The organism is Methylobacter sp. Wu8 (assembly GCF_036440755.1).
In the GTDB taxonomy this organism is placed as follows: Bacteria; Pseudomonadota; Gammaproteobacteria; order Methylococcales; family Methylomonadaceae; genus Methylobacter_A; species Methylobacter_A tundripaludum_A.
Genome location: NZ_JAZGVT010000051.1, coordinates 1 through 57,671, shown reverse-complemented (window position 1 = coordinate 57,671; position 57,671 = coordinate 1). Strand labels below are relative to the sequence as shown.

Sequence of the window (57,671 nt, the reverse complement as noted above, 5' to 3'; positions counted from 1 at the left end):
TAAAGCGGATAACGGCTCAAAACCGAGAGCGATTGATTTTTTTGCCCGGCAGCAACGAACTTAATAAAGCTTTTCTTCCTACGCGCTATGGTTACAGCTATTAAATTCGTACTATTCAGCAGCCAAAAACAAAACGCTGGTGAAGCCGAGTGTATGATGGATAAGATTTTTCTTGTTTGAAAAAACTTTGCGCTTAAACTCTGGCTGCAATAATTTTCTTAGTCATCGCCTATACTGAAGCCGGCCTGGAGATCACCGATTGAACCTGGACTACGCCACCCTTGACCTGTTGCGCCAAAACCATCCGGCTTGGCGCCTGCTGAATTCGCCGCATGCGCCGCTGGTAGCGAGCTTTCTGCAACGCGTATTTATCGTGCCCAACGTGCGGGTAATGGCGCAAGCGGATTTAGCTGAAACACTGGAAGACGAACTGTTCGCCCTGCGCGAACGATTGGGAGCGGAGGCATTCCCGAAACCGGCGCTGGACTACCTCAACGATTGGGCGGGCGCCGACAAGGGCTGGCTGCGTAAATTCTATGTTCAGGGATCGGACGAGCCGCATTTCGACCTGACCCCGTCCACCGAGAAGGCCATTGCCTGGCTCGGGACGCTGGCCGAGCGCAGTTTCGTGGGTACCGAGTCGCGCCTGCTCACGCTGTTCGAGCTGCTCAAGCAGATGAGCGAAGGCAGCGAGACCGACCCGGAGGCGCGTATTGCCGACTTGCACAAGCGCCGCGATGAAATCGATGCCGAGATTAGGCGTATTCTGGCTGGAGATATTCCGTTGCTGGACGACACGGCGCTGAAAGACCGCTTTCAACAGTTCATTCAGCTGGCGCGCGAGTTGCTGACCGATTTCCGGGAGGTGGAACACAACTTTCGCGGCTTGGATCGGCGCGTGCGGGAACGCATCGCGTTGTGGGAGGGCTCCAAAGGCGCACTGCTGGAAAAAATCATGGGCGAGCGCGACGCCATTGCCGACTCCGACCAGGGCCGCAGTTTCCGCGCTTTTTGGGATTTCCTGATGTCCAGCAGCCGCCAGGAAGAACTCTCAAGTTTGCTTGAACGCGTATTGGCCCTGCCCCCGATTGCCGAACTAGGGCCCGACGCCCGCACCCGGCGCGTACATTACGACTGGCTGGAAGCCGGCGAACACACGCAGCGCACGGTGGCCCAGCTTTCGCAACAGTTGCGCCGCTTTCTGGACGATCAGGCCTGGCTGGAGAACCGCCGTATCATGGACATCCTGCACGGCATTGAGGCCAAGGCGCTGGCGCTACGGGAATCACAGCCGCCGGGAATAATAACGGATATTGCCGATACCGCCGCCGACATCGAGTTGCCGATGGAACGGCCGCTGCACACTCCGACCGTCAAGCCGTTAATCGCCGATATAGAACTGGAATCGGGCGATGCCGACATGGATGCGACGGCGCTGTATTCGCAAATCGTAATCGACACGGCGCAATTGAGCAGGCACATCCGCCACGCATTGCAGGACCGCTCGCAAGTGACCCTGCATGAGCTGTGCAAGATGCAGCCGCTACAACATGGCTTGGCGGAGCTGGTGGCGTACCTGCAACTCGCCGGTGATAATTTCAAGACGGTGGTGGATGAAGAGACAATCGACATCATCGCCTGGATACGCACAGGGAACGATGGCCTGGAATATACGAAACAGGCGCATTTGCCGCGCGTGATCTTTATGAGGTAAAAATGACGGAACAAGAACCTGAAAACTCCGCAGCAACGCATGACTTGTCGTCACAGGTCATACTTCTGCTCAAAGGCGTAATTTATCAGGAAGCGGACGCAGGCCTCTGGAATGCGTTGCTCAACCTGCAAGCCCGGGTGCGCGACTATGTGGCGGTACTGGGCCTGGAACTGGTGCTTGACGAAGCTGAGGGCTATGCCTTCCTGCGCTCGCGCCAGGAAACCGGCGATGACGCAACGCCAAAGCTTCCGCGCCTGATTGCCCGGCGTCCGCTATCGTTTCCGGTAAGCCTGCTGCTGGCATTGTTGCGCAAGAAGCTGGCCGAGTTCGACGCAAGCGGCGGCGACACACGGCTGGTGCTATCCAGGGATGAGATCGTCGAATTGGTTCGGGTATTCCTGCCCGACAGCAGCAACGAGGCCAAACTGATCGACCAGATCGAGACCCACCTGAACAAGATCGTCGAACTGGGCTTCCTGCGCAAACTTAAACCGGCCGCCGGACAAACTACCGCATTCGAGTTGAGGCGCATCCTCAAGGCCTTTGTCGACGCGCAGTGGCTGGCGGATTTCGATACGCGGCTGGCGGGGTATCAGGCACAACTCAGTACGGCTGCCGCCGAAGAAGGCCCGAACAGCAATGTACAAGGAGGTGTGTCATGACAAATCAGCAGGACAGCCGATTTGCACCACGAAGTGGCCCGAAGGGTGCCGCACAAGGAGGTGCGGCATGAATGATCAGCAACTGAGCCTGGATTTCACGAACGACGATACGCTGTCGGGCTTCCGCCTGCATCGCCTGGAAGTCTTCAACTGGGGCACCTTCGATGGCCGGGTGTGGGCGCTTAATCCCGACGGGAAGAACGCCCTGCTGACCGGCGACATCGGCTCGGGCAAATCGACGCTAGTCGACGCCGTCACAACGCTGCTGGTGCCGGCGCACCGGATCGCCTACAACAAGGCCGCCGGGGCCGACAGCAAGGAGCGGTCGCTACGCTCCTATGTGCTGGGTCATTACAAGTCCGAGCGCAACGAGGTAAGCGGAACCGCCAAACCCGTGGCGCTACGCGACCACAATAACTATTCGGTGATACTGGGCGTTTTTCATAACGCGGGCTACGACCAAACGGTGACGCTGGCTCAGGTTTTCTGGATGAAAGATGCGCAAGGCCAACCGGCGCGCTTTTTTGTCGGTGCGGAACGCGCATTGTCGATTAAAACGGATTTTACCCAGTTCGGCGCCGACATCGGCGGGCTGCGCAAGAAGCTGCGAGGCTTAAACGCCGAGCTGTTCGACAGCTTCCCGCCTTATGGCGCCTGGTTCCGCCGCCGTTTCGGCATCGATAACGAACAGGCGCTGGAACTGTTCCATCAAACGGTATCGATGAAATCGGTCGGCAACCTGACTGACTTCGTGCGCAGCCATATGCTCGAACCTTTTGATGTTGCGCCGCGCATCGCAGCCTTGATCGGCCACTTCGACGACCTGAACCGGGCCCACGAGGCGGTGTTAAAAGCCAAGCGACAGGTCGAATTGCTTACGCCGCTGGTCGCCGACTGCGGACACCATGCGTCCCTCGCGGCGCAAGTCGAAGAACTCCGCGCCTGCCGCGAGGCGCTGAGATCCTACTTCGCGAAGCTGAAATTGGGCTTTCTGGACAAACGTATCGCCGGTCTTGCCGATGAATGGAGAAAACAGGACGCCCAAGTCAAACGGCTCGAACAGTTCCGTGACGCGCAACGAATCGAGGCGGACGAACTTAAACGCAGCATTGCCGATAACGGCGGCGACCGTCTGGAGCGCTTGACTGTCGAGATTCGCAACAAGGATCAGGAACGCCAGGCCCGCGAACGTAAAGCGCAACGTTACGCCGAATTGGTGCGCACTGTCGGCGAAAGCGAGCCTGGAGATGAGTCCGGTTTTCTTGCCCAGCAACAGCGTTTTCTGGCATTGACCGAAGTGGGCAGGGAACAAGATAACCGTCTGCAAAACAATCTGACCGAGCACAGCGTGAGTTTGCGCCAAGGCATGCAGGAACACGAAGGCCTGACCGCCGAAATCAACAGCCTGAAAACCCGGCGCAGCAACATTCCGGATGAACAGGTAAAAATGCGTGGCGCGTTATGCTCGGCCCTTAATTTATCCGAAGAAGAGATGCCGTTTGCCGGCGAACTGCTGCAAGTGCATGACGACGAGCGCGATTGGGAAGGAGCGGCCGAACGGCTGTTGCGAAACTTCGGCCTATCGCTGCTGGTGCCTGACCAGCATTACGCGGAAGTCGCCGAATGGGTCGATAGGACACACCTTAAGGGACGCCTGGTTTATTTTCGGATACGCCAAGGCGCTCGCGGCGAATTGCCCAACCTGCACCGGGATTCCCTGGCGCGCAAACTGGCCATCAAACCCGACTCGCCTTTTTACGATTGGCTGGAACGCGAGCTGGCGCACCGTTTCGACGTGGCCTGCTGCGCGACGCACGAGCAATTCCGCCGTGAGACGCGCGCCATCACGCGAGCGGGCCAAATCAAAGCGCCCGGCGAACGCCACGAAAAAGACGACCGCCACCGGCTGGATGACCGCAGCCGTTACGTGCTGGGCTGGACCAACGCGGAAAAGATTGCCACGCTCGAAGCCAAAGCAAGGCAGTTGGAGGCAAGTCTGGCTGAACTGGGCAGCCGCATCGGCAAAATTCAGGCGGACAGGGACGCGCTCAAGGAACGCCTTGAAGCGCTGTCGAAACTCGACGAATACGCCGATTTTCGCGAACTCGACTGGCAGCCCCTTGCCGTGGAAGTGGCTAAATTAACGGACGAAAAACAGAAGCTGGAATCCGCTTCCGACGTGCTCAAGCAACTGACCGAACGGCTGAATGAGATTATTGCCGCATTGAACAGCACGGACGCCCAGCTGGAGGATCGCAAGGACAACCGTTCCAAGGCCGAGCAGAAGAAATCCGATGCGGAAACCCTGTATGCCCAAACGCAGGCGGTTATCGATGAACCGGCCTATGCAAGCCACTCCACCTATTTCGAAAGGCTTGAAAACATAAGGGCTGACGCGTTAGGAGAGCATCAACTCACCGTCGAAGCCTGCGATAACCGCGAACGCGACATGCGCGACTGGCTGCAAAAGCAAATCGATAGCGAAACCAGGAAACTCAGTCATTTGGGAGAGCGGATCGTTAAGGCGATGACCTCATACAAAGAGGCGTTCAAGCTGGAGACGGCGGAGGTCGATGCCGCCATTGACGCGGGTTTCGAATACCGCAGCATGCTCGACAAACTACAAGCCGACGACTTGCCGCGCTTCGAAGCGCGCTTCAAGGAGCTGCTGAACGAGAATACCATCCGCGAGGTGGCGAACTTTCATTCTCAGCTGAACCGGGAAAGAGAAACCATCAAGGAGCGCATTACCCGCATCAACGAGTCGCTGAACCAGATCGACTACAACCCCGGCCGCTATATCGTATTGGAAGCCCAGCCGACGCCGGATGCCGACATCCGCGATTTCCAGACCGAACTGCGCGCCTGTACCGAAGGCGCGTTGACCGGTTCCGACGACAGCCAATATTCCGAGGCCAAGTTCCTTCAGGTCAAACGAATCATCGAACGCTTTCGCGGACGCGAAGGACAGTCCGAACCGGACCGCCGCTGGACCGCCAAGGTCACCGATGTGCGTAGTTGGTTTATATTTGCCGCCAGCGAGCGCTGGCGCGAGGACGACAGCGAGCACGAGCATTATTCCGACTCGGGCGGCAAATCGGGCGGTCAAAAAGAGAAGCTGGCCTACACCATCCTGGCCGCGAGCTTGGCCTATCAGTTCGGCCTTGAATGGGGAGCGATACGTTCCCGCTCTTTCCGTTTCGTGGTGATCGACGAGGCGTTCGGGCGCGGTTCGGACGAATCCGCGCAATACGGCCTGCAACTGTTTAAACAACTCAACCTGCAACTTTTGATCGTCACTCCCTTGCAGAAAATCCACATCATCGAACCTTTCGTCTCCAGCGTGGGATTTGTCCACAACGAGGAAGGCCGCGCATCCAAGTTGCGCAATCTGTCGATTGAGGAGTACCGCGCCGAGAAAGCGAGGATGTCCTGATGACGCACGGCAACTGGACCACGCCGGCCGATTTGCGCGCCCAGGCGCTCAAGCTGTGGGATCGAGGCGAATTGCCGGCCAGTCTTGTGACCGGCGCACCGCTATTCCCGAAGCGTTTGACGCTTAAATGCCCTACGTCGGCCGAGATGGCCTCCCGCTTTGACGAGGTACGCAGCTGGATCGGCGAGCTTCGGATGATGTCTCACTGCCGTGTGGAGATGCGCGAGTTTAAGCATCGGGTATTCGGCGCAAACGCAGTACCTCACGAGGCATGGATAGATACCTTGGAAGACGCCTTGGCGCTGATCGGTAAACGGCGAGACGCCGCCCGCTTCACTGCATTGATTGATTTAACATGCGAGAAACAGCCGCTCGCCCTGGCGTGGCTGGCTAAACGGCCAATGCGCGCACTGGAGCTTGGCGACGACTGGAGTCTGCTATTGGAAATCGTGGCTTGGCGGCTGGCTCATCCATGTCCTGGCGTGTACTTAAGACAGATAGACATCCCGTGCGTACACAGCAAGTTTATCGAAGCCCATCGCGGCGTGCTTTCGGAATTACTGGACATCGTCTTGCCGCTTGAGGCAATTGACCAGACGGCATCCGGCGCAAGCCAATTCGCCAAGCGTTACGGGTTTCGCGACAAACCGATGCGTATCCGCTTTCGCGTTCTCGATCCAGAGCATAGCCTGTTAGCGGAGCCCCTTTTACAGGATATTACCCTTGATGCGGAGAGCTTTGCCCGACTCGATACCGATGTCACGCATGTGTTCATCACCGAGAATGAGATCAACTTCTTGGCCTTTCCGCAGGTTAAGAATAGCCTGGTCATCTTCGGAGCCGGATACGGGTTTGAAATGTTAAGCAAAGCAAAATGGCTTTCGCGCTGCCGCATTCATTATTGGGGCGATATTGACACCCACGGCTTCGCTATTCTTGATCAGCTTCGCAGCCGGTTCGATCATGTCCGGTCATTCCTGATGGATCGCGCCACTTTGCTGGCGTTCGAATCGCAATGGGGCGAGGAAGAGAAACAGACGCTACGCGACTTGCCCAGGCTGAACCCTGATGAGATGGCGCTTTATGATGATTTACGCGACAACCGGATAGGCAAAAATCTGCGTCTTGAGCAGGAAAGGATAGGCTTCGGTTGGGTCGAGTCCGCGTTATCGGCGCTGGTATAGGTTTATTTTCTTGGTGTTACGCGTAGAAAACGGCGAGAGTGCTGGTTCAGTACACTGTCTATAACTTGCTTTTATTGCCGTGAAGGAAAGAGAATTTTCATAAAAACGTTGTTCCTTCGCGCTACCTCCTGAAATCCTATAATTTCAGTAGAACCCATACTGCGGTTTTGCAGGATGTGCAATCCGTGACCGAATAGTTAGATTTATCTTCAAGTCCTTCATGGTAAAAACAAATAACATTCTTGGAATCGGCCCCATCAGTTACAAACCCGCTTAAGCGGAAAATGACAACTGAAACAACTGCCCTTGCCCAATTCGCTGACTATGCTTAACTTGGCGTCATGCCGCATCAATACATGTTTGACGATAGCCAAGCCCAGACCGGTACCGCCGACTTTCTTGGCGCGCTTGACTTCAGACCGGTAAAACCGTTCGGTAACGCGCGGAATATCGACCGCAGCAATGCCTTCGCCCTGATCCTCCACGTCCAGCACGATGCTGTCTTTAGATCGATGCCAGCGCACTTTAACCACGGAATCTTCCGCTGAATATTTAAGCGCATTACCCAACAGATTGGTAAAGGCGCTGCGCAACTCCTGCTCTTCGCCAACGATGTGCGCATCGGTTTCCAGGCTTAATTGAATCCGGGCGGAAGGGCAGCCGCCTACAGGCTGAAGACGAGGGGCGGAAGCGTTGCCCTTCATGGTCTCCGCTTCCTTGCAAATCTGGTTTAATAAAGCCGGAACATTAACGCACTCGGTTTTCTTCTGCTGGGTTTCCAGGCGTGTCAGCAACAGCAAATCGTCAACCAGATGCTGCATCCGCTCAGTCTGTCCCTGCATTTGCTGAAACGAGGTGGTCAATAACGGCGACTCGCCGTCATCCATATCCTGCAAGGTTTCCAGGTAACCTTTCAGCACGGTCAACGGCGTCCTGAGTTCATGCGATACGTTAGCGACAAAATCCTTGCGCATCCTTTCCATTTTTTTCAGCTCCGTAACGTCCTGGGCCAATAGCAGGCGCAAACCTGCGCCATAAGTGATGATCCGCACGGCCAACGTGATACGGTTGTTTATCGGCGAAGGCAGTATGACGGCCTCGTTATAATTGCCGGATTTAAGGTAACGGATAAATTCAGGGAAACGGATAAGATTCGGAATGCGTTGGCCTTTATCCGACTGCTGTAAACCGAAAACTTCCCTGGCCGCTTTATTCGCCCACTCAATCTCGTCATTGGCGCCCAGAACGACGGCGGCATCCGGCAATGCTTCTGTCGACTGGCGAAACTGATCGACCATTTTGCTCAGTTTCTTTTTGCGTTTTCTTTCGTTTTTTTTGATCCGGTAAACATGGTAATAAATTTCTTCCCAAACGCCGTAAGTCTTGGGATATTTCGCCCTGCCGCCTGCCCGTATCCATTTCTCGAAACGGTTAATCTGGAACAGCTGGCGCATTAATATAGCCATCGTCAATAACAGCGCCAAGGGCATAAAAAGACCGGTCATGCCGCCCACGACCAACAAGGCTAGGAACAGCAGCAGTCCGGTAATAAGTTCTCTTTGCCAAACCCCCATATAGGTTACGACGCCATGACGGTAGGAGCGGTTGACGAATCCCCCACTGAAAACCGGTAGCCGAAACCGCGCACGGTTTGAACCAAATCCTCGCGGCCGTGTTCGCCCAGAATTTTACGCAACCTGCGTATATGCACGTCAACGGTACGTTCTTCAATGTATACGCTACGCCCCCAGACTTGATCCAGCAATTGAGTACGGTTGAATACCTTGTCGGGATGGGTCATAAAGAACTGCATTAAGCGAAACTCGGTCGGACTCACATCCAATTGTTTGTCGCCGATACTGAGCCGGTGCTGCTCGGTATCCAGGGTCAGATCGCCCAAGGTGATTTGCGCCAGGTCGTTTATTTTTCCGCTTCTGCGTAAAACGGCGCGGATACGCGCCACCAGCTCCTTCGGTGAAAAGGGTTTGGTCATATAATCGTCTGCACCGATTTCCAAGCCCCTCACCTTGTCCTCTTCCTCGCCTCGCGCCGTCAACAAAATAATAGGCAGATCCCGGTACATGGGATCCTTTTTTAAACGCCTGGCCCATTCGACACCGCTGACCCCGGGCAACATCCAGTCCAACAGAATCAAGTCCGGCAAAGCTTCATCAAGGAATTTTTGCGCTTCTTCCGCGTCCGCTGCCGCGATCGACCTAAAACCGGCCTGCTCAAGCACCATCATCAACATCTCTCTGATGGCGTCTTCATCTTCAACAACGAGAATATTTAAATTAGACATAATCAAATTAAGATAAGAATAAACGGGGTATTTTACCGAATGACATATTACCCTTTTATGACAAAAAAAATTGCTTATTGTCACGGCCAAATGAATGCGCGTTCGCCAAAAGAATTCCAAAACCCAGCTATTACGGGTATCATTCCAGCCAGCCTTGATACGTGTTAAGATCTTTTACAGCTTACCGTAGCCTCGACCTCAGCCGCAGAACTTCATCTTGTTAATGATTGAAATTTTACGCCGATATGGCCTCATAATACTGCTGCTCCCTAACTTGACCGTTTATGCAGACGCCCCTACTTGGGAAAACCCAAGCCAAGCCAGCCGAACATCGATAAATAATGCCGAACACCAAGAAAGCACCACCCAAAAAGGGTGGAATTTATTACTGGATTTAGCGTTTTTTGCCGGCTGGAACCAGAAAGCCGACAACATTTATGAACCCAGTTTCAGGCCGCAAAGCCCATTTAAACGGACTAAATATGTAATCGGCATCCATCCCCTGCATAACCCCAAGCGCTTATTTGAGGTTTACGCCCCCATTGTCGATTTCCTTAACGCCAACATACCCGAAGCCGATTTCATCCTGGAAGCGTCGCGCGACTATGACGAATTTGACAGAAAGCTTTACAGCGGACACTTTGATTTTGCGATGCCGAATCCTTATCAGACTGTCAACTCGCTTAAGCATGGCTATCGCGTGTTTGGCAAGATGGCCGATGACGATGATTTTCGCGGCATCATTCTGGTGCGCCGCGACAGCGGCATTAATACCGTTGCAGACCTCAAGGGCAAGGCCGTCTCCTACCCGGCGCCGACTGCGCTGGCGGCTACGATGATGCCCCAGCATTATCTGCATACCCACGGCCTTGATATTAACCGCGACATCGAAAACCGCTATGTCGGTTCGCAGGAGTCTTCGATCATTAACGTGTTGCTCGGCCATGTCGCAGCTGGAGCAACCTGGCCGGCGCCCTGGAAAACATTCTGCAAGGAAAACCCCCAGTTAGCCGACCAGCTCGAAGTCAAATGGCAAACCGAATCCCTGCAAAATAACGGCTGGGTGATGCGTAAAGGCCTGCCGGCAGAGCTGACCGACAAATTCGCCAAACTGCTGTTTAGCCTAGACCGTCATCCGCAAGGCCGGGAAATGCTGGCGCGTATTCCGGTTACCCGTTTTGAACCGGCCAATGACGACAGTTATGGACCGGTTCAGACTTTTATTGAGACCTTTATCAAAACAGTGCGGCCTTTAGATAAGGCCGACTAATCGTAACCGGGACATAATGCGCTACACTTTTTTCAGTGGTTCAATTCGGCATCAGTTAGCCTGGTCATTCGGCGGTGTTGCGCTAATCTTGATGATAGGGCTTGCCGGCATGCTATTCGAGCGGCAACGCAATTTTCTTTATAGCGCCGCCATCCAGCAGAGCAACTCCTTGGCCGTATCGCTGGCCGGCAGCAGCACATCATGGGTGCTCGCCAACGATATTGCGGGATTAAAGGAAGTGCTGCAAGGCTTTGCCGGCTTGCCCGATCTCGAACGGGCCTATATTTTATCGTTGCGCGGCGAAGTGCTGAGTTCTACGCGGCCAAGCGAGGCAGGACTGTTCGTTACCGACGCCTTGCATCAAAAACTGTTAAGTTCCCCGCCAAAAACCCAAGTGTTGCTCGCCAATACGCGTCAAATTGAAATTGCCGCCCCCGTAATGGCCGGGCAGCGTCACGTCGGCTGGGCGCGGGTAAGCATGACGATGAACGGGGTCAATGCCAACCTTCACTCCGTTGTGATCGTGGGCGTAAATTTTATAGCACTTGCAGCCCTGGCGATATTGATTGCCGCAATACTGTTGGCGCGAAGACTAACAAGAAGATTGCATCACCTGATGCGGGTAGCCGCAGAGGTCGAACGGGGACGCCTTAATGTCCGGGCGCATATTTCCGGTGACGATGAGGTTGGCGTACTCGCGCACGGTTTTAACCAAATGCTGGATGCGCTGTCCAATTCCGAACTGCAGCGGGAGCGGGTAAACCATCTGTACGCCGCATGGACCCAGAGCGCCGATATCATTGTGCGTGAATCGGACGAAATTAAACTGCTGACCGAGGTATGCCGGATCATCGTCAGTCATGTTGCGTTTAAACTGGTCTGGGTGGGCATAACCGAAACGGACGGCTGGGTGCGCCCGGTAGCCGTCAGCCACCCCAATTCCAGCTATCTCAGGAACATCCAGGTCTCTGTCGACGAGTCATTGCCGGAAGGACGAGGACCTATGGCGGAGGCAATCCGGCAAGGTGCACCGAAAATTCTTAATAACTTCCTTGATGAAGCCAAGACTTTACCCTGGCGCCCGATGGCGATTGCAGAACACATCAACTCGTCGGCGGCATTCCCGCTAATGCGTGGCGGTCGCTGCATCGGCGCTATTGCCGTCTACGCCGAGGAACGAGACTACTTTACCCCGGACCTGATTGACTTGATGCGCGGACTGACCGATGATCTTTCCTATGCGCTGGACAATTTCGACCGTGAAAAGCTACGGCTCAAGGCCGAACATGAGCTACGCATTGCGGCGGCGGCGTTTGAGTCTCAGGAGGGCATATTTGTCACCGACGCCGATAATAATATTTTACGCGTTAACAAATCGTTTACCGAGCTAACCGGCTACAGTGCCGACGAGGTTATCGGTAAATCCGCGGACATGCTCAATTCCGATCGGCAGGACAATGAATTCTATGCCGCCATGTGGAAGAACATCAATCGCGATAAATACTGGCAAGGCGAAATCTGGAATAAAAGAAAAAATGGCGAGGTCTACCCCGTATGGCTATGCATAACCGCTATCACCAATCCTGAAGGCTTGGTGATCAACTATGTAGACACCTTCACCGACATTAGCCAACGCAAGGCCGATGAAGAGCACATCAAAGATCTGGCTTACTACGACTCCCTGACCAAGCTCCCCAACCGCACGTTGCTGTTCGACCGGCTCAATCTGGCGCTGAACACCAGCCATCGTAGCAAGACTCACGGCGCGTTAATGTTCCTCGATCTTGATAATTTCAAAACGCTTAACGATACGCTGGGCCATGACCGGGGCGATCAACTGCTGATTGAGGTGGGACGGCGATTGCAAAACTGTGTGCGGGATGTCGATACTGTGGCCCGCCTTGGCGGCGATGAATTTGTGATTATGCTGGAATTTCTCGATGAACAGGAGATGGCGGCCGCCATCCAAGCCCACACAATTGCCGAGAAAATTCGTAATAATCTGGCTGAATTCTACATATTGAAGACCAACGTCGACCGCGCCGGCTCCCTACCCGCTGCGACACTCCCGCCATCCCTGGCGGTCGACCGCGCTGGTTCCCTACCCGCTGCGGCACTCCCGCCATCCCTGGCGGTCGAAACTAAACCGGAGTCTTTTATTGAACACTATTCTACCGGCAGCATTGGCTTTGTACTGTTTCTTGGCCACGAAACCAGCAGCGAAGAACTGCTTAAACGCGCCGATCTGGCCATGTATCAGGCTAAGCAAGCCGGACGAAATGTGATACGCGCTTTTATTCCCGAAATGCAGGAAACTTTAAACTTTCGCGCATCGTTAGAATCCGATTTGCGCAATGCGCTGGAGCGGAATGAATTGATCCTGCACTATCAGGTGCAAGTCGATGCATCAGGGCAACCGGTCGGAGCGGAGGCGCTGATACGTTGGAATCAGGCTGAACGCGGCATGATTCCTCCCGCCGAATTTATTCCGCTCGCAGAAGAAACGGGCCTAATTCTGCCTATTGGCCACTGGGTATTGAAACAAGGCTGTAAAACGTTGGTTGACTGGGCAAAACACCCTGAAACCCGCATGCTGAGGTTGGCGGTAAATATCAGCAGCCGACAACTCAGTCAGGCTGATTTTGTGGCGCAAGTGAGTACATTATTAGCAGAAACCGGGGTCAACCCCGCCCGGCTCAAATTGGAGATTACGGAGTCCGTCATCCTCGATAATGTCGAAGACACGATTGCTAAAATGCATGCCGTCAGGGACCTAGGAGTCAATTTTTCGATGGATGATTTCGGTACCGGTTATTCCTCTCTGTCTTATTTGCAAAAACTCCCCCTGGAACAGCTGAAAATAGACCAATCATTCGTCAGAAATATGGCTTTTAACAAACATGACTCGGCTATTATCCGAACTATTCTGGCTCTAGGAAAAAATCTGACCCTTAACGTTATTGCCGAGGGCGTTGAAACCGAAATTCAACGCGAATATCTGGCAAGTTTCGGGTGCCAGGTATTCCAAGGCTACTTGTTCGGCAAACCGGTTTCCGCCGATGAATTTAAACAGAGTTTACTGAAAAAATCGCCATTGTAATTTTGCTTTTGCCTGCGCAATCAAATCCTGTTAAGGCCGCCGCCAAGACAATTTAAGCCATTGATACAAAATAAACACATAACTGATGTTACGCACATAAAAAACCGCATTGCGCGCCATTCCTCACTAACAACATTTTTATTCCAACAGGACTTTAATTTCACCTACAATGGATTTTCAACCAACCCAATAAAGGTGATTCCAATGAAACATTTATATAAATCAATCGCTGTTTTGTTACTGTTGCTTCCGTTAAGCATGGCAAGTTCCGCTGCGGAACCGCAAAAAGCCGCCGAACCGGCAAAAGAAATGGGAACGCATCAGGGCATGGGGATGGGCATGACTGAAGAACAAAAAAATGCGCATATGCGCGCCATGCAGGACCACATGTTGCAGATGCATGACCTCTCGAATCAGATTTTGTCAGAGAAAGATCCCGCCAAAAAAGAAACGTTAAAAAACCAGCAATTGGATCTGATGAAGGCGCACCACGCTCAAATGATGGAACACCGCCAGCAACATAAAAAATAAAACGAATACAGGGAGTTTTAATCAGGAACCGTCTTATTCTCGCTTGTCCTCCAGGCTTACCGCCTGGAGGCGCAAACAAAGCGCAGGCCGCGAACTCAACCAATCATTTAAGGTGATCAATATGGGAATGTTGCAGGAGTTTAAAGAATTTGCCATCAAGGGCAACGCGATTGACATGGCCGTAGGCATCATCGTCGGCACCGCTTTCGGCAAGATTATTTCATCTTTAGTCGCCGACGTATTCATGCCGCCGATTGGCGTATTAATCGGCGGGGTAGACTTTACCAAACTGGCATTTACGATCAAGGAAGCTGCCGGGGATGCGCCTGCCGTAACGCTTAATTACGGTAACTTTATTCAGTCCCTGGTTGATTTCACGATTATTGCCTTTGTTATTTTCATCGCAATAAAGTTCATCAACAGCCTGAATAAAAAAGAACCCGTAGCGCCAGCAGCACTGCCGGAATCTTCCAAGGAAGAACTGTTATTAACCGAAATCCGGGATTTACTGAAGGAAAGAAAATAATACGAGCTGCATGCAAATCACGCGGGGCGCGCCTGTTTCCGCCAAAAAACAGGATCCGGATTGCTTAATAAACGTTCAGCAAACCGGCAGGCTTCGGCTAAATTATTTTCAGCATTTGCGCTTAACCCGTCGCCCAGTTCAAATTTATCGGCTTTGATGCTCAGCAAAAAACACGGCGGCGGTGTTTGCTTTTTTATCGATTGGTACACGTCTAAAACCGCCGCCGGGCTCATCGCGTGAGTCGTATAGCTTTTGTCCCTGACCGGCTCCAACACGGTAAAATCAAACGCATTGACGCAAGCTACCGACGCGTCGACAAACAACACCAAGCGCCTGTTTTCCAAATCCAATGCATGTTCGATTTGCAGCTGGAAGTCGGTCAGTATTTCAACGTCATCCAGATCGCAATGCCTTTCTGCATACGCCAGCAGCAACGGCCCCAGCGCATCGTCGCCGCGACTGAGGTTGCCGTAACCGAACAGCAAAACCGGTTTAGCCATGTTCCCGCTCGATTTGTCCGTCACTGTGTTTGACCAACTTGTCGATCAACTTACCTTCGGCATCGACCAACTCAAGTTGCAGAGGCATTTTTCCTACCGCATGGGTCGCGCAGGACAAACAAGGATCGTAAGCGCGTATCGCTACTTCCAGGTTATTCAATAACGGCTCGGTCAGTTCGCGGCCTGACAAGTATTCCGCCGCCACTTGCCGTACCGACTCATTCATCGCCATGTTGTTGCTGGTGGTCGATACGATCAGGTTGGCTTTGGTGACGATGTCGTTTTCATCGACTTGATAGTGGTGGAACAAGGTGCCGCGCGGCGCTTCAATCACGCCCACGCCTTCATAACGCTTTTCGCCTTGCGCGACCAGATCAGAGCCCATGATGTCCGGGTCATTGAGCAGCACCTTAATGCTTTCCGCGCAATGCAGGACTTCAATCAGGCGCGCCCAGTGAAACGCCAGAGTGCTGTGCACCATCGCTTCGCCGCTGTGCGCTTTAAATTCGACGCGGGCGGCTTCCGCCAACGGGGTATCGATATACTCGCAGTTATTGACCCGCGCCAACGGCCCGACCCGATACCAACCTTTTTCCTGCCCCAACGACAGCAGGTAAGGGAACTTCATGTAGGTCCAGGAGCGGACTTCTTCATGGATATAATCGTTATATTTGCAATAATCGATGTGATCCATAATGGTTTCGCCGTGCTCATTCTTGGCGCGGATGCCGCCGTGATAAAGCTCCAGAGCGCCGTCCGGCTTGGTCAAGCCCAGGTAATTGGTGCGCAGGGTCGCGAATTCATCGTAATAAGGCAGATTGGAGCAATGCACTTTCTTGATCAGCGCAACGGAACCCGCGGCCCAATCTATCATCTGGTCTATATCTTCCAGAAGATAATCGCGCTCGGCTTTAGTCAGCGATTTATTCATGCCGCCGGCAATCGCGCCGGTGCCGTGAACACGTTTGCCTGACACCATGCGGATGACTTCCTGGCCGTACTTGCGCAGTTTTACGCCCTGTACGCCGATGTCGGGATACTCGCCCAACACCGCAACAATCGAACGCTTGCTGATGTCGCTTTCGAAGCCGAACAATAAATCCGGGCTGGATAGGTGAAAGAAATGCAGGGCATGGGATTGCATCACTTGCCCGAAATGCAGCAAACGTCTTAATTTGTCCGCTGAAACGGGCAGGTAAGCAGGATCGATGCCGACCAATTGGTCTATGGCTTTGGCGGCGGCCAAATGATGGCTGACCGGGCAGATGCCGCATAAACGCTGCACCAAAACCGGCAGCTCCCAATACGGCCTGCCTTGAATGAATCGTTCGAAGCCTCGAAACTCAACGATATGCAATCGGGCTTGCTGGACTTTATTATCCTCGTCCAGCAATAAAGTGACTTTGCCGTGCCCTTCAACGCGCGAGACAGGATCGACGACGACACGTTTTAAACTGTCCCGGTTTTCAGCTGTTTCTAAATGTTCGTACATAATAATTCCCGTATTTGTTATCAGATGCCGGCTATATTTAATGGAGCACGGATGACACAGATAAGACGGATTTGAACGAATTTTTTATCGGTGTAGATCAGTTAAATCCGTGTCATCCGTGTGCTATTTTCTAAATCACCACATTACCATTGTTCAATCGTAATGAACCAACTCATAAGGCAACGAAGGTTCACGCCCTTCAATCAAATCGGTCAGGAATTTCCAGAATACGTCCGCAGACGGTGGGCAGCCGGGCAGGTAATAATCGATTTTGACGATTTCATGAATCGGATGCACTTGGTTCAACAGCAACGGCAATTCTATATCGCTGGGGATCTTCGGATTTTCCACGCCGATGCCGTCCAAATAAGCCTCGTTCAGGCATTCTTCGAGCGGGATATGATTGCGCATTGCGGGCAGTCCGCCGTTAATCGCGCAGGCGCCGACCGCAACCAGAATTTTGCAGTTATTACGAAACTCGCGCAATACGTGTACGTTTTCGGAATTGCACACGCCGCCCTCAATCAGGCCTATATCGCAGTTGGTGCAGTGTTCTATGTCGGTAATCGGCGAACGGTCGAACTCGACAACTTCAGCCAGTTGCAGCATCCGTTCGTCTATATCTAAAAACGACATGTGACAGCCGAAGCAGCCTGCCAGCGATGTGGTTGCTACTCTAATTTTATTCGCCATGTTTAAGATGCTCCGTCTCTAAACTCACTTGATCGATTTGTTTGTGATCGTAAATGCGCTCGCCAATCGGCACCTGATAACCGGTGCGTTTAATCAGAATCGCACCGGTAGGACAAATGTGCGCTGCTTGATCTGTCGCGTCTATATCAGTATCTTTCAACAACCCGCTTTCAGCATTAACGATTAAATGCTTGTGGATGCCGCGCCCGCTGATCGCAAACACGTCTTTACTATCTTTTTGCTGGCTGGCCCGAACGCACAATGTGCAAAAAATACAGCGGTTATGATCAATCATCACCTCGGCATGCGAAGCGTCTACTTCCCGATCAGGGTAAAACAGCGGGAAATGGTTGTCGAGCATGTTCAAGTGATAGGCAACAGCTTGCAGCTGGCAGTTGCCGGTTTTTTCGCAAGACGGACAAAAATGATTGCCTTCCACAAACAGCATCTGGGTGATTTTCTTCCGGTCGTCGATCAGCTCTTCAGTCTCATTCAGCACGTCCTGACCTTCCATCGCCGGATAGGTGCAGGCGGAACAGTTGCGCCCGTTTACTTTGACCGTACACAGCTTGCAGCTGCCGTGCGGGGTAAATTCCGGCTGATGGCATAAATGCGGTATATAGACGCCGGCGGCCATTGCCGCATCCATGATGGTCTGCCCCTCTTCGAAAGGGATGGTTTTTCCGTCGATAGTAATCGTTTTACTCATGTTCGCTCTCCATCTGAGTCTGAGCCAAATGCGCACCGGCATCGTCCCGATTCGCCATGCGCCGCGCCGTTTCCAGCGCGCCATCCAAATCGAATCCCGGTTCATAACTGATTTCTTTTAACCGGCTTTGGTACAAATCGGGATAGCGTTGCAGCGTCGTTAATATCGGGTTCGCGGCGGTTTGCCCCAGGCCGCAATGGCTATAGTTCTTAACCAGCTGACAGAGTTCTTCGAGCGCAACAACATCCCCCGCCGAACCGTGACCTTCGACAATCTTATCAACCTGCTTTTGCAGTAACGAAGTACCTACCCGGCATGGCGTACAAAATCCGCAGCTTTCATGAGCGAAAAAATGCGTGAAGTTATGGACCATGTCGAGAATGTTTCGACTGGCGTTGAAAATAATGAATGATCCGCCGGTGGCCAAATCCTCAAAAGCCAGCTTGCGGTCGAATTCCTGATTGGAAATAAAAGTTCCCGATGGTCCGCCTATCTGTACTCCCAGTACGTCGTCAGCTCCGCAATCGTTAAGAATGGTCTGGACGGTTACACCAAACGGATATTCATAGATGCCGGGACGCGTACAATCGCCGCTGATGCTGAGTATTTTTGTACCCTTTGATTTTTCAGTGCCGATATTTGCAAACCAATCTCCGCCGTTGACCGCGATGCCCGCCGCGGCCAAAAACGTTTCCACGTTATTGACGACGGTAGGTTTGCCCAGATAGCCTTGGGTGACCGGATAGGGAGGACGGTTGCGCGGGATACCGGCTTTGCCTTCCAGCGATTCGATCAGCGCGGATTCTTCACCGCAAATATAAGCGCCGGCGCCGAGGCAAATTTCAATATCGAAATCAACTCCTGCATCCTGAATATTATTGCCCAGCACCCCGTTTCGACGGCGCTGCTCCAAAATGTCTTGCAGCTTGTCGTAAAGATGCAAATACTCACCGCGCAAATACAAAAAGCCCTGCTTGGCTCCGATAATCGCTGCACACACGGTCATGCCTTCAAAAACCTGATCCGCGTATGAATTTAACAGCACCCTGTCCTTAAACGTTCCGGGCTCGCCTTCGTCGGCATTGCACACCACATAACGCTCGGTCTGTTGTTCTTCCGAACAGAATTGCCATTTCATCGCCGTTTTAAATCCGGCGCCGCCCCGGCCTCGTAAGCCCGATTTATCAATTTCCGCCAGTGTTTCCTTGACGCCCCGCTTTAAAGCCGATTTAAGCGCCGCGCCTTGTTCAAACTGTTGATCCAGCAATAAACCGGATTTGAGGATATTGTCATCGACCTGGAATAGCTCGCTCGGCCACTCTTCCAGTGGTTTCTGCTGATTAATCAGCTCTGCGATTTTATCAATTTTGGAACGATCCAGCCGGGTTAATGCGTAGCCGTTGACCAGACCGGCAGGGCCTTGATCGCACATGCCGGTACATGAAGTATTATCCAGGCTGACCACGCCGTCTTCCCTGACTTGGCCGACCGCAACAGCCAATTTATCGGCCAGATATCCGAGCAGGTTTTTCTTGCCCAACATATGATCCGTTATGGAATCGCTGATCAATAGCTCATATTGCCCTCTGGGGGACAGATGAAAAAAACTGTAGAATTCAACGACGCTGATGATTTGCGTCCGGGGAATGTTCAACAAGCCGGCCAGCTGTTCTATCGCTGCTTCCGGGATATAATGATAGCGGGATTGGATTTGTCTTAGCATCTGCAACAAACGCGTTGCCTGATAATGATTGTTTTCTGCGATACCCTGAATAAATTGTCTCACGTTATCTCCCTGGCCCTATCTTTCTTGATGTTTATGGATATGATACTAGCGGATTATTACATTAAAGCTACTTATTCCCTTACAGAATCTAACTATATCCCACTATCCTGGATAAACCAATAATCCGGTGAAGACTTTTCGACACGGAATTGACAGGCAATTACATATGGCGACAAAACCAACTCCTTTTAAAGCGGCGCTGTCATTTCCAAACCGCACTATTGCGTATTTTTATAGCCAGATTGAGCAACAAAAACAGGTACTACAGCGTGTTCATGACGTGCTGCCGGCGACGATAGCCCATCATGTAATACACTGCGTTGTTAACGGCAAGAAGCTGTTGGTTTATACCGATACGGCTGCCTGGGCCTCGCAGCTGCGCTTTTATAACGGCGCGATTCTCGCGGCTATCGCCCCGGTAACCAGGGAATCAGTTTCGATTATGCAGATTAAAGTCAGGGTAGAGACGCTACAGACAACATCGCGACAAGGCAGGACACCGATCATTCCTTCGGCGGAAAAAATAGAGCTGATCCGAAACCACAGTCTGTCTGTTTCGGATCAGCAATTGAAACTGGCGCTGCTGAGATTAAGCGCAACGCTGGCAAAACTGTCGGAACGCCAAGCTACCGCCTGATAAACCAGGCAGTGGCCGGCGCGACAATTTTATGCGGCGGGTCTCGGCGATTCCGCAGAACGCATGAAGGAAATCGGGGCGTTTTCCTCATCGTCAAAGGTCACCATTTCCCAGGCATCTTTGTCATTTAATAAAGCGCGGAGCAATTTATTGTTCAAGCCGTGACCCGATTTATAACCGGTAAACGCGCCAATCAAACTATGCCCCAGCAGGTACAAATCGCCTATCGCATCAAGGATTTTATGCTTAACAAATTCATCCGCATAGCGCAGGCCGTCTTCGTTCATCACTTTATCGTCATCGACCACGATGGCATTATCAAGACTTCCGCCCAGCGCCAGGTTATTTTCCCGCAACATTTCAATATCTTTCATGAAGCCGAAAGTCCTGGCCCGGCTCACTTCCTTGACGAAAGTAGTTGATGAAAAATCCATCGTGGCGGTTTTTACATGTTCTTCAAAAGCAGGGTGTTCAAAGTCAATCGTAAAAGTAACCTTGAATCCTTCAAACGGCTCAAAAGCAGCCCATTTGTCGCCATCCTCAACCCTGATGCTGCGCTTAATGCGGATGTACTGCTTCGGAGTATCCTGTTCTTCAACCCCCGCAGACTGGAGCAAAAAGACAAAAGGCCCGGCGCTGCCATCCATAATCGGAACCTCAGCGGCACTGACATCGATTATTGCGTTGTCGATGCCTAATCCGGCAAAAGCCGAAAGCAGATGCTCTATGGTTGATATTTTCACATCGCCGGCAACCAGCGTAGTCGACAACATGGTTTCGCCGACATTTTCCGGCGTTGCGTTAATGGTCACCGGCGTATCCAAATCGACTCTGCGAAATCTAATGCCGGTATTCGCCTCAGCCGGGCGTAAAGTCAAATAAACTTTATCGCCCGTATGTAGCCCTACACCTGTTGCCCTGATTGTGTTTTTTAAGGTTCGCTGTTTAATCATAAAATAAATAACGCTAAGTAAAGAGGGCAAAAAACGCAAATTTTATCACAATCGGCCCCAAAAACAGAGACTGAATCCATTTCGCCTACAGGGATATAGGCGCTTAGCCTGAGCAGGATCTACTCTCCAAGCGCCTATTTTCGAACTCATTAGTCCGCTTGACGCCTTAGAAAAGCCGGAATATCCAGATAATCTAAATCCATGTCTTTTTTAGGTTGAGCCCCAAAACGCGTTTCTCTGCCTTCGGTTTTGTTACGCATCACCGTAGGTTTATCCAAGCCCTCGTAATTGACTTCGCCGGCCACATTCTGGTTAACGTAGCCAACTGTCGCTTTGGGCGCAAGTTTAACCACGCGGGACGGCAAACCCATTCCTGTAGCGACCACAGTCACTTTAATATCATCGCCTAACTCAGGATTAATCGACATGCCGATTTTGATAACCGCATCTTCCGAAGCGAATTCGTGAACAATATTGCCCACCTCATCGAACTCTGCAATGCCCATATCAGCAGCGGAAATATTAACCAAAATACCGCGCGCGCCCTGTAAGTTAATGTCTTCCAATAGTGGGCAGGCGATGGCTTTCTCGGCCGCTTCCCGAGCCCGATATTCGCCTTTTGCCGAACCTGTACCCATAATCGCCGCGCCCATGCCGGACATGACGGTTCTTACGTCGGCAAAATCGACGTTAATCATGCCGGGATGAACGATTAACTCGGTAATGCCCTGCACCGCATCCAACAACACATCGTTAGCCGCTTTAAACGCATTCACTAAAGACACGTCGTTGCCCAATACCGGCAATAATTTTTGATTTGGAATGATGATCAATGAATCAACAAACTTTTCAAGTTCCGCAATACCTTGCTCCGCAGTCGCCAGCTTCTTTTTGCCTTCAAATGAAAACGGCTTGGTTACCACGGCAACGGTCAGAATACCCATGCTCCTGGCGATTTCGGCAATGACAGGAATCGCACCGGTACCGGTGCCGCCGCCCATGCCTGCTGTCAGGAATACCATATCGGCCCCCTCTAATACTTCCCTGATGCGATCTTTGTTTTCGTCTGCCGCCAATCTGCCGACTTCAGGATTGGTGCCTGCGCCCAACCCTTTGGTCAATTCGACGCCTAACTGGATGATCGTATCGATATTCAACTTTCTTAATGCCTGCGCATCGGTATTCGCACAGATAAACTCAACCCCTTCGACGAGACTGCCAACCATGTGACTGACCGCATTACCGCCGCCGCCGCCAACACCGATCACTTTAATGACCGCATGCTCATTACTCATATCCATTAATTCGTATTTCATAGCCATTACCGCTGCCCCTTAAATTATTACAAAAACTATCAAAAATTACCCTGAAACCAATTCTTCATGCGTGAAAACACGCCGGGACCGTCAGAATCAATGCCTCTGCCGACACCCTGATGATCTTTTCCATACATTAACAACCCGACACCCGTGGAGTGAATCGGATTTTTTACCACCTCGGTTAAGCCTGTCACATTTTGCGGCCCTCCCATACGCACCGGCATATGGAAAATCTCTTCCGCCAAATCGATCAATCCCATGACTTTTGAACTGCCGCCGGTTAACACAATCCCGGCTGCAATCAATTCTTCAAATCCGCTGCGCCTTAGTTCCGATTGAACCAGCAGCATGAGTTCTTCATAGCGCGGTTCGATAATCTCGGCCAGGTTTTGCGTTGAAATCTTGCGCGGCGCCCTATCGCCGATGCTGGGCACCTCAATAACCTCATCGACATTCGCCAGCTGCGTTAACGCGCAGGCGTATTTCCGCTTAATATCCTCGGCATTCAGCGTCGGAGTGCGTAGCGCAACCGCAATGTCATTGGTCACCTGGTCTCCCGCGATGGGGATCACTGCGGTATGTTTTATCGCGCCCTCAACGAAAATCGCAATATCCGTAGTGCCGCCACCAATATCGATCAGGCAGACGCCCAATTCTTTCTCGTCATCGGTCAGCACCGAATTGCAGGACGCCAATTGCTCCAGCACAATGTCGTCGACTTCCAGGCCGCAGCGCCGGATGCACTTGACGATATTCTGCGAGGCGCTGACGCTGCCGGTGACCATATGCACCTTGGCCTCCAGACGAATACCCGACATCCCGATAGGCTCCTTGATGCCTTCCTGAAGATCGATCACAAACTCCTGGGGCAAAATATGCAGTATTTTCTGATCCGCAGGGATCGCCACCGCGCGGGCGGAATCTATCACCCGGTCTATATCATACTGAGTCACTTCCTTGTCTTTAATGGCCACAATGCCGTGAGAGTTAAGGCTTCTGATGTGGCTGCCGGCGATGCCCGCATAAACCGACCTGATCTGGCATCCGGCCATTAATTCGGCCTCTTCAATAGCCCGCTGTATCGATTGCACGGTCGATTCCAGATTGACCACAACGCCTTTTTTCAGACCGCGCGATGGTGTTGATCCAATGCCTATGATTTCAATATTGCCATCACTGCTGAGTTCACCAACTATAGCCGCGACTTTCGAAGTCCCGATGTCCAGCCCGACTATTAAATTACGTTCTGTTTTTTTCGCCATTTTGTTTGCTCTGTATCATTTTTATATGATTAACCATCTATTTCATGTTGAGGATTGGCCGTTTTCTTCCAGTCGATTTCTTCGGTTCCCGGTTTCCATGAAACCGCATATCCATTGGGGTACCTCAAATCGACTATCGCCATCCGCTCAACCTGTTCTTGTCCTAGTACATCCAGCGTCTTCAAGAACCGCTGTAATTTCTTTAATTGTTCATTTCGTCCCAACAGTATTTCCAAGCCCGTTGTTAACTTAATCTTCCATGCCCACCGATCGTTAATCGTGAACTCCGCCATTTTCATGGACTGGTCGGCTAATGCGGTGTTAACGCCCTTCATTATTTCCAGCGTCTTCACTTGTTGCTGTTCAGGCCCTTGCAATATAGGCAAGGTCTTAAACTGGTCTATATTTTTCGGTGTAATGATCTCGCCCCGTGCGCTGATCAGGCGCTGTTCCCCCCACCGTACATAGGGCTTTTTTTCGCGTATCTTTATGTCAATCGCATGGGGCCAAACACGCTTGACTGTAACCGTGTCCACCCAAGTCAACTCCGAAACCGCCTGATGAATGGCCTGCATATCGGCATCGAAAAAACCGGTCGTCACCAAGGGCTGCAAAGCGGTCTTTATCTCGTCCTTACTGAGGTATTGGAAAACCCCTTCGGTGCGCACATATTTGATCGGTATGCGCTTAACACCGTAGCCTGCCAGCCAGACCAGACCGATCAACAGCGATACGGTCATCATCGTTTTCACAACTGTTCTCACAAATCTGCCTGAAACCGGTTTGCACCTACCCGTATCGGTGCATCGCAGAGGTAACTATGCATAACTCACTGCCCGCAACTGGTTTCCAGAATGCGCAAAACCAATTCGTCAAAGTCCATGCCCGCCTGTCTGGCCGCCATCGGCACCAAGCTGTGGTCGGTCATGCCGGGGACGGTGTTAACCTCAATCAACTGGTACTGGCCCAAATCATCGATAAATACATCAACCCTGCCCCAGCCTTTAACACCGACCACCTTACAGGCCGTTACCGCCAAGTCACGTATAAACTGCTCCTGTTCCTGGCTCAGACCGCAAGGACAATGGTATTGCGTCGTCGTCGCCTGGTATTTGGCTTCGTAATCGTAAAATACATTGGGGGTTTCCAGACGGATAACCGGCAACGCCTCTCCATCCAAGACCGCAACGGTATATTCCTTACCGGTAACCCAGGCCTCCGCATAAACGTCGCAACGGTATTTCGCCGCCACGGTTAAGGCCGCCGACAATTCATCCCGATTGTTTGCCTTGCTCATGCCGATGCTGGAACCTTCCTGCGCCGGTTTGACGATAACCGGGAAACCCAGCTTTTCAATGCAGTTATCAATATCGGTTTCATCCGCCAATAAACACCAAAGCGGCGTGACCAGCCCATAACCCTGCCAGCACAGCTTGGTCCGCAGCTTATCCATGCTCAAAGCAGACGCCATGACGCCGCTACCGGTATAGGGAATCCCCAGCACTTCCAGAACCCCTTGCAACACGCCATCTTCGCCGCCGCGTCCGTGGATAATGTTAAAGACCCGGTCGATCTTCAACCCCGCCAACGCTTCGATCGGACTGCCCGTCACATCAATGGCAATTGCATCCACGCCTTTATTTTTTAAAGCCTCATAAACGGCCGCCCCGCTTCTTAACGAAACCTCCCTTTCCGCCGCCGACCCGCCCATCATTACCGCGACCCGGCCGAATTGCTCAGGCTTATTTAACGCCAATGTTTTCATATTGCTTCACCTACCATACAAACCTCAGTCTGCAAGATTACCCCCTGCTGCTGTTCCACTTTATCCTGTACATAACGAATGAGGGCTTCGATGTCCGCTGCCGTTGCGTTGCCGGTATTGACAATAAAATTCGCATGTTTTTCCGACACGCAGGCCCCGCCAATCGCATAGCCTTTTAAACCGCTTTGCTCGATCAACCGCGCCGCATAACCGCCTTCCGGATTTTTAAAGACCGATCCGCAACTGGGCTGATTGGTCGGCTGCGTCGCCCCCCGCTTTTCCAATAATCCTTTTATTTTCTGCTGGCTAGCGGCCGTATCGCCTGGCTGCAACGTCAACAAACAGGCCAAAAACCATTCGTTTTCAAAACCCTTGACAGACCGGTAACTCACCTTGAAATCCTGCGGCTTTCTATGACTGATCTCCCCCGACCTGTTCAGCATCTCCACACTGTTAACGATAGCCCAGGTTTCGCCGCCGAAAGCGCCTGCATTCATTTTTAAAGCGCCGCCCATAGTTCCGGGTATGCCCGCTAAAAACTCCGCTCCGATCAAACCCCGTTCCCCGCAAAAACGCGCCACATGCGCGCAGGGGACGCCCGCTTCAACATAAACCAAACCGTCAGCGGTCAAACTCATCTCTTTTAACCGTCCCTTGGTATTAATCACCGTGCCACGTATGCCGCCATCCCTGACCAGTAAATTACTGCCCAACCCCATCCAGAACACCGGCTCGGATTCAGGCAGGGTCTTTATAAACTCGATCAGGTCTTGCCGGTCTTGCGGTATATACAGCCGATCCGCAGGGCCGCCAACGCGCCAACTGGTGTACTTCGCCAGTTTTTCATGCTTGAGCAAACGGCCCCCCGTTTTAATTGTCATGCTGTGCAGAGGCCTTGCCCTGCAACGTCTCTACCAGCAACTGCGGCAACTGTGCGGCGATCTGACCGACATTGCCCGCGCCCATCGTCAATATCACATCCCCGGCTAAGACGATGCCCGCCAATATCTGCGGCAATTCTTCCCAGTTTTCGACAAAGACCGGATCAACCTGTCCCCGTATGCGGATCGCCCGGCTTAACGCCCGGCCGTCCGCACCCGGAATCGCCGTTTCACCCGCCGCATAAACATCCATCAGGATCAACACGTCAACGGTTGACAGCACTTGCACGAAATCTTCAAATAAATCCCGGGTTCGCGTATATCGATGCGGCTGGAAAATAACGATCGACCGCCGATCCGGCCAAGCCTGGCGCAAGGCTTCAAGCGTGGCTGCAATCTCGCGCGGATGATGCCCGTAATCGTCAACCAACGTCAGCTTGCCCTCGCCCATCGGCAAATCGCCGTTGATTTGAAACCGCCTGCCTACGCCTTTAAACGCCCCCAAACTTCTGATGATGGCTTCATCATCGACCGCCAATTTGGTTGCGACGCTGATCGCCGCCAACGCGTTGAGCATGTTGTGCCAGCCGGGCATATTCAAGGTAACCTGTAACGGCGGATGGTCGCCTCTTCGAATCACGTCAAACGTGGTGTGCATACCCTGCTGTTTAATATTGACCGCCCGGACATCGGCATCTTCATGGACGCCGTAAGTCGTTACCGGCTTCGATATTTCCGGCAGGATCGCCCTGACGCCTTCATCATCCAGGCACATCACCGCCAGTCCGTAAAAAGGCAGATGATGCAAAAACTCTTTAAACGTGTCTTTTAAGCGCTGATAGCTGCCTTCATAGGTCGCCATGTGATCCTGGTCGATATTGGTCACTATCGCCATCATCGGCTGCAAATATAAAAACGACGCGTCGCTTTCATCGGCCTCGGCGACCAAATAATGGCCTAGGCCTAATTTGGCATTGCTGCCTGCGCTGTTTAAGCGTCCGCCAATCACAAAAGTAGGATCGAGCCCCCCCTCTGCGAGAATACTTGCGGTCAAGCTGGTCGTTGTGGTCTTGCCGTGGGTTCCGGCAACGGCGATACCAAACCTGAAGCGCATCAATTCAGCCAGCATCTCCGCGCGCGGAATGACCGGTATCCTTTGAATATAGGCCTCGTCAATTTCTTCATTACTGCGGTCTATCGCGCTGGAAGCCACCACCACATCGACCTTGGCTATATTTTCCCGCTTATGCCCGATATTGATGGTCACGCCTAGGCCGGCCAATCTTTCTGTGACCGCGCTTTCCTTAATGTCCGAACCTGAGACTTGATAACCAAGGTTCGATAACACCTCGGCAATACCGCTCATACCGGTTCCGCCTATGCCGACAAAATGTATCCGGTTGACACCGCCCAAGGCGCGAGCCTGCACCTGACTATTGGGAACGTTCATAACCCCGCCTCGGCCATGCAAACACCTGCAACAATTTCCGTCGCATCCAAGCGTGCGTATTCTTTTACCGTTTTACTCATTACATCCAATTGTTTAACTACCTTTGTTATATGTTCCGCCAGCGTTGTTTCATTCAAGTCTTTTTGCAGCAATAACAGCCCCGCACCGGCATCGGTCAAATAGCGGGCGTTGGCTGTTTGATGATCGTCAATCGCGTTCGGCAACGGTATAAAAATAGCTGGAACGCCTGCTGCCGCGACTTCGCTGACGGTCATTGCGCCGGATCTGCAAATCACCAGATCCGCCCAGTGATAGGCCGACACCATATCTTCAATAAAAGCATTCACTTCCGCGTTCACGCCTAATTCTTTATACCGGCTCTCGACCAGCTCCTGCATCGCCGTACCGGTTTGATGCCTTACCTGCACATTGAAATCCAAGCCTGCAACTGCGCCAGGCACAACCTGGTTTAATATCTGGGCTCCCTGACTGCCGCCGACGACCAATATGTTAATGCCCTGATGCGCTGTTCTGCGCTCTACACATTCTTTAAACTGTTTTCTTAACGGATTTCCGGTAAATTTGGCCTTTACCTTTTTATTAAAACTGTCCGGGAATGCTTCCAATACCTGATTGGCGAAGCGCGCCAGCAAGCGGTTAGTGGTGCCGGGCACCCGGTTCTGCTCATGGATAATCAGGGGTATGCCTAATACTTTCGCCATCAGCCCGCCGGGGCCCGCCACAAAACCGCCCATGCCCAACACCACATCCGGTTTGCGCTTACGCAATATTTTCAATGCCTGAATACAGGCCTTCACCAACAACAATGCCGCCGTTATTTTCGATAACCATCCCTTGCCCCGTACACCGGCGACCGACAGCCAGTCGATCTCTATCCCCTGTTCTGGAATCACCCGGCCTTCCAGGCCTTTTTGCGTTCCCAACCAACTGACTTGCCAGCCTTTTTCAATCAGCTGATGAGCCACAGCCAGCGCAGGAAACACATGCCCGCCGGTTCCTCCGGCCATAATAACAATGCGCTTATCCATGTCGGCCTCTCTTTGGCTTACCGGCATTTATTTCAGCGACTTCGCTTTGCACCCTAAACAACAACGCAACCGCACAGCACATGATCATCATGCTGCCGCCGCCATAACTCATCAACGGCAAGGTCAAACCCTTGGTCGGCAAAATACCCATATTGACGCCCATGTTGACGAATGACTGAAAACCAAACCAAATCCCCAAACCATAGGCGATAAATGCGGAAAACCGTTGACCTGCCTGTTCGGCGGCCGCGGCTATTGCAAAAGTGCGCCAGACCAATAGCGAAAACAAGCCGATCACCGTGACCACGCCCATCAATCCCAATTCTTCCGCTATCACTGAGAACAAAAAATCCGTATGGGCTTCAGGCAAGTAGAATAATTTTTGCACGCCGCTACCCAAGCCCACACCGAACCATTCACCGCGTCCGAACGAAATAAGCGCCTGGACTAATTGAAACCCGGTTTTCAACGGGTCAGCCCAAGGATCCATAAAGCTGGTGACCCGAACCAGACGGTAAGGCGAAAAATAAACCAGCATCATTGCCAGTACGCCAATTACCAGCAACAGCACGATGAATTGCGATAATCTGGCTCCGGCCAAAAACATGATGCCCATCGCTATCATGATAATAACGACGGCCGAACCAAAATCCGGCTCCATCAACAACAGCAGGCTGGCCACCGAAAACAGCCCCAGAGGTTTAACCAAGCCAAAAGCCGCATTCTGCACCGACTCCTGGTAGCGAGTTACATACCCGGCCATATAAATGACGGAAAAAAACTTGACCACTTCCGATACTTGTATCCTCATTCCGCCTAGCGACAGCCAACGTACACTACCGTTAACCTTTACGCCGAGGCCGGGAATCAGCACAATGACCAACAAAAACAATCCCGCTAAAAACAGCTTGGGACCATTCTCTTCCCAAACCCGCATTGGAACTGCCGCCACGCCGCCACCGAAAACCACGCCCAACCCTATATGCACTAACTGTCTGACAGGATAATATGAACCGTCACCGGTCATTTTTATGCCCAGATGCAATGACGCGGACGCCACCATCGCGTAACCGATCAACAATAAAGCGGCGCTGACGAAAAGCAGCACCGGATCAAAATGAAATCGGCCCCCTCGCGCCCGTAGCGCTTTCATTGACGACCTCCAGGGATGGAGGAAGCGCCATTCTCAGGAAGCCGCCGCCGCTCGCTCATATGGCCGCCATCGAAGATGGAAAAGTCACAAGGTCGCCCGAGCGATCCACCAACGCCAATACCGCTTTGGTAAATTTTTCTCCCCTATCCTGATAATTTTTATATTGATCGAGACTGGCGCACGCAGGCGACAGCAAGACGCTGTCGCCTGCATCGGCAAGACCTGCGGCAATCTGCACGGCTTGCGCCATATTGTCGGCCGAGTAAACCGGGACGCAATCGTTCAGCGCCTGCTTGATCAGGGCCGCATCCTTACCCATCAACACCACGCTTTTGGCTTTTTCTTTGATAGCCGGCGCCAATTCGTTCATGTCGGCGCCTTTAGCGTCGCCGCCGGCAATCAGAATCACCTTACGGGCATAACCCTGCAAAGCGGCGACACAAGCGCCGATATTGGTCGCTTTCGAATCATTAACCCAAGTAACGCCGCGTATTTCGGCGACACGCTGCATTCTGTGGCTGAGCCCTTTAAATTTTCGCAAGGCCTCGCACATGACCTGCTCATCCAAGCCCACGGCCACGCCCAAGGCCAATGCGGCCAGTGCGTTAGCCGCGTTATGTCGGCCTTCAAGCGGTAATTGGGCCAGCGGCATCAGGCACGATTCATTGTGCATCAGATATTCCGTGTCGCCCTGATAGGCAAGATGGAAATCCGCTTTCTTATTAATCGAGAAGGTCAATGCCTTTCTACCGTCATCTCTCATGGCAGAAACCACCGGATCATCGGCGTTGAGGATCATGGCGCCGTCGCCCCTGAAAATTCTTTGTTTTTCCCGTGCGTATTCGGCTAAATCGGCATGTCTGTCCAGATGATCGGCGCTGACATTGAGCACCGTCGCTGCCGCCGCATTCAAGGCTGAAGTTCGCTCCAGTTGAAAACTGGATAGTTCCAGCACATACAGTTGCGCGTCTAACGCCAGCAAATCCAAAGCCGGGGTTCCAAGATTTCCGCCTACGCCAACTCGTAATCCGGCCGCTTTCGCCATTTCGCCCAACATGGTGGTCACCGTGCTTTTACCGTTGGAACCGCTGATTGCAACGATCGGCACATCGACAGAACAGGCAAACAGGTCTATATCACTGACTATTTTCGAGCCATTCGCTATGGCTTTGATGATCGCCTGTTCATTCAACGATACGCCGGGACTGACTACCAAATGCGTCGCGACCTTAAACGCGGCCTCGTCAAAACCTCCGGTAAACACCGGGGTATCGGGCATTTGTTGAAAAAACTCCTCCATCATCGGCGGCTTGGCGCGACTGTCGATAATGGCGAATTTAAAATCCAAGCCTTGCAAATAATGCGCAACCGAGATCCCCGTGTTGCCAAGCCCCACGACCAAAACCTTGGACGTTTGCGGGTCCAAGGCGAAATTCTTTTTCAACAATGCTGTAATCGCTGCATTATCCATTTCTTATCTCAGTTTCAAGGTCGCCAAGCCAATCAGCACCAGGATCACGGTAATAATCCAGAATCGCACGATAACGCGAGGCTCCGGCCAGCCTTTCAATTCGAAATGATGATGTATCGGCGCCATGCGGAAAACGCGTTTGCCGGTCATTTTGAACGAGGCTACCTGAATAATGACCGATACGGTTTCCATGACAAAAACACCGCCCATAATCATCAACACGATTTCCTGCCTGACCAGCACCGCCAAAACGCCTAAAGCCCCGCCCAGCGCCAGCGCGCCGACATCGCCCATGAACACCATCGCGGGATAGGCGTTAAACCATAAAAAGCCCAAACCGGCTCCGACCAAAGCGGCGCAAAATACGATCAATTCCCCGGCATTCGGCAAATAAGGAATCGCCAGATATTGCGAGAAAGTCACATGGCCGGATAAATAGGCAAAAATACCCAAACCGGTCGCGACCATCACGGTCGGCATGATCGCCAGCCCGTCCAAGCCATCGGTCAAATTGACTGCATTGCTGGTTCCGACAATCACAAAGTAGGTCAGCACTATATAAAGCCAGCCCATATCCAGCATGACGTCTTTAAAGAACGGGACTATCAATTGGGTTTCTGCCGGCAGAATTGCGCTTTTGTATAGAAAAACAGCCGCCATTAAACCGATGACCGATTGCCATGAATATTTGGCTTTAGCCGACAAACCGTCGCTGTTGCCTTTGACGACTTTTCTATAATCGTCGATAAAACCGATCACACCGTAACCCAAGGTCACCAGTAAAATAACCCAGATATAGCGGTTGCTCAGATCCGCCCACAACAGCGTGCTGAACGCAATGGCGACCAGTATCAGGGTTCCTCCCATCGTGGGCGTGCCTTTTTTCTCATAATGGGATTGCGGACCCAACTCGCGGATACTCTGGCCGATCTTGTTGCGGCTTAACTTCCTGATCATGACCGGCCCGATAATGAAAGAAATGGTCAGCGAGGTTAAGGCGCCAAGAATCGCGCGAAAGGTCAGGTAATGAAATACCCTGAAACCGCCGTCAAAGGTCATTAAATAATCCGCAAAATAAAGTAACATTATTTATATCCTGAAATTCTCAACCAATGCGGCCACTACATTCTCCATGCGTTGCGCCCTTGACCCTTTGATCAAAATCGCTTCATCCCCTTTGAGCTCTTGCTTTAACGCTTCAATCAAATCGTTTTGGCTATCAAAAAAAGTGGCTCCTTTGCCAAAAACATTCACCGTATTCCGGGCATCAGAACCTATAGCGAGGAGACGCACGACACCACTTGATTTGATTAACTCACCTATTTGTTCGTGTATTCTCTGACTCTCGGGTCCCAATTCACCAAAAGCGCCTAAAATCAGCCAGTGCTTCCCTTCACAGTTAGCCAACACATCCAGTCCCGCTTTCAGTGATGCCGAATTGGCGTTATAGGTATCATCGATGACGATATTGCCTAAACGGCTTACCAGCGGCTGCAATCGTCCGGTTACCGGTTTTACGCTTTCCAGCCCCTGTTTAATTTGTTGCAGGTCGATACCCAGCGCCAGACAAGCCGCGGTTGCCGCCAATGCGTTGACGACATTATGCCGACCCGCCAGCTTTAGTTTTACCGTCAACGCCCCGGCTGCGCTCACTAATTCAAAAGTCGTAGCAAACGCATGATCAACAATTTCCGTTTTAACCGAATGCGCCGTCACCCCGGCCCGGTCATCCAGACCAAACGACACAACTTTTCTTGTTCCGGCCACTGATTGCCAATAATCGAAGTAGGCGTCATCGCGGTTAAGAACCGCAACACCGTCCTGCTTAAGCGTCTGGATTATTTCTCCTTTCGCTTTAGCGACGCCGGCGACACTGCCGAATCCCTCTATATGCGCGGCCCCCACATTGGTAATGATCACAACGTCAGCCTGTGCATATTGACTGGTATATTCGATTTCGCCCGGATGGTTTGCCCCCATCTCGACAACCGCATACCGGTGTTGTTCGTCCAAACGCAACAAGGTTAAAGGCACGCCGATGTCATTATTCAGATTGCCTTGGGTAAACAGCGTCTTCCCATTGACACTTAATATTGCAGCCACCATTTCCTTGACGGTGGTTTTGCCGTTACTGCCGGTAATACCGACGACGGACACTGCCGCTTTTTTCCGCCAGGCTCCGGCCAATTCGGCCAAGGCCAGCCTGGTATCATCAACAACGATGTGCGGCACCGTCGGTCGCATCAGTTCCGTACTGATTGCGACACTTCCACCATCCCTGGCGGTCGCCGCAACGCCCTGATGCACGATCGCCGCCACGGCTCCGGCTTGTTCGGCCTGCGCTACAAACTCATTGCCGTCGAAGTTATGGCCTTTAATCGCCACATAAAGCTGTCCCGGCTTTATCGCTCTTGTATCGATACTGACCGAGGAGATCACAACATCTTCCCCGACCAACTTGCCCTGCACGCAGGCCGCAATCTCACTCAGCGTCATATTCATCTGTTTCGCCTGTTCAATGCCTCGATCACGACTTGCCTGTCGCTGAAAGGTACGCACACGCCGTTGCTTTCCTGATATTGCTCGTGGCCTTTGCCCGCAATCACGATGCAATCATTTTTAGCCGCACTCGCCACCACTTTTTGTATCGCCTGTTCTCTGTTTTGAATAACTTCAGCCTTAGCCGTACTGCAACCGGCCAGAATAGCGTTAACTATATCCAGCCCGTTTTCGTAACGCGGGTTGTCATCGGTAATCACCACATGATCCGCCCATTGTTCAGCAATTTTTCCCATTTGCGACCGTTTACCTGCATCCCTGTTTCCGCCGCAACCGAAAACCACCCATAAATCCTGTTTGCAATGCTTGCGCAAACTGGATAAAACCTTGTCCAAGGCATCGGGAGTATGAGCATAATCGACAAAAATCAATGGATCAGTCTCTGCACCGAAACGTTCCATCCGGCCATCAACCGGCTTTATACCGGTAAGTTTTTCAGCCGCATCATGCAACGAAACACCCATCGCCAGCATGACGGTCAATACGGCCAGAACGTTCTCTACATTAAAGTCGCCATAAAGCGGCACCTTGACCCGCTGAAGCTGATCCCGCCAGCGCAGATCAAATTCGATACCATCGGTTTTATGCAGTATATTTTCCACATTGACGCATTCGCCTGAATCCGCTGTTTTTCCGTTGGCACTAAAATGCCATAACTGCACCGACTCAGGCACGGCGGCGATAATCTGCCCGCTGTACATATCATCCAAATTCACCACCGCAAAAGCTAAGCCCGGCTTTTTTAATAGCGCCAGCTTGGCCTGCACATAAGCTTCCATGGTGCCGTGATAATCCAGATGATCTCGACTGATATTGGTAAATACCGCGCCTTTGAACCTTACCCCGTTGACCCGGCCTTGCTCCAGACCGTGCGAGGACACTTCCATCGCCACGACTCGCTTTTTATCCTTTAATAATTCCGCCAGTATTTTCTGGATTGCCAGGGCATCGGGCGTGGTATTCAGCGTCTTGTTAAGCTTGCCCCATTCGCCCCAGCCTAGCGTCCCTATGATTCCGCAGTCATCCAGCATTTGGCTCAAAAACTGGCTGCAAGAGGTTTTTCCGTTAGTACCGGTAATGCCGATAACCGTCATAAACCGGGATGGGTCTCCATAAAAACGCGCGGCCAATTCGCCCAACTTTAAGCCCAGGTTTTCCACTGCAATCATCGGCACAAGAGCAGATGCATTGCACCGTAAGGCCTCTGCCAGCTGATGACCGTTGCCGGCCGGATCAAAAATGACCGCACAGGCCCCATTATTAACAGCCTGTTCAACATGCGCCAAGCCATGCTGTTTGGCGCCCGCTAAAGCAACGAATACATCGCCGCCACGCACATTCCGACTATCCAAAGCCAAACCGGTAATCGAAATATCGCCCTGATCTGAAAGCGAGGTCAGTCCATTTAATAAATCTTTCAGCTCCTGCATACCCCGCCCTCCTATGTCTATGTAGTGATCATGTTATGAACCTTGCCGTGTCAACAAAATGGGCATATTGTCCTGTTGATCGGGAGCAACCTCCAACACCCTCAAGGCCCCCGCCATTACCTTGGAAAACACCGGCGCTGAGACTATCCCTCCGTAGTATTGCCCCGCTGAAGGCTCATCAATCATGACTACGGTAATCAGTCTCGGATTTTTTGCCGGCGCCATGCCTGCAAAAACAGAAAAATAACTTTTCTCGACATATCCGCCCGCACCGGCTTTCTTTACCGTCCCGGTCTTACCGGCGGCGCTGTAGCCATCGACTCTGCCCTCGTAAGCGGTGCCGTCCTTCATAAGTACAGTTTCCATCATGGCCCTGACCCTTTTGGCGGTCTTGGCCGAAAACACCCGTTGCTGATCAACATCCTCATCCCGCCTTAACAAACTGACCGAATGCAAAATGCCGTCATCGGCCAGGGCCGTATAGGCTCTGGCCAGCTGCAATGCCGAGGTGCTCACACCGTAACCAAATGACAAAGTCGCCCTGTCAAACTCGTGCCAGCTTTGATAATCAAGCAAACTGCCGTTGGCTTCCCCCGGAAAACCTGAGCCTGCGGCCACACCGAGCCCCAACTTATGGTAAATTCCCCAAAAATATTCCGGCGGCATTCTCAATGCCATCTGGCTTACCGCAACATTGCTGGACTTCTTCAGCACTCCGGTCAAATCCAGAGTTCCGTAATTATGCACATCCTTAACCAGATGATTTCCGACCTGTAAAAATCCGTGGGTTTCAAAAACCTCATCCGGCTTGACATACCTTCCGTCCAACGCGGCTGCGACAACAAACGGCTTGACCGTTGACCCCGGCTCAAATACATCGGTTATCGCCCTATTTCTGTACAGACTTTCCTTTAAACCTTTTCGGGTGTTCGGGTTAAATGACGGCTGATTAACCGCCGCCAGAATTTCCCCGCTCTTTGCATCCAGCACCACCAGCGCCGCCGATTTTGCCTTGTGCTGATTGACCGCCAACTGCAATTCCCGGTACGCCAGATACTGGATACGCTGATCAATGCTTAAATCCAGATTCCTGCCCGCAACCGGTTCCTTGATATTTTCTACGTCTTCGATAATCCGTCGCTGTCCGTCCCTGATAACCCGCTTGCTGCCCGGAATCCCTTTTAATGATTTTTCGTATCCGAATTCAAGTCCCGCCTGACCCACATCGTCAATGTCGGTAAAACCGATCAAGTGCGAGGAAACTTCTCCTGCCGGATAAAAACGCTTGAATTCCCGCTCGAAATAAATGCCCGCAAGCTTCAATGCCTTCACTTGATCCGCAACCACCGGATTAATCTGGCGAGCGATATACGCAAATTGTCTGTGCGCATCGCCTTTAATCAGCTCATCAATCTTTCCCTTAGGCAAATTTAACAACATTTCCATTTGTCTGATTTCGCTTTCTTTCCCCGGTTCAATCTGTTGCGGATTCATCCAGATCGACTCGACAGGCGTACTGATCGCCAACGGGGCGCCATTCCTGTCTTTTATCATGCCCCTGTATGCTGAAACCGACACATCGCTGACATGGCGCATATCGCCCTGCTCTTTAAGAAACTGATTATTCAGTACTTGTAAATCAAAAGCCCTACCCACCAGCGCCGCCATACAAGTCATTATAAAAACGACTACGACTTTCCTCCGACCGCTATAGATGGCGGAAGTGTCGCTATCGGCAACGAATCGGTGCGGCCGGCCCGAAAAATCACCAAACGGCTTACTTGCCTTATTTTTGCCTTGAAAATGTATCATTTACGGTTTTATATAAACGATTTTTTCCCGTAACGGCATAACCAGCTTCAATTGCTCCCGCGCCACTTGTTCCACCCGATTCTGTTCCGCCAAGGTTGTCAGCTCCAATTGCAGCTGCCCCCATTCGACTTCATATTGATCCAACTCTCTTTCCTGCTTTTGGATCTCAATAAAAATTAATCGTGAATGGTATTTGCTGTAAATTACGGCCAAAGCTGATATCAACAACACCAATATCAGGGTACCCACACCTATATAGCGAATTGCCGCCACTTAAACTCTCTCAGCTACCCGCATGATTGCGCTTCGCGCCCTTGGATTCTGGACAATCTCCTGCGGCCCGGCTTTTAGGGCTTTACCCGCTTTTTTCAAGATACCCTTGGTTATATCCATTTCTTTAATCGGTAATTTACCCGGATTATATTTGGCCCCTGACTCAGACCTGATAAAACGTTTGACGATCCGGTCTTCCAATGAATGGAAAGAAATAACCACTAAACGCCCGCCCGGTTTCAGAAGCCGCACAGACTGCTGTAAAACAGCTTTCAATTCGTCCAACTCACTATTAATTTCGATACGGATCGCCTGAAAACTACGGGTTGCCGGGTGCTTATGTTTCTCTTTTACCGGCACTGCGTCTTCAATAAGCTTTGCCAATTCCCTGGTTGTTGTAAGGGGCGATTCGGCTCTTTTTTCAACAATGGCGTGAGCTATGCGCCGAGCAAACCGCTCTTCCCCATATTCGAACAAAACCTTAACCAATTCCTTTTCGTCAACGCCGGTCAACCACTGTTCCGCCGTAATGCCCGCATTGCCATCCATCCGCATATCCAACGGCCCATCGCGCAAAAAGCTAAAACCTCTTTCGGGATTGTCCAGCTGAGGCGACGAAACGCCCAAGTCCATCAAAATACCGTCGATTTTTCCTGCCAAACCTTCACTTATGACTATATTTTCCAACTCAGAAAAATGCGTGTGTATAAGCTTAAAACGCTTATCTTCAAGCATGGCTTGCGCATAATCGGAGTTAATCGCCTCCAAGTCCCTGTCAAAAGCCAACAATCGCCCGGATGGCCCCAGCAGGCTCAAAATACCCTGACTATGCCCTCCGCGACCAAAGGTACAATCCAGATAAACCCCATCTTCTTTAATAGCCAACTGTTGCAAAGCTTCTGCAAACATAACGGGCAAATGTTCCACTAACAGTTCTCCCGCATTAAAAAGACAAAGAGCCTAAATCTTCCAATCCTTCATTATCGCCGCCATCCAGCCATTCGCTTTCCTTTGCCCCCCAGGCTTCTTCATTCCAGAGTTCAAATTTATTGAGCTGACCAACCAGGACAATCTTCTTGTCTATATTTGCAAATGTTCTCAACTTTTCCGGCAATAACAAACGGCCCTGACCGTCCATTTCACATTCGGATGCATTGCCGATCACAAACCGCCTCAACTTGCCGGCCATTTTATTTAAGGTAGGCAATTTGCTAATCGTTTGCTCAAGCTTTTCCCACTCCGGCATCGGGTACAACCACAAACAACCCTTCTCTCCGACACAGCGTTCATCGACAGCAACCGTCACAACCATCTGGCATTCACAGCAATCCTGCAATTCCTCCCGATAACGGGTAGGAATTGCAAGACGTCCTTTGCCGTCTAAATTGATTGAACTAATGCCCCGAAACAAAACTCACCCCAGATTCCCCCAAAAAACCCTTTTTTCCCACTTTTCTCCACTTATGACCACTATAGTTTTCAAATAACCCCTAGTCAAGGATGATTTCATTTAGATTCTTTCTTTTTCGACAATGACTTAGGACACAATCAGAATGGGATATATCCATACGAAAAATGGACAGTCATTTTTCATTTTTTATCAGTAAAATATGTGATTTTGGTAACAAAGCACTTTAAGTACAAACTCACCGAAAAGTTTCAGCTTTGTTTGCAGAAAGTGAGAACTGAATCAAAGATACTGCCGCAATAATTACTGGACAGTTTTTACGCTTTTTACAGCGCGCGGAACCGGGCGGAACATACCCGGAAATAAAGAAGAAAGAGTCGGCCTGTAAGCCGGGTTCTGTCGAGAACAGTCATTCATCTAGGCTGCAAGTCACCCTGCAGCTCAAGCAATCTACCCAGGAACCGCGCGGGCCACGCGTCTGTTCCTCTATTTGATCTTGCTCCGGGTGGGGTTTACCATGCCACTCCTGTTACCAGTTGCGCGGTGCGCTCTTACCGCACCTTTTCACCCTTACCGGTCACAAGTGACAGGCGGTATATTTTCTGCGGCACTTTCCGTAGGCTCACGCCTCCCAGGCGTTACCTGGCACCCTGCCCAATGGAGCCCGGACTTTCCTCCGTCTTATCTTGCGATAAAACAGCGACTGCTCAGCCGACTCTTTCAATGCTCAGTGTATCACACATCCACATCAAAACGCTATGTAAGCCGACTTTTTCATAAGCAAAAACCAGACCAGAAAACGCCCCGTATCGCATTAACGGAAAAACTAAGCGCCTTTGCAGCATACTCCATATTCAACGCGGATTTGCAAATAGCGGAGGCTGACCATAGCCACATCATAAGGCTGCGCCATAATGACTTATATCGGCGAACCTCAGCATGATAATATTTACTCAAATTGCGTAAACACTACTATACAGGCTTTCCAATTAAGGAGGGGAGCACGAAGACTTAACCTTAAGCCGTCCTAAATTGAAAACCAAATGCGCTGCCGGCCACATTAAGCCTCTTTCACTTTATCCAGCTCCAACGCGGCTTGATACAACAGCTTCTTCCTGACACCGGTAATTTCCACTGCCATTGCAACTGCGGTCTTGATAGAGCATTCGCCCAATAACACACGCAGTATTTTTTCCTGCTCGGGCGTAATGATTTGCTCCTTTTTGTCGACAATTGCACCATCGACAATCACCACAAACTCCCCTTTTCTCATGTTGGCATCTTGCTCAACCAACTTAAGCGCTTCACCCAAACTGGTTTTCACGATGGTTTCGTGCAACTTGGTCAGCTCTCTGGCGATAACGACCTGCCGATCCGGCGGCAAAACTTCGGCCATATCCTGTAATGACGCCAGAATCCGGTGACTGGACTCATAAAACACCCAGGTTGTCGGACACATTAATCGCTCGCTAAAAAATGCTTTTCGCGCCGACGACGTTCGCGGCGAAAAGCCTTCAAATGTAAATCGAGTAACCGGCAATCCCGAAGCGGACAATGCCGCAATCAACGCACAAGCACCCGGTACCGGCACAACATCAACGCCTGCCTCCTTGACCATTTTTACCAGCGGCATGCCGGGGTCGCTCAACAGCGGTGTTCCCGCATCAGAAACCAACGCAATCGATAAGCCCTCGCGCAACTTTTCCAACAACCCGGACGAAGCCTTGTCTTCATTATGCTGATGCAGCGAAATCAGCTTATTGCTAATCCCGTAGTGCTGCAGCAGCATTTTTACATGCCGGGTATCTTCGGCTGCAATCAAGTCGACCTGTTTTAATATTTCAACCGCCCTGAAACTAATATCTGCTAAATTACCTATCGGCGTAGCAACAACGTATAATTTGCCGCATTCACTTGACATTCGATACACTCACTTGAAAAGCCTTCATTTAAAGATGCGACCCAACTATACGCCGCCATTATTATGCGCGCTGCTTCCCGGCCTATTGTTCTTTTCCGGTTGCGCGCCCACGCCTGCAAGCAGCGCCTTGCCTGAGCAGGAAGCGCTGGTGACGCAGCCTCTGATAACAAACGATCAGCCGGGAAAAATGACTGAATTATACCAGTATCCGGCAACCCCAACGCTGATAGAACAGAATCAGCAACGTCTGCAGAATGTCGAATCCTTAATCCAGTCCGGCGACGGATATAACGCAAAGCAGGCTGCCGATACGATCAATCCCGCCGATCTGCCGCCCGAACAGCGCGCTCAACTCAGTCTTCTTTATGCCCAGATCCTGCTCAGCTTTGGCGAGGCTGAACAGGCCATTGAGAGTCTGGCGCTGATTCAACCGCAACAGCTCAGCCCTGACAACCAAATCAAATACTTTCAATCACAGGCCTTTGCCTACTCGTTAACAGACAATCTGCTTGAAGGCGCCAAATCCAGAATTGAACTGCACCCGTTAATAACATCCCCTGCGGAACGCGAAAAAAACCAGGCCGCCATCCTTGAAGCATTGCGTCTGCTGCCTGACACCGCCTTGCAAACCAGCCGAACAGATACTTTGGCCGGCTGGATGTCTTTAGCCAATATTTTGAAATATATAAACCAACCCGATTTTAATAGCCAAATAAGCCAATGGCGCGCAAACTTTCCCGCACACCCAGCCGACTTAAGTTTCTTGGATCGCCCCCAAAACGCAGCCGAAAATGCGTACTCACAAACCCAAATAATCGCACTGTTGTTGCCCGAATCAGGCGCCTTTGTCAAAGCCGCCGAAGCCATCCGCACCGGCTTTATGGCCGCCTACGACCGGGCGAACAGCCAGTCAAAACAACCCGCCATCCGCTTTTACGACACCGAACAATCGACACCGCAAGCCTTATATCATCAAGCTGTCGCGGAAGGCGCCCAGTTAGTCATCGGTCCGCTGGCTAAAGAGCAGCTTCAAAGCCTTGCCGATACCGTTGCATTGACCATACCCGTGCTGGCATTAAATCATATTCCCGATCTGCAAAAAAACCAGCTCTACCAATTTAGCCTAAGCCCGTTGGACGACACCGACCAAATCACCCGTAAAGCCTGGGAGGACGGACACCGGAAAGCACTGCTGCTGGCCCCTGAAAACGCACAGGGGAAACGTATCGCCAATTATTTAACGGAAGACTGGCAGGCTCAGGGCGGAACCATCCTGGAAACCCAGAGCTTTAACCCGAAAGAAACCGACTTTTCAGCACCGATTCAAAAACTGCTCAACCTGGATGAAAGCGAACAGCGTTACCGTAAAATCCTTACGTTGATACCCTCCGTAAAATACACGCCGAGAAAACGGCAGGACGCCGACGCTATATTATTAAGCGCCTATAGCGCTGAGGCTCGTTCCATCAATCCCCAGCTACAGTTTTATCAGGCCGGCGACCTCCCGGTTTATGCGATGCCCACCGTTTACACGGGACAGGCCAACGCATCGCTGGATACCGACCTTAATAAAATAACTTTTTGCGACATCCCCTGGTTATTCAATAAAGCCTACCCCGGAGAACTCGGCATGGATGCGCTAAAAGAAACCTGGAAGCAATTTCCCAGCACGTATTTACGCCTGATTGCGATGGGTATTGATGCATACAACCTGACCACACGCGTGAATAACCTGAACGGCAATCCCTATCCCGGCGCAACCGGCAACCTGTCACTGACCGCCGACCAACGCATCAAGCGCGCACTGGTATGCGCCAGATTTGTGGACGGTCGGCCTGAAATAAGCGGTTTTCCCACTCATGCCGAACCGGCAGCAAATAAAGCGCAAAAGCCTCACCCGGAAAACTTGACCGACCATGCTGCTTACTAAGCTCAAGACCAAAGCCGCACATCTGATTCGCGGTGAAAGCGCCGAGGAACAAGCCCACAACTTCTTGATTAATCAGGGACTCAAACCGGTTAACCGGAATTTCCGCTGCAAACAGGGCGAGCTCGATTTAATCATGACCGATAAACAAACGCTGGTTATCATCGAAGTCCGCTTCCGCAAAACCGACAAATACGGCAGCGCAGCCGAAAGCATCACTCCCGCCAAACAATCCCGCATCATCGCAGCAACGCATGTTTACCTTTCCACCCAAAAAACCGACCGCCCTATCCGTTTTGATGTAGTCGCCATTTCCGGCAATGGCGGCATCAACTGGATACAAAATGCATTTCCGGCATAACTGAATTTGAAAAGTGTCGCGGGCTAAGTTGATAGCCTTTATAATCTTTTGCTATGAGCCTACAAAATCGCATAATTAATCATTTTTCAGATAGCATCCAAATCCAGCAAGATACACTGACCGGACTCGGCGAACTGATCGAGTTTGCCTCGCAACGGTTAGTCGCAACCTTGCTGAATGATAAGAAAATAATCACTTGCGGCAATGGCCGTTCGGCGACCGTCGCCCAATTGCTGTCATCGGCGATGCTTAACCAATACGAACGCGATCGGCCATCGTTGCCCGCCATCGCGTTGACCACCGACGCAACCACCATCACCGCGATAGCCAACGACTATCATTTCGACGATGTTTTCGCCAAACAGCTCAGAGCCTTGGGACAAAGCGGCGATATATTGGTCGTTTACACCGACGGCAATAATTCGGCGAACATCGCCAAAGCGGTCACCACGGCCCACGATAAAGACATCAGCATCGTCGCCCTGACCGGCAATAATGGCGGCATGATAGCGCCCTTGCTCAATGAAACCGATATAGAAATCCGCGTGCCGTCAGACTCCGGCGCACACATTCAGGAAGCACATACATTGATTACCCATTGCCTGTGCGACTTGATCGACCATCAATTATTTGGCGGTTAACGACTGTATGGACACAGGAGGTAGAGCAATGCCGAGAGCAATTGCCGAGACATGAAAAAACTTTTATTACTGTTGGCAATACATACCCTGTTTATTTCGGGATGTTCGGCGATTAAGGCGGGCGGCGCCGAAATAACCGGCTTATCACTGCTAAATGACCGTCGCACCCGCGACGCTATTTTGACCGACGAGACTATTGAAGCGAATGCGAGCGCCAAACTGAATACCTATTACAACTTGCGCGAAAAATGCCACTTCAATATAACCTCGTACAACGGCGCGGTACTGGTCACCGGCGAAGCGCCCAAAGAGGAATGGAGCGATCTGATTATCGACAACGTTCGCGTCATTCCCAACGTAAAACGAGTGCATAACAAGCTGGTTATCGCCAATCCCAGCCCGCTTAATTTCCGCGCCAATGACGCGCTGATCACCGGCAGGGTAAAAACTGCGTTGACGCAAATACCCGGCTTCGATTCATCCTGGGTAAAAGTCATTACCGAAAAACGCACGGTTTACCTGATGGGACTGGTGCATAGAAATGAAGGCGCCGCGGCCATCGAAGCGGCCAGACATCAATCCGATGTAAAACAAATCATTACGGTCTTTGAATACCTTGACTAATATTGCCCCTTTACCTGCCGACTTCCTCTCTTTACTGGCCGAGTCTTTTGCCGCCGAAGATATTTTAACTGCGCCTGAAGACTGCTGGACATACGGCTACGACAACAGCCGCCGCCATGTCTTGCCTCAAGCCGTGGTTTTCCCCACCACGCATGAACAAGTCGTCAGCGCCGTTAACGCCTGCAACCGGTTCAAGGTTGCTCTGACCGCCCGAGGCCGCGGCACCGGCACCACCGGCGCGACCACGCCGCTTAAAAGCGGGCTGATCGTATCGCTGGAACGGATGAACAAGCTGGTCGAATTTTCCCCCGATAACCGCTACATCATCGTGGAACCGGGCATGACCAACCAGCAGGTGCAGGACATCGCCAAAGAGCGGGGCTTTTTCTGGCCGCCCGATCCGACCAGCGCGGCGTTCTGTAGCGTCGGCGGCAATCTGGCCTATAACTCCGCAGGACCCAGGGCGGTAAAATACGGCACCCCCAGGGAAAACACCTTGGGGCTGCGCGCCGTGACCGGCGCCGGCAAGGAAATCCGCGTCGGCGTTCATACCAGCAAAGGCGTGGTCGGCTATGACCTGACCCGGCTGATACTCGGCTCGGAAGGCACACTGGCGATTATTACCCAGGCGACGTTAAAACTGACGCCGCTGCCGGAAGCCACCAAGACGCTCAGGGCCATCTACAATTCCGTTTTCGATGCGGCCAAAGCCGTTTCCGCGATCATGTCGCAGCCGGTCATCCCCTGTGCGCTGGAATTTATCGACGGCAATGCGATCAACATGATCCGGCAGTATTCGGAATCCGACCTGCCCGAGCATGCAGGGGCGATGCTGATGATCGAAGTCGACGGGCAATTGGAAGGCCTGGATACGGCGGCCGAAAAAGTGGCCGCCGCCGCCAAAAACGACGGCCTTTTGGACATCCGTCTGGCTAAAACCGACGCCGAAGTCAAAGCGCTGTGGCAAACCCGGAAAGCGCTGTCCCCGGCGTTACGCAAGGTCGCGCCGAAGAAAATCAATGAAGATGTGGTGGTACCGGTTACCGAAATGCCTGCACTGATAGCCGGACTGGGCGAGCTGTCAAAAAAATACGACCTGCCCATTATCAACTTCGGCCACGCGGGCAACGGCAACATCCATGTCAATTTATTGCTCGATCCCGATGAGCCGGAGCAGGGCAAAAAAGCCCACGCCTGTCTGGACGAGATCTTTTCGTTGGTGCTGGCTTTAAACGGCACACTGTCCGGCGAGCATGGCGTCGGCCTGGAGAAACGGGATTTTGTCGACCGGGAACTGGATGCGAATTCTTTGGAACTGATGCGGGCCATCAAGCGCCAATTCGATCCGAACGGCATACTCAACCCCGATAAAATGTTTCCGCTGGTGTAACTGGGATTAATGGAACACGGATTTAACCGATATTCACAGATAAAAATAGTTTCCCATTTAGACGGTTAATCCATTCATGGTTCGACAAGCTCACCACGAACGGATTAACCTCAGATCGGCCCAGCTTCAGGGGAGCCAACAAATTAAACCCGTTTAGTTCCGTCTAATCGGTGTCATCCGTGTTCTATTTTTTAACCGGCGATTAATATAGTTCGCTGCTGCCGTCCATGTCGCCGGTCTGGCTGTACAACAATGGCCGCCCCTGATTAAGCGTTGCCGCAGCGACCACTTTGCAAACGGCGATTTTATGATCGCCGGCATCGGCATAATGGCTGACTCGACAGTCAAAATAAGCCAAACTTTCGGATAAAACCGGCGCGCCGGTTTCGGCTTGCCGCCATTGAAATCCTGCCATCTTGTCCGGTGCGGACCGGCCGAAATGCTCCGCGATTGCATACTGATCCTGCCCCAAGACATTAACCGTACAAACGCCGCTTTCCTGCATCAATTGATAAGAATAATGCTCGGGATTAATGCTGATCGCCAGCAATAACGGATCGAAAGACACCTGCATCACCCAGGCCGCAGTAAAGGCATTTTGGCGCTCGCCAACGCCGACACCGATCACATAAACGCCGTGACTGATCCGTTTGACCAATGATTCAGCATTTTCAATCATATTAATGCACCAGCTTGATGCGCATCGACAAATCGACCGCCCGGACATGCTTGGTTAAGGCGCCGATCGAAATATAATCGACGCCGGTTTCGGCAATCACCCTGATATTGTCCAGGCCGATATTGCCGGAAGCCTCAAGCTCTATGGCCCCGGCGTTTAACTTAACCGCCGCGGCCATATCCTCAAGACTGAAATTATCCAGCATGATCCGGTCGGGCTTTGCGGCGACGGCCTCGATAAATTCCTGCATCGATTCGACCTCCACTTCCACAGGAACCGAAGTCAGCTCGCGCGCAGCCCGGATTGCCTGACTTATCGAGCCTGCCGCTATGATGTGGTTTTCCTTGATCAACACCCCGTCGTATAAGCCGATCCGATGGTTATAACAACCGCCGCAGGCTACCGCATATTTTTGCGCATTTCTAAGGCCAGGAATGGTTTTTCGGGTATCCAACACTTTGCAACCCGTGCCGGAAACCGCATCAGCGTATTGCCTGGCGACCGTTGCCGTCGCCGACAAGGTTTGCAACAAATTGAGCGCGGTGCGTTCGCCGCTCAGCAAAGCTCTGGCCGGGCCGTCGAGTTTGCATAGCAACGTGTTTTTACCGACCGCCTCGCCTTCAGCAGCCAGCCAGTTGATATTGACGTTTGCATCCAGCGATTTAAATACCGCATCGAACCACGCCTGACCGCAGAGCACCATGTCTTCCCGCGTAACGACTTCGGCTTCAGCCGTCATCGATTCAGGGATGATTGCAGCGGTTATATCGCCGGAACCGATGTCTTCTTCGAGGAAAGATTTTATTTCTATCATTTTTATGTGTTCCGTCATAAGCCCATCAATTCTGAGAGCCCTCGCTCGGTGAGCGTTTTCTCGTTAATCTTAACAATAGCGGCTTGTCCTCGCCGCAGTTCTTCCGCCAATTGGCTCGCTTGAATCTAAGCAGTTATTTTCACGCCGTTTTTTCCTTTTTGTCGATTAGGATAATGTACCGTACAGCAAGATCCTTAAAAAAACGCGGCTGCGCCGGTTTATCGCAGGCAATCTGTTTCAAGCCCTTTCTTAATTCTGCAATCAAGCCCGGCAAAAGTTTTAATACCTGCTTTCTTGCATTGCCGGATGCACCACGCTGACAATCAGCTCGTCCACAGCAATATATCCGGTTTCGTTTAAAAATAAATGAGTCATAGCCTAGTCCCCGAGTGGGGTTTCGGCTAATAATAGGCGCTGTTTTCTTTCCGTTTTATACTCCCTTGCTTACCCCATGAAAATAGACCGACACTGGCTAGCCGGCATTCCCCGAACCCCGTCACCCAACTTTGATGACCGGCCTGATCCTGCGGATATTTCATTGCTGGTTATTCACTGCATCAGTCTTCCGCCCGGCGAGTTCGGCAACGATTATATAGACCGGCTGTTTTGCAATCAGCTTAATCCTGACGACCATCCCTATTTTAAAGAGATTTATCAGCTCGAAGTGTCCGCACATTTACTGATTAAGCGCGATGGGAGTTGTGTTCAGTATGTGCCGTTCGACAAACGCGCCTGGCATGCGGGGAAGTCCGAATATGAAGGCCGGGAACGGTGCAATGATTTTTCTATCGGTATCGAGCTGGAAGGCACCGAATTTGCCGCCTATACCGACCAGCAATATACGCAGCTCGCCAAGGTGATCCGCGCCTTGCTTGAAGCTTATCCCAAACTATCGGCACAGCGCCTTGCGGGACATAGCGACATTGCGCCCGGACGAAAAACCGATCCGGGCGCATCTTTTGACTGGCAAAGGCTTTTAGGGCTGTTGAAATAGCCTTACCCATAGACGACTTTTTATGCACCACGAACGACTGCATGGATGCAGGAGGTAGAGCAAAGCAGGAGCAATTGCCGAGACACGAAGTTTATTTTTTCATGTCTTCGTGGTGTTAATTCTTTAAGCTTATTAAACCGATTCTTTCGAATGTCCCAAGCCGAATGACTCCGCCAGCATTAACATCACGCCCAAGGTAATCGCAGAGTCGGCGATATTGAATGCAGGCCAGTGCCAGGACTCGTAATAAACATCCAAAAAGTCGATCACATAGCCGTAAGCCAGCCGGTCGATCAAATTGCCGACAGCGCCGCCCAGAACCAGCGCCAAAGCCACCGCGAGCAAGGTCTCATGTTTTTTCAAACGGGCCAGCCAAACCGCGATAACCGCACTGATCGCCACAGCCAATCCGGCAAAGAACCAACGCTGCCAACCGCCCGCTTCGCTGAGAAAACTGAAGGCCGCGCCGGTATTATGCACATAGGTCAACCTAAAAAACGGCATGATCTCGATGGATTCAAAAAGCTGCATCGAACCCGCTACGGCAAGCTTGCTGGCCTGATCCAGAATAACCGCCAGCAGTGACAGCCACAGCCATTTCAACATAACCTTATCACGCATATTGCCGATGCTCGCCATCGCCCGCTACGTTTTCCACGCAACGGCCGCACAGTTCGGGGTGTTCCGCTGTTTTGCCCACATCAGGCCGTTGATGCCAGCAGCGCACGCATTTTTCATGTTCGGAAACGACGACTTTTAATTTAACGCCGTCAATTTCAGTCTGAATAGCGTCTTCAGGGGCATTCTGCTCAGCCATGACCGAGGCATTGGATGTAATGAAGATAAAACGCAGTTCGTCCGACAAGCGGCTTAAGGCATCGAAAAACTCGGCATTGCAGTACAGTTCGATTTCCGCATTCAGCGAGGAACCGATATCGCCTTTGGCCCTGCTTTTTTCCAGCTCCTTGCCGACAGCGGCCCGGACGGTCATGATTTTTTGCCAAAACTCGCGGTTCAAAACTGAATCGTCATCCAGCTTGGTCAAGCCTTGATACCAAGTTTCCAAAAACACCGACCCGCTACGCTCGCCCGGCAGGTATTGCCAGATTTCATCGGCGGTATAGCTGATGATCGGCGCCAGCCAACGCGTCAGCGCTTCAAGCACATGATACATGGCTGTTTGCGCCGAGCGCCGCGCCAAACCGTCGGCTTTTGCGGTGTATTGACGGTCCTTGATGATGTCCAGATAAAACCCGCCGAGATCGATCACGCAAAAATGGTGGACTTTCTGATAGATATGCTGGAACTGGTAGGTTTCGTAAGCGGCTTTGACTTCCTCCTGCAAGGTGTACGCCCTGTCCACCACCCAACGATCCAACGCCAGCAGATCTTTATCCGCAACCGCATGTTGCGCCGGATCGAAATCGTTCAGGTTGGACAACAAAAAACGCGCGGTATTTCTAAGGCGTCTGTAGCCGTCCGAGGTGCGGTTAAGGATTTCATCCGACACGCTCATCTCGCCGCGATAATCGGTCGCTGCGACCCATAAACGCAACACATCCGCGCCCAGGTTCTTCATGACCGATTGCGGCGCGACCACGTTGCCCTTGGATTTGGACATTTTCTTACCGTCGGCATCGACGGTAAACCCGTGCGTCAATACGGCCTTGTAGGGCGCAACCTCTTTCATCGCGACCGAAGCCAGCAATGACGACTGGAACCAACCGCGATGCTGATCGGAGCCTTCCAGATACAAATCGGCCGGAAAATGCAGTTGTTCTCGCTTGTCCAACACGCAGGCATGGGTCACGCCGGAGTCGAACCAGACATCCAGGGTATCGGTCATTTTTTCGTAATGCTCGGCTTCATCGCCCAGCAATTCGGCCGCTCCCAGTTCGAACCAGGCTTCTATACCTTGCTGTTCGATGCGCTGCGCCACCTGCTCGACCAATTCGGCCGTGCGCGGATGCAATTCGCCGGTTTCCTTATGGACGAAAAACGCGATCGGCACGCCCCAGGTGCGCTGACGGGAAACGCACCAGTCCGGTCTGCCTTCCATCATGCTTTCAATGCGCGCCTGGCCCCATTCGGGAATCCAGGCGACGCGTTTGACTTCGCTCAGCGCCTGCTCACGCAGCTTGTTTTTATCCATCGAGATGAACCACTGCGGCGTGGCTCTAAAAATAATCGGGGTTTTATGCCGCCAGCAATGCGGATAGCTGTGCAGTATCGCGACATGATGCAGCAGCTTGCCTTTTTGCTCCAGCACTTCCAACACATGGGCATTGGCGTTGAACACATGTTCACCGGCAAAGATTTCCGTGTTCGGCAGAAAAACGCCGTCGTTGCCGACCGGGTTATCGACCGGCAAGCCGTATTTCAAGCCGACCACATAATCGTCCTGGCCGTGCCCAGGCGCTGTATGCACCGCTCCGGTACCGGCCTCGGTGGTGACATGATCGCCCAGAATGATCGGGACTTGCCGGTCGTAAAAAGGATGTTGCAATAATTGATGCTCCAGCTCGGAGCCTTTGCAGTAAGCAATCACATGGTAATTTTCGATGTCATAACGCAGCATCGCGTCCTTTAGCAATGCTTCTGCAACGACTAGACGCTCTTTGTTGCCGTCTTTTTCGCATTGCACGACTGAATATTCCAGCTCGGGATTTAACGCAACGCCCTGGTTTGCCGGCAACGTCCACGGCGTGGTGGTCCAGATGACGACCGATAACGGCCCGGAACCGTCATGCTCAGGCGCATGATGACACCGGCTCAAAAATCCGGCTTCATCGACGACCTGGAAACGCACATCGACCGCAGGCGAATGTTTGTCTTCGTACTCGACTTCCGCTTCAGCCAGCGCCGAACCGCAATCGGTACACCAATGCACGGGCTTGGCGCCTTTTGTTATGTGGCCGTTTTGGCTGATTCTGCCCAACGAGCGCACGATGTCGGCTTCAAAGGCGAAATCCATCGTTAAGTACGGATGCTCCCAATCGCCTAAAATACCCAACCGGATAAAAGCCTCTTTTTGTATGTTGACCTGCTTGCCGGCATATTCGCGACAGGCTTTGCGGAAAACCGCAGGGGAGACTTTAACGCCGGCTTTGCCGATTTTTTTCTCTACCTGCAACTCAATCGGCAAGCCGTGACAATCCCAGCCCGGCACATAAGGCGCATCGAAACCGCTTAACGATTTCGATTTAACGATGATGTCTTTCAACACCTTGTTGACCGCATGGCCGATATGAATTTCGCCATTAGCATAAGGAGGACCGTCATGCAGGATAAACTTGGGGCGTCCTGCAAATTCCTGCCTGATTTTGTTATACAGGTCGGCTTGGTTCCATTTTTTCAACTGTTCCGGCTCGCGCTGAGCCAGATTGCCTTTCATAGGGAACGCGGTGTTGGGTAAATTCAGTGTTTTTTTATAATCCATCGTCATAACAATTAATCTCAGCAAAAATCTGTATCACCAGGGATGGTGTGTATGCTGCAAGCGTGCGGGGAGCAAAGCGCAGCCTTAGCTTCAGCCGCATCTTTTACAATTTGGGCTTTAAGCTCATCCAGTGACTGAAAGCGCATTTCATCCCTAATCTTTTGCTTGAAATGCACTTCCACATAACGTCCGTAAATTTCTCTATTAAAATCGAATAAATGCGCTTCCAATATTACCTTTGAACCGCCATCAACCGTGGGCCGGGTGCCTACATTCGCAACACCGTCAAACTCGCGTCCATCAATACCGGTCATGGTCACGGCAAACACGCCGTTAACGGGGGTGTTTTTTCTAAACATTTGTATATTGGCGGTGGGATAGCCGATGGTTCGTCCGCGTTTGTCGCCATGCTCCACGCGTCCGCAAACAGAATAACAGCAACCGAGCAATTTTTCAGCCAAAGCCAAATTACCCTCGCCCAACGCGTCCCTGATCAGGGTACTGCTGACTCGAAGCCCGGTTACTTGATAAGAGCCGGTATCTTCGACATCAAAACCGAATAGCTTGCCCTTATCCTTGAGCATCGCGAAATTCCCGCGCCTGGCCTTGCCGAAGTGAAAATCATCCCCGACCACCAGATGCTTTATATTCAATCTTTTTACTAAAACATCCTCAATAAACTGCTCGGCATCGCAATCGGCAAATTGTTGATTAAATCGTAATATCAATAAATCATCAACGGGCAATTTAGAAAACCGGATCACTTTCTCCCGCAAGCGCATCAACCGTGACGGTGCGTTCTCTCCGAGAAAATACTCCAGCGGCTGCGGTTCAAAGGTCATAACAACGACAGGCAAACCCAATGCCTCGCCTCGTTCGGCCAGTTTTTTTATCACGGCCCTATGCCCCAAATGCAGGCCGTCAAAATTTCCAATCGTCAGTACACAGCCGTTTTCCAACGGCGCTAAACGAGATAATCCTCTAATCAGACGCATGAATGTGATGAATTAAAAAAGGTTTTATTCTACCACGGGTAAACAGTGCTTGGACTCAATTCATCACAACTGAATCGTCCGCTCAAAAAAAAAGCCCGGTGGAATCCCACCGGGCTTTTTATTTTTCAAATCAGCGATGATTTATTTCATCATTGATTTTTTGAACATGCTGTCCAGTTTGCTGTTTGTGTCTTGAGCATACTGAGCTGCACGGTTAGCAGCAGCTTCAGCAGAAGCAGCTTGAGCAGAAGCAGAATCAGCAGCGCTTTTTGCGCTAGCTGCATCAGCAGATGCTTGTGCAACAGAAGTTTTCAATCCATCAATTTGTGATTGTAAGTTTTCAACGTCTGAAGTGCTTGCGCAACCAACAACCAAGCTAGCAACCAGAGCAACCATTGACAATTTCATTACTTTTTTCATCTTATTTTCCTTTTCTAAAGTTATTACTACAAAAAAAACCTTACCAAATTTAATTCTGCACTGTTTTTAAATTATTTTCCAGTTTTATTTTATTTTTACCAGCATTCCTTTGTCCAGCCATTGACTCAAATGATCAATCTGGCCGTTAGTCAACGCAATACAACCATGCGTCCAATTCATTGATTTATGAATTTTTTCGTCCGCTCGCCCCAAGCCGTGAATGCCGATTCGCCCACCTAAAGGCGTATTTTGCGGCGGCACTTGATGGAACCGATGAGCCGTCACAATACTGTTATAAGCCCCCCGATTAATGACCCCCTGCTCCAAGGCCTTTTGAGCATCTTCTGCGGACGGATAAGTCAAGCCGAAAAACTTCCTGAAATTGCTTTTTTCACCAACCCAGCCTATCCGGTAACTGCCGAAAGGCGTGACGTTATCACCCTGATGACGTTTAAATCCGGCGCCTCCTCGGCCAATGGCGATACCATTTATGGTTTCAAGCGTCTGCTCACCTTTTTTTACATCGATAGTGAGGGCTTTCGTATCCACTAAAAGCCAGACATCATCGTCCGCAACCGCAGCAACAGAAAAAAATCCACAACACAGCAATAAATAAATTCGCAACATAATTGATCTACACTAGATAAGAATTTTGGTGTACTTTAGTCCACCAGGTTAATTGTCGAATTAAGGATCCAACATGCAAATAGAAACCATCACCACGCATCCATACAACGACCAAAACCCAGGGACGTCGGGGCTCAGAAAAAAAGTTAGAGTATTTCAGCAACCCGGTTACCTGGAAAATTTTGTCCAGTCAATTTTCGATTCTTTGCATGATTTTACCGGAAAGACGCTGGTATTGGGCGGAGACGGGCGGTATTTTAACAGACCGGCCATACAAATCATCATCAAGATAGCCGCAGCCAACGGTTTCGGTAAACTTATTATAGGTCAAGGCGGGCTGCTGTCTACCCCGGCGGCATCGCATATCATCAGAAAATATAACGCATTCGGCGGCCTGATTCTTTCCGCCAGCCACAATCCCGGCGGCCCTGACGAAGATTTCGGCATTAAATACAATGTCGGCAACGGCGGCCCTGCCCCGGAAAAAGACACCAACGCTTTTTATCAGCGCAGCTTAAGCTTAGACAGCTATAAAACAGCCCATGTCGACGATATAGACCTGGATCGCATCGGCACCTGCCAAATAGACGACCTGAGCATCACCGTCATCGATCCGGTGGCTGATTACGCCGAACTGATGCAATCCATTTTCGACTTCAATTTGCTTAAACAAAGCATCGGCTCAGGCTATATCACGCTGCTTTTCGACGCAATGCATGCTATTACCGGCCCTTATGCAAAAAGAATACTGGTCGACATGCTCGGCGCGACGCCGGACTCAGTCATTAATGCCGAACCGCTGGAAGATTTCGGCGGCCATCATCCCGATCCCAATTTGGCGCACGCCCAGGAACTTGCCGAACGCATGTTCAGCCCGGCTGCGCCTGTTTTCGGCGCCGCATCCGACGGCGACGGCGACCGTAACATGATTACCGGCAGCAATATTTTCGTAACACCCAGCGACAGCCTGGCGATTATGGCGGCCAACGCGCATTTAATCCCGGCTTATGCCCAAGGCTTGCGCGGCGTGGCCCGTTCCATGCCTACCAGCCAAGCGGTTGACCGCGTCGCCGCCAGCTACAACATCCCCTGCTACGAAACCCCGACCGGCTGGAAATTTTTCGGTAACCTGCTGGACGCCGGCAAAATCACCCTGTGCGGCGAAGAAAGCTTCGGCACCGGCTCGGATCATGTCCGCGAAAAAGACGGCTTATGGGCCGTGCTGTTCTGGCTGAACTTAATCGCCAGAAAACGCCAGTCCGTTGCCGACATCGTGCATGAGCACTGGCAAAAATTCGGCAGGGATATTTATTGCAGGCACGACTATGAAGCCGTGGACATGGATAGTGCCAATGGCATTGTCGATCACCTGCGCAGCCAGCTACCTGCATTGCCGGGGCAAACATTCGGCGAATACACGGTCAAATACGCCGACGAATTCAGTTATGAGGACTCGGTAGACGGCAGCGTCAGCCGCAACCAAGGCATACGCATCGGTTTTACCAACGGCTCACGCATTATTTTCCGACTATCGGGAACCGGAACCGTCGGCGCAACCTTGAGAATCTACCTGGAGCGCTTTGAGCCGGATGCGACCAAACATGATCAGGACGCCCAAGTGGCCTTGGCGGAGTTGATCGGTCTTGCCGAGCAGTTTTGTGAAGTTAAAAAACGTACCGGCAGAACTGAGCCGGACGTGGTGACTTGACGGCAGTGTTTTGTAACATAACCGTAAATTGTTTGCGTGCTTGTGTCTAGGCTGATATGTTTAACCTATGAGACCCTCCATTGCGCTTGACTTGAAACGAAATGCAGTGCGCGAGGCGGCGAACCGCTTCCACACGGCAAACCCTCGCGTGTTTGGTTCTGTCCTGCATGGAGACGACCGAGACGGCAGCGACCTTGATTTGCTGGTGGATGCATTACCCGGCACCACCTTATTCGACCTTGGCGGCCTGCAAATTGAACTGGAAGAACTGCTTGGCGTTACGGTCGATTTGCGGACGCCCGGCGATCTGCCGCCGAAGTTCCGCGATCAGGTGCTTGCCGAAGCCCGCTTGATATGAATGAAAACCGTCTTCCCGACTATTTAGAGCATATGCTCGAAGCCGCACAGCAGGCATGCGAGTATACAGAAGGGCTGGATAAGAATGACTTCCTTGCCGATAAGCGGACTCAACAAGCGGTGATTTTAAATCTCGTCATCATTGGCGAAGCCGCCACCAAACTGATCAAAGACTACGAGCAATTTCTCGATCTGCATCCCGACATACCTTGGCGAAGCATGAAGGGCATGCGTAACCGCATCGCGCATGGCTATTTCGAAATTAACCTTGAAGTAGTTTGGGATACGGTGCAGACGGCATTGCCGCAACTGCTGGAAAGATTGCCCGATATTCTTAAAAATGCCGATAATGAAAGAAATTAATGTCCACGGCACTGATAAGCCTGAGTAATGCGGGTGCGTAACCTACAAAACTCAAAATATTGGGCAACGAAAAGAAGTTGCCTCGACCTTACCGAGCTTAAAAACAGACCAAGTAGCGTAGGGTACGCTGTGCGTACCTTTTCATTACCACGAAATTTTAATAAAGGTACGCACAGCGTACCCTACAGGACTGAGCCTGATGTGGTCACTTAATTCATTCACTACCTTTATATTTTCTTAATCCAATGACAAACATAGAAGATCAACAAGTTACTGCTTAGAATAACAAAAGAGCTAGCCTATCACGGCTCAAAAAATTAATGCTACGGATGCTTGGAAATAATAAATGGATGCTATGGTTAGCGGCCTTAGGAATCGGTATCACCTTATGGATGTTTTGGCGTCATGTTTATGCTTATGATGGAAACATTAAAACTGGGTTCAGTAAAAATTCTGCTGACTGGGCAAACTTTGGAAGCTATGTAGGTGGAGTACTTAGTCCGTTTTTTAGTTTACTTGCCTTTGCAGGATTATTATGGACAATTAATATTCAGACACAACAAATCAAACATCTTCAAGAAGAGTCCAAGCGTTCCGAGGTGTACCGTATTATCGAAAAACTTGTTGCTCGAATTGACCATAACTATAAAAAAGCCCCCTTAATACAAGGCTTAAAACTTTTTGATTTTGCAAACAATTGGACGCCTGATAATGCAGCTTCTATAAAACATTTAGATGAGTTAATAGCAACATATCAGAAAGATATATACTCAGACACAACCAATATAATAATAAGAATTGAAATAGATTTAGATCAGCTTTTATATCATATAAATTTGTATGAGACTCCAATTGGTAAAAAGCACCTGCTTAGGTTTTATCAATGGGAGTATTTAGTCACCCCTGAAAAACCCTCTATCCAATTGAAATATTTAATTAATATCTATTTTTAAGCCCATCTTTTCGACCGGAAATGCTAAAATATGCCCCTGTTTTCCGGTCGAAAGGGTGAAAAATGTTGATTACTTCCAGTACAGGTCATCAGACCAATTTATTCGGCACCGATCTGCTGCAACAACTCGAT

The 57,671-nt window shown here is 51.3% G+C and carries 51 protein-coding genes and 1 other RNA gene; 19 read left to right on the top strand and 33 right to left on the bottom strand.

Annotation, left to right across the window (positions count from 1 at the left end; translation table 11 throughout):
- Positions 1-259: 259 nt before the first annotated feature.
- The 4 genes from V3O24_RS06125 (at position 260) to V3O24_RS06110 (ending at position 6,996) form a co-directional block, all read left to right on the top strand.
- Complete coding sequence (locus tag V3O24_RS06125; RefSeq protein WP_104423067.1) at positions 260-1,714, top strand: DUF3375 domain-containing protein; 1,455 nt, start codon at positions 260-262, stop codon at positions 1,712-1,714.
- A gap of 2 nt (positions 1,715-1,716) precedes the next feature.
- Positions 1,717-2,376: a DUF4194 domain-containing protein gene (locus V3O24_RS06120; RefSeq protein ID WP_331306604.1), complete on the top strand. Its 660-nt coding sequence runs from the start codon at positions 1,717-1,719 to the stop codon at positions 2,374-2,376.
- A gap of 67 nt (positions 2,377-2,443) precedes the next feature.
- On the top strand, positions 2,444-5,812 hold the full coding sequence (locus V3O24_RS06115) for an ATP-binding protein (RefSeq protein WP_331306603.1): 3,369 nt from the start codon (positions 2,444-2,446) through the stop codon (positions 5,810-5,812).
- Complete coding sequence (locus V3O24_RS06110; protein ID WP_331306602.1) at positions 5,812-6,996, top strand: Wadjet anti-phage system protein JetD domain-containing protein; 1,185 nt, start codon at positions 5,812-5,814, stop codon at positions 6,994-6,996. The genes V3O24_RS06115 and V3O24_RS06110 overlap by 1 nt, the downstream gene beginning before the upstream one ends.
- A gap of 257 nt (positions 6,997-7,253) precedes the next feature.
- Here the strand turns inward: V3O24_RS06110 and phoR are convergent, their stop codons facing one another.
- Both phoR and phoB read right to left on the bottom strand, forming a co-directional pair.
- A complete protein-coding gene (gene phoR / locus V3O24_RS06105; RefSeq protein WP_331306601.1) occupies positions 7,254-8,570 on the bottom strand; it encodes a phosphate regulon sensor histidine kinase PhoR in 1,317 nt (438 codons plus the stop codon).
- A 5-nt stretch (positions 8,571-8,575) separates the two neighbouring features.
- Positions 8,576-9,298, bottom strand: a complete 723-nt coding sequence (phoB, locus tag V3O24_RS06100; protein WP_104423062.1) for a phosphate regulon transcriptional regulator PhoB — start codon at positions 9,296-9,298, stop codon at positions 8,576-8,578.
- 274 nt (positions 9,299-9,572) lie between these two features.
- Here phoB and V3O24_RS06095 point away from each other — a divergent pair, with 274 nt between their 5' ends.
- The 4 genes from V3O24_RS06095 (at position 9,573) to mscL (ending at position 14,725) form a co-directional block, all read left to right on the top strand.
- Positions 9,573-10,568 (top strand): phosphate/phosphite/phosphonate ABC transporter substrate-binding protein, encoded by a 996-nt coding sequence (locus V3O24_RS06095; RefSeq protein WP_331306600.1) that lies wholly within the window; start codon positions 9,573-9,575, stop codon positions 10,566-10,568.
- A gap of 16 nt (positions 10,569-10,584) precedes the next feature.
- The gene (locus V3O24_RS06090; protein WP_331306599.1) at positions 10,585-13,668 is read left to right on the top strand and encodes an EAL domain-containing protein; all 3,084 of its coding nucleotides are present in this window, start codon (positions 10,585-10,587) and stop codon (positions 13,666-13,668) included.
- Positions 13,669-13,728: 60 nt separating this feature from the next.
- Complete coding sequence (locus V3O24_RS06085) at positions 13,729-14,199, top strand: hypothetical protein (RefSeq protein WP_331306598.1); 471 nt, start codon at positions 13,729-13,731, stop codon at positions 14,197-14,199.
- 121 nt (positions 14,200-14,320) lie between these two features.
- Positions 14,321-14,725: a large-conductance mechanosensitive channel protein MscL gene (mscL, locus tag V3O24_RS06080; RefSeq protein WP_331306597.1), complete on the top strand. Its 405-nt coding sequence runs from the start codon at positions 14,321-14,323 to the stop codon at positions 14,723-14,725.
- A 17-nt stretch (positions 14,726-14,742) separates the two neighbouring features.
- Here the strand turns inward: mscL and V3O24_RS06075 are convergent, their stop codons facing one another.
- The 5 genes from V3O24_RS06075 to V3O24_RS06055 form a co-directional block, all read right to left on the bottom strand.
- Positions 14,743-15,225, bottom strand: coding sequence for a hydrogenase maturation protease (locus V3O24_RS06075; protein ID WP_104423058.1), 483 nt, complete (start codon positions 15,223-15,225; stop codon positions 14,743-14,745).
- On the bottom strand, positions 15,218-16,717 hold the full coding sequence (locus tag V3O24_RS06070) for a Ni/Fe hydrogenase subunit alpha (RefSeq protein ID WP_104423057.1): 1,500 nt from the start codon (positions 16,715-16,717) through the stop codon (positions 15,218-15,220). The genes V3O24_RS06075 and V3O24_RS06070 overlap by 8 nt, the downstream gene beginning before the upstream one ends.
- 153 nt (positions 16,718-16,870) lie before the next feature.
- The gene (locus V3O24_RS06065) at positions 16,871-17,410 is read right to left on the bottom strand and encodes an NADP oxidoreductase (protein ID WP_104423056.1); all 540 of its coding nucleotides are present in this window, start codon (positions 17,408-17,410) and stop codon (positions 16,871-16,873) included.
- On the bottom strand, positions 17,400-18,119 hold the full coding sequence (locus V3O24_RS06060) for a 2Fe-2S iron-sulfur cluster-binding protein (protein WP_331306596.1): 720 nt from the start codon (positions 18,117-18,119) through the stop codon (positions 17,400-17,402). The genes V3O24_RS06065 and V3O24_RS06060 overlap by 11 nt, the downstream gene beginning before the upstream one ends.
- Positions 18,112-19,905 (bottom strand): NAD(P)H-dependent oxidoreductase subunit E, encoded by a 1,794-nt coding sequence (locus V3O24_RS06055; RefSeq protein ID WP_104423054.1) that lies wholly within the window; start codon positions 19,903-19,905, stop codon positions 18,112-18,114. Before V3O24_RS06055 ends, V3O24_RS06060 begins: the two co-directional genes overlap by 8 nt.
- 166 nt (positions 19,906-20,071) lie before the next feature.
- On the opposite strand from V3O24_RS06055, the gene V3O24_RS06050 reads away from it, so the two are divergent.
- Entirely contained in the window at positions 20,072-20,542 is a 471-nt protein-coding gene (locus tag V3O24_RS06050; protein WP_104423053.1) for a DciA family protein, read from the top strand.
- A 29-nt stretch (positions 20,543-20,571) separates the two neighbouring features.
- Here the strand turns inward: V3O24_RS06050 and lpxC are convergent, their stop codons facing one another.
- The 19 genes from lpxC to rsmI all read right to left on the bottom strand — a co-directional run bounded on the left by lpxC (position 20,572) and on the right by rsmI (position 41,248).
- The gene (lpxC, locus tag V3O24_RS06045; protein ID WP_104423052.1) at positions 20,572-21,495 is read right to left on the bottom strand and encodes a UDP-3-O-acyl-N-acetylglucosamine deacetylase; all 924 of its coding nucleotides are present in this window, start codon (positions 21,493-21,495) and stop codon (positions 20,572-20,574) included.
- A gap of 149 nt (positions 21,496-21,644) precedes the next feature.
- Complete coding sequence (ftsZ, locus tag V3O24_RS06040; RefSeq protein ID WP_331306595.1) at positions 21,645-22,811, bottom strand: cell division protein FtsZ; 1,167 nt, start codon at positions 22,809-22,811, stop codon at positions 21,645-21,647.
- A gap of 38 nt (positions 22,812-22,849) precedes the next feature.
- Positions 22,850-24,076, bottom strand: a complete 1,227-nt coding sequence (ftsA, locus tag V3O24_RS06035) for a cell division protein FtsA (protein WP_104423050.1) — start codon at positions 24,074-24,076, stop codon at positions 22,850-22,852.
- Positions 24,077-24,105: 29 nt separating this feature from the next.
- Positions 24,106-24,840, bottom strand: a complete 735-nt coding sequence (locus tag V3O24_RS06030) for a cell division protein FtsQ/DivIB (RefSeq protein ID WP_258076576.1) — start codon at positions 24,838-24,840, stop codon at positions 24,106-24,108.
- Between the two features lie 65 nt (positions 24,841-24,905).
- Positions 24,906-25,841, bottom strand: a complete 936-nt coding sequence (locus V3O24_RS06025; protein ID WP_104423048.1) for a D-alanine--D-alanine ligase — start codon at positions 25,839-25,841, stop codon at positions 24,906-24,908.
- Positions 25,838-26,722 carry a UDP-N-acetylmuramate dehydrogenase gene (murB, locus tag V3O24_RS06020; protein WP_104423047.1) on the bottom strand — a complete coding sequence of 295 codons (885 nt, stop codon included), beginning with the start codon at positions 26,720-26,722 and terminating at the stop codon, positions 25,838-25,840. The genes V3O24_RS06025 and murB overlap by 4 nt, the downstream gene beginning before the upstream one ends.
- Complete coding sequence (gene murC / locus V3O24_RS06015; RefSeq protein ID WP_331306594.1) at positions 26,712-28,172, bottom strand: UDP-N-acetylmuramate--L-alanine ligase; 1,461 nt, start codon at positions 28,170-28,172, stop codon at positions 26,712-26,714. The genes murB and murC overlap by 11 nt, the downstream gene beginning before the upstream one ends.
- A complete protein-coding gene (gene murG, locus V3O24_RS06010; protein ID WP_331306593.1) occupies positions 28,169-29,221 on the bottom strand; it encodes an undecaprenyldiphospho-muramoylpentapeptide beta-N-acetylglucosaminyltransferase in 1,053 nt (350 codons plus the stop codon). The genes murC and murG overlap by 4 nt, the downstream gene beginning before the upstream one ends.
- Positions 29,214-30,374 carry a putative lipid II flippase FtsW gene (ftsW, locus tag V3O24_RS06005; RefSeq protein ID WP_104423044.1) on the bottom strand — a complete coding sequence of 387 codons (1,161 nt, stop codon included), beginning with the start codon at positions 30,372-30,374 and terminating at the stop codon, positions 29,214-29,216. Before ftsW ends, murG begins: the two co-directional genes overlap by 8 nt.
- 55 nt (positions 30,375-30,429) lie before the next feature.
- A complete protein-coding gene (murD, locus tag V3O24_RS06000) occupies positions 30,430-31,845 on the bottom strand; it encodes a UDP-N-acetylmuramoyl-L-alanine--D-glutamate ligase (protein WP_104423043.1) in 1,416 nt (471 codons plus the stop codon).
- 3 nt (positions 31,846-31,848) lie between these two features.
- Positions 31,849-32,931, bottom strand: coding sequence for a phospho-N-acetylmuramoyl-pentapeptide-transferase (gene mraY, locus V3O24_RS05995; RefSeq protein ID WP_104423042.1), 1,083 nt, complete (start codon positions 32,929-32,931; stop codon positions 31,849-31,851).
- A 3-nt stretch (positions 32,932-32,934) separates the two neighbouring features.
- Positions 32,935-34,347: a UDP-N-acetylmuramoyl-tripeptide--D-alanyl-D-alanine ligase gene (gene murF, locus V3O24_RS05990; RefSeq protein ID WP_331306592.1), complete on the bottom strand. Its 1,413-nt coding sequence runs from the start codon at positions 34,345-34,347 to the stop codon at positions 32,935-32,937.
- Entirely contained in the window at positions 34,344-35,834 is a 1,491-nt protein-coding gene (locus V3O24_RS05985; protein WP_331306591.1) for a UDP-N-acetylmuramoyl-L-alanyl-D-glutamate--2,6-diaminopimelate ligase, read from the bottom strand. Before V3O24_RS05985 ends, murF begins: the two co-directional genes overlap by 4 nt.
- A 33-nt stretch (positions 35,835-35,867) precedes the next feature.
- Positions 35,868-37,511, bottom strand: a complete 1,644-nt coding sequence (locus V3O24_RS05980; RefSeq protein WP_258076575.1) for a penicillin-binding transpeptidase domain-containing protein — start codon at positions 37,509-37,511, stop codon at positions 35,868-35,870.
- Between the two features lie 135 nt (positions 37,512-37,646).
- Entirely contained in the window at positions 37,647-37,895 is a 249-nt protein-coding gene (ftsL, locus tag V3O24_RS05975) for a cell division protein FtsL (RefSeq protein ID WP_104423264.1), read from the bottom strand.
- 24 nt (positions 37,896-37,919) lie between these two features.
- Positions 37,920-38,846 (bottom strand): 16S rRNA (cytosine(1402)-N(4))-methyltransferase RsmH, encoded by a 927-nt coding sequence (rsmH, locus tag V3O24_RS05970; protein WP_104423038.1) that lies wholly within the window; start codon positions 38,844-38,846, stop codon positions 37,920-37,922.
- A gap of 16 nt (positions 38,847-38,862) precedes the next feature.
- Positions 38,863-39,330 carry a division/cell wall cluster transcriptional repressor MraZ gene (gene mraZ / locus V3O24_RS05965; RefSeq protein ID WP_104423037.1) on the bottom strand — a complete coding sequence of 156 codons (468 nt, stop codon included), beginning with the start codon at positions 39,328-39,330 and terminating at the stop codon, positions 38,863-38,865.
- 366 nt (positions 39,331-39,696) lie between these two features.
- An RNA gene (rnpB, locus tag V3O24_RS05960) (RNase P RNA component class A) lies at positions 39,697-40,046 on the bottom strand.
- Positions 40,047-40,387: 341 nt separating this feature from the next.
- Positions 40,388-41,248 (bottom strand): 16S rRNA (cytidine(1402)-2'-O)-methyltransferase, encoded by an 861-nt coding sequence (gene rsmI / locus V3O24_RS05955; protein ID WP_104423036.1) that lies wholly within the window; start codon positions 41,246-41,248, stop codon positions 40,388-40,390.
- A gap of 34 nt (positions 41,249-41,282) precedes the next feature.
- Between rsmI and V3O24_RS05950 the strand changes: the two genes are divergently transcribed.
- Genes V3O24_RS05950 through V3O24_RS05930 form a run of 5 tightly spaced genes read left to right on the top strand, consistent with a single transcriptional unit; the run spans position 41,283 to position 46,191 of the window.
- Positions 41,283-43,178 (top strand): penicillin-binding protein activator, encoded by a 1,896-nt coding sequence (locus V3O24_RS05950; protein ID WP_104423035.1) that lies wholly within the window; start codon positions 41,283-41,285, stop codon positions 43,176-43,178.
- Positions 43,165-43,536, top strand: coding sequence for a YraN family protein (locus V3O24_RS05945; protein ID WP_104423034.1), 372 nt, complete (start codon positions 43,165-43,167; stop codon positions 43,534-43,536). The genes V3O24_RS05950 and V3O24_RS05945 overlap by 14 nt, the downstream gene beginning before the upstream one ends.
- Positions 43,537-43,589: 53 nt before the next feature.
- On the top strand, positions 43,590-44,177 hold the full coding sequence (locus V3O24_RS05940) for an SIS domain-containing protein (RefSeq protein ID WP_104423033.1): 588 nt from the start codon (positions 43,590-43,592) through the stop codon (positions 44,175-44,177).
- A 51-nt stretch (positions 44,178-44,228) separates the two neighbouring features.
- Positions 44,229-44,801, top strand: a complete 573-nt coding sequence (locus V3O24_RS05935; RefSeq protein WP_104423032.1) for a BON domain-containing protein — start codon at positions 44,229-44,231, stop codon at positions 44,799-44,801.
- Positions 44,794-46,191, top strand: coding sequence for an FAD-linked oxidase C-terminal domain-containing protein (locus tag V3O24_RS05930; protein ID WP_331306590.1), 1,398 nt, complete (start codon positions 44,794-44,796; stop codon positions 46,189-46,191). The genes V3O24_RS05935 and V3O24_RS05930 overlap by 8 nt, the downstream gene beginning before the upstream one ends.
- A 202-nt stretch (positions 46,192-46,393) precedes the next feature.
- Here V3O24_RS05930 and V3O24_RS05925 read toward each other — a convergent pair whose 3' ends face one another.
- Positions 46,394-46,870 carry a flavin reductase family protein gene (locus V3O24_RS05925; protein WP_331306589.1) on the bottom strand — a complete coding sequence of 159 codons (477 nt, stop codon included), beginning with the start codon at positions 46,868-46,870 and terminating at the stop codon, positions 46,394-46,396.
- 1 nt (position 46,871) lies between these two features.
- Complete coding sequence (nadC, locus tag V3O24_RS05920; RefSeq protein ID WP_331306588.1) at positions 46,872-47,702, bottom strand: carboxylating nicotinate-nucleotide diphosphorylase; 831 nt, start codon at positions 47,700-47,702, stop codon at positions 46,872-46,874.
- A 433-nt stretch (positions 47,703-48,135) separates the two neighbouring features.
- Between nadC and ampD the strand changes: the two genes are divergently transcribed.
- Positions 48,136-48,678, top strand: a complete 543-nt coding sequence (gene ampD / locus V3O24_RS05915) for a 1,6-anhydro-N-acetylmuramyl-L-alanine amidase AmpD (RefSeq protein WP_331306587.1) — start codon at positions 48,136-48,138, stop codon at positions 48,676-48,678.
- 132 nt (positions 48,679-48,810) lie between these two features.
- Here the strand turns inward: ampD and lspA are convergent, their stop codons facing one another.
- The 5 genes from lspA to V3O24_RS05890 all read right to left on the bottom strand — a co-directional run bounded on the left by lspA (position 48,811) and on the right by V3O24_RS05890 (position 54,159).
- The gene (gene lspA, locus V3O24_RS05910; protein WP_331306612.1) at positions 48,811-49,284 is read right to left on the bottom strand and encodes a signal peptidase II; all 474 of its coding nucleotides are present in this window, start codon (positions 49,282-49,284) and stop codon (positions 48,811-48,813) included.
- Between the two features lie 7 nt (positions 49,285-49,291).
- Positions 49,292-52,123 carry an isoleucine--tRNA ligase gene (gene ileS, locus V3O24_RS05905; RefSeq protein ID WP_331306586.1) on the bottom strand — a complete coding sequence of 944 codons (2,832 nt, stop codon included), beginning with the start codon at positions 52,121-52,123 and terminating at the stop codon, positions 49,292-49,294.
- Between the two features lie 11 nt (positions 52,124-52,134).
- Entirely contained in the window at positions 52,135-53,112 is a 978-nt protein-coding gene (gene ribF / locus V3O24_RS05900) for a bifunctional riboflavin kinase/FAD synthetase (protein WP_331306585.1), read from the bottom strand.
- Between the two features lie 141 nt (positions 53,113-53,253).
- The gene (locus V3O24_RS05895) at positions 53,254-53,532 is read right to left on the bottom strand and encodes an Lpp/OprI family alanine-zipper lipoprotein (RefSeq protein WP_104423025.1); all 279 of its coding nucleotides are present in this window, start codon (positions 53,530-53,532) and stop codon (positions 53,254-53,256) included.
- Positions 53,533-53,616: 84 nt separating this feature from the next.
- Positions 53,617-54,159, bottom strand: coding sequence for a L,D-transpeptidase (locus tag V3O24_RS05890; RefSeq protein ID WP_104423024.1), 543 nt, complete (start codon positions 54,157-54,159; stop codon positions 53,617-53,619).
- Between the two features lie 73 nt (positions 54,160-54,232).
- On the opposite strand from V3O24_RS05890, the gene V3O24_RS05885 reads away from it, so the two are divergent.
- From V3O24_RS05885 to V3O24_RS05870, 4 genes are all read left to right on the top strand, one after another.
- Positions 54,233-55,867, top strand: a complete 1,635-nt coding sequence (locus tag V3O24_RS05885) for an alpha-D-glucose phosphate-specific phosphoglucomutase (protein ID WP_331306584.1) — start codon at positions 54,233-54,235, stop codon at positions 55,865-55,867.
- A 67-nt stretch (positions 55,868-55,934) separates the two neighbouring features.
- A complete protein-coding gene (locus V3O24_RS05880) occupies positions 55,935-56,225 on the top strand; it encodes a nucleotidyltransferase family protein (RefSeq protein ID WP_104423022.1) in 291 nt (96 codons plus the stop codon).
- Entirely contained in the window at positions 56,222-56,587 is a 366-nt protein-coding gene (locus tag V3O24_RS05875; protein ID WP_331306583.1) for a DUF86 domain-containing protein, read from the top strand. Before V3O24_RS05880 ends, V3O24_RS05875 begins: the two co-directional genes overlap by 4 nt.
- Before the next feature lie 329 nt (positions 56,588-56,916).
- Positions 56,917-57,540: a hypothetical protein gene (locus V3O24_RS05870; protein WP_331306582.1), complete on the top strand. Its 624-nt coding sequence runs from the start codon at positions 56,917-56,919 to the stop codon at positions 57,538-57,540.
- Positions 57,541-57,671: the final 131 nt, after the last annotated feature.

Excerpts from the sequence above, each read along its gene's own strand:
- V3O24_RS06120 (WP_331306604.1), top strand. The coding sequence starts at position 1,717 with ATGACGGAACAAGAACCTGAAAACTCCGCAGCAACGCATGACTTGTCG.
- V3O24_RS06115 (WP_331306603.1), top strand. The coding sequence starts at position 2,444 with ATGAATGATCAGCAACTGAGCCTGGATTTCACGAACGACGATACGCTG.
- V3O24_RS06110 (WP_331306602.1), top strand. The coding sequence starts at position 5,812 with ATGACGCACGGCAACTGGACCACGCCGGCCGATTTGCGCGCCCAGGCG.
- phoR (WP_331306601.1), bottom strand. The coding sequence starts at position 8,570 with ATGGGGGTTTGGCAAAGAGAACTTATTACCGGACTGCTGCTGTTCCTA.
- phoB (WP_104423062.1), bottom strand. The coding sequence starts at position 9,298 with ATGTCTAATTTAAATATTCTCGTTGTTGAAGATGAAGACGCCATCAGA.
- V3O24_RS06090 (WP_331306599.1), top strand. The coding sequence starts at position 10,585 with ATGCGCTACACTTTTTTCAGTGGTTCAATTCGGCATCAGTTAGCCTGG.
- mscL (WP_331306597.1), top strand. The coding sequence starts at position 14,321 with ATGGGAATGTTGCAGGAGTTTAAAGAATTTGCCATCAAGGGCAACGCG.
- V3O24_RS06075 (WP_104423058.1), bottom strand. The coding sequence starts at position 15,225 with ATGGCTAAACCGGTTTTGCTGTTCGGTTACGGCAACCTCAGTCGCGGC.
- V3O24_RS06070 (WP_104423057.1), bottom strand. The coding sequence starts at position 16,717 with ATGTACGAACATTTAGAAACAGCTGAAAACCGGGACAGTTTAAAACGT.
- V3O24_RS06065 (WP_104423056.1), bottom strand. The coding sequence starts at position 17,410 with ATGGCGAATAAAATTAGAGTAGCAACCACATCGCTGGCAGGCTGCTTC.
- V3O24_RS06060 (WP_331306596.1), bottom strand. The coding sequence starts at position 18,119 with ATGAGTAAAACGATTACTATCGACGGAAAAACCATCCCTTTCGAAGAG.
- V3O24_RS06050 (WP_104423053.1), top strand. The coding sequence starts at position 20,072 with ATGGCGACAAAACCAACTCCTTTTAAAGCGGCGCTGTCATTTCCAAAC.
- lpxC (WP_104423052.1), bottom strand. The coding sequence starts at position 21,495 with ATGATTAAACAGCGAACCTTAAAAAACACAATCAGGGCAACAGGTGTA.
- ftsZ (WP_331306595.1), bottom strand. The coding sequence starts at position 22,811 with ATGAAATACGAATTAATGGATATGAGTAATGAGCATGCGGTCATTAAA.
- ftsA (WP_104423050.1), bottom strand. The coding sequence starts at position 24,076 with ATGGCGAAAAAAACAGAACGTAATTTAATAGTCGGGCTGGACATCGGG.
- V3O24_RS06025 (WP_104423048.1), bottom strand. The coding sequence starts at position 25,841 with ATGAAAACATTGGCGTTAAATAAGCCTGAGCAATTCGGCCGGGTCGCG.
- murB (WP_104423047.1), bottom strand. The coding sequence starts at position 26,722 with ATGACAATTAAAACGGGGGGCCGTTTGCTCAAGCATGAAAAACTGGCG.
- murC (WP_331306594.1), bottom strand. The coding sequence starts at position 28,172 with ATGAACGTTCCCAATAGTCAGGTGCAGGCTCGCGCCTTGGGCGGTGTC.
- murG (WP_331306593.1), bottom strand. The coding sequence starts at position 29,221 with ATGGATAAGCGCATTGTTATTATGGCCGGAGGAACCGGCGGGCATGTG.
- ftsW (WP_104423044.1), bottom strand. The coding sequence starts at position 30,374 with ATGAAAGCGCTACGGGCGCGAGGGGGCCGATTTCATTTTGATCCGGTG.
- murD (WP_104423043.1), bottom strand. The coding sequence starts at position 31,845 with ATGGATAATGCAGCGATTACAGCATTGTTGAAAAAGAATTTCGCCTTG.
- mraY (WP_104423042.1), bottom strand. The coding sequence starts at position 32,931 with ATGTTACTTTATTTTGCGGATTATTTAATGACCTTTGACGGCGGTTTC.
- murF (WP_331306592.1), bottom strand. The coding sequence starts at position 34,347 with ATGAATATGACGCTGAGTGAGATTGCGGCCTGCGTGCAGGGCAAGTTG.
- V3O24_RS05985 (WP_331306591.1), bottom strand. The coding sequence starts at position 35,834 with ATGCAGGAGCTGAAAGATTTATTAAATGGACTGACCTCGCTTTCAGAT.
- V3O24_RS05980 (WP_258076575.1), bottom strand. The coding sequence starts at position 37,511 with ATGACTTGTATGGCGGCGCTGGTGGGTAGGGCTTTTGATTTACAAGTA.
- rsmI (WP_104423036.1), bottom strand. The coding sequence starts at position 41,248 with ATGTCAAGTGAATGCGGCAAATTATACGTTGTTGCTACGCCGATAGGT.
- V3O24_RS05950 (WP_104423035.1), top strand. The coding sequence starts at position 41,283 with ATGCGACCCAACTATACGCCGCCATTATTATGCGCGCTGCTTCCCGGC.
- V3O24_RS05945 (WP_104423034.1), top strand. The coding sequence starts at position 43,165 with ATGCTGCTTACTAAGCTCAAGACCAAAGCCGCACATCTGATTCGCGGT.
- V3O24_RS05940 (WP_104423033.1), top strand. The coding sequence starts at position 43,590 with ATGAGCCTACAAAATCGCATAATTAATCATTTTTCAGATAGCATCCAA.
- V3O24_RS05935 (WP_104423032.1), top strand. The coding sequence starts at position 44,229 with ATGAAAAAACTTTTATTACTGTTGGCAATACATACCCTGTTTATTTCG.
- V3O24_RS05925 (WP_331306589.1), bottom strand. The coding sequence starts at position 46,870 with ATGATTGAAAATGCTGAATCATTGGTCAAACGGATCAGTCACGGCGTT.
- nadC (WP_331306588.1), bottom strand. The coding sequence starts at position 47,702 with ATGACGGAACACATAAAAATGATAGAAATAAAATCTTTCCTCGAAGAA.
- ampD (WP_331306587.1), top strand. The coding sequence starts at position 48,136 with ATGAAAATAGACCGACACTGGCTAGCCGGCATTCCCCGAACCCCGTCA.
- lspA (WP_331306612.1), bottom strand. The coding sequence starts at position 49,284 with ATGTTGAAATGGCTGTGGCTGTCACTGCTGGCGGTTATTCTGGATCAG.
- ileS (WP_331306586.1), bottom strand. The coding sequence starts at position 52,123 with ATGACGATGGATTATAAAAAAACACTGAATTTACCCAACACCGCGTTC.
- ribF (WP_331306585.1), bottom strand. The coding sequence starts at position 53,112 with ATGCGTCTGATTAGAGGATTATCTCGTTTAGCGCCGTTGGAAAACGGC.
- V3O24_RS05895 (WP_104423025.1), bottom strand. The coding sequence starts at position 53,532 with ATGAAAAAAGTAATGAAATTGTCAATGGTTGCTCTGGTTGCTAGCTTG.
- V3O24_RS05890 (WP_104423024.1), bottom strand. The coding sequence starts at position 54,159 with ATGTTGCGAATTTATTTATTGCTGTGTTGTGGATTTTTTTCTGTTGCT.
- V3O24_RS05885 (WP_331306584.1), top strand. The coding sequence starts at position 54,233 with ATGCAAATAGAAACCATCACCACGCATCCATACAACGACCAAAACCCA.
- V3O24_RS05880 (WP_104423022.1), top strand. The coding sequence starts at position 55,935 with ATGAGACCCTCCATTGCGCTTGACTTGAAACGAAATGCAGTGCGCGAG.
- V3O24_RS05875 (WP_331306583.1), top strand. The coding sequence starts at position 56,222 with ATGAATGAAAACCGTCTTCCCGACTATTTAGAGCATATGCTCGAAGCC.
- V3O24_RS05870 (WP_331306582.1), top strand. The coding sequence starts at position 56,917 with ATGCTTGGAAATAATAAATGGATGCTATGGTTAGCGGCCTTAGGAATC.